This is a genomic window from Planococcus lenghuensis (assembly GCF_001999905.1).
Classification (GTDB): domain Bacteria; phylum Bacillota; class Bacilli; order Bacillales_A; family Planococcaceae; genus Indiicoccus; species Indiicoccus lenghuensis.
In genome coordinates, this window is sequence record NZ_CP019640.1 from 2,306,121 (window position 1) to 2,363,791 (window position 57,671).

At 50.1% G+C, this 57,671-nt stretch carries 54 protein-coding genes (2 of these 54 cut by a window edge); 1 reads left to right on the forward strand and 53 read right to left on the reverse strand.

Annotated elements, in window-relative coordinates:
• From nusA to B0X71_RS12110, 44 genes are all read right to left on the reverse strand, one after another.
• A protein-coding gene (nusA, locus tag B0X71_RS11890) for a transcription termination factor NusA (RefSeq protein ID WP_077589618.1) crosses the window boundary here: on the reverse strand, positions 1–942 show its 5' portion. Its footprint begins 180 nt before the window's first position; the window shows 942 of its 1,122 coding nt (coding positions 1–942); it begins with the start codon at positions 940–942; its stop codon lies beyond the left edge, outside the window.
• Between the two features lie 20 nt (positions 943–962).
• Entirely contained in the window at positions 963–1,451 is a 489-nt protein-coding gene (gene rimP, locus B0X71_RS11895) for a ribosome maturation factor RimP (RefSeq protein WP_077589619.1), read from the reverse strand.
• Between the two features lie 127 nt (positions 1,452–1,578).
• Entirely contained in the window at positions 1,579–5,895 is a 4,317-nt protein-coding gene (locus B0X71_RS11900) for a PolC-type DNA polymerase III (protein ID WP_077589620.1), read from the reverse strand.
• Between the two features lie 78 nt (positions 5,896–5,973).
• Positions 5,974–7,677, reverse strand: a complete 1,704-nt coding sequence (locus B0X71_RS11905; protein WP_077589621.1) for a proline--tRNA ligase — start codon at positions 7,675–7,677, stop codon at positions 5,974–5,976.
• A gap of 97 nt (positions 7,678–7,774) precedes the next feature.
• Positions 7,775–9,043 carry an RIP metalloprotease RseP gene (gene rseP, locus B0X71_RS11910; RefSeq protein ID WP_077589622.1) on the reverse strand — a complete coding sequence of 423 codons (1,269 nt, stop codon included), beginning with the start codon at positions 9,041–9,043 and terminating at the stop codon, positions 7,775–7,777.
• A 41-nt stretch (positions 9,044–9,084) separates the two neighbouring features.
• Positions 9,085–10,230, reverse strand: coding sequence for a 1-deoxy-D-xylulose-5-phosphate reductoisomerase (dxr, locus tag B0X71_RS11915; RefSeq protein WP_077589623.1), 1,146 nt, complete (start codon positions 10,228–10,230; stop codon positions 9,085–9,087).
• Positions 10,231–10,245: 15 nt separating this feature from the next.
• Positions 10,246–11,037, reverse strand: a complete 792-nt coding sequence (locus B0X71_RS11920; protein WP_077589624.1) for a phosphatidate cytidylyltransferase — start codon at positions 11,035–11,037, stop codon at positions 10,246–10,248.
• Positions 11,034–11,819: an undecaprenyl pyrophosphate synthase gene (locus B0X71_RS11925; protein WP_077589625.1), complete on the reverse strand. Its 786-nt coding sequence runs from the start codon at positions 11,817–11,819 to the stop codon at positions 11,034–11,036. Before B0X71_RS11925 ends, B0X71_RS11920 begins: the two co-directional genes overlap by 4 nt.
• 152 nt (positions 11,820–11,971) lie before the next feature.
• The gene (gene frr / locus B0X71_RS11930) at positions 11,972–12,529 is read right to left on the reverse strand and encodes a ribosome recycling factor (RefSeq protein ID WP_077589626.1); all 558 of its coding nucleotides are present in this window, start codon (positions 12,527–12,529) and stop codon (positions 11,972–11,974) included.
• Positions 12,529–13,254: a UMP kinase gene (gene pyrH / locus B0X71_RS11935; RefSeq protein WP_077589627.1), complete on the reverse strand. Its 726-nt coding sequence runs from the start codon at positions 13,252–13,254 to the stop codon at positions 12,529–12,531. The genes frr and pyrH overlap by 1 nt, the downstream gene beginning before the upstream one ends.
• A gap of 68 nt (positions 13,255–13,322) precedes the next feature.
• The gene (tsf, locus tag B0X71_RS11940; protein WP_077589628.1) at positions 13,323–14,207 is read right to left on the reverse strand and encodes a translation elongation factor Ts; all 885 of its coding nucleotides are present in this window, start codon (positions 14,205–14,207) and stop codon (positions 13,323–13,325) included.
• Positions 14,208–14,287: 80 nt separating this feature from the next.
• Complete coding sequence (gene rpsB / locus B0X71_RS11945; protein WP_077589629.1) at positions 14,288–15,004, reverse strand: 30S ribosomal protein S2; 717 nt, start codon at positions 15,002–15,004, stop codon at positions 14,288–14,290.
• Positions 15,005–15,888: 884 nt separating this feature from the next.
• On the reverse strand, positions 15,889–16,668 hold the full coding sequence (codY, locus tag B0X71_RS11955) for a GTP-sensing pleiotropic transcriptional regulator CodY (protein ID WP_077589631.1): 780 nt from the start codon (positions 16,666–16,668) through the stop codon (positions 15,889–15,891).
• An 82-nt stretch (positions 16,669–16,750) separates the two neighbouring features.
• A complete protein-coding gene (gene hslU, locus B0X71_RS11960) occupies positions 16,751–18,148 on the reverse strand; it encodes an ATP-dependent protease ATPase subunit HslU (protein ID WP_077589632.1) in 1,398 nt (465 codons plus the stop codon).
• The gene (hslV, locus tag B0X71_RS11965) at positions 18,148–18,693 is read right to left on the reverse strand and encodes an ATP-dependent protease subunit HslV (protein ID WP_077589633.1); all 546 of its coding nucleotides are present in this window, start codon (positions 18,691–18,693) and stop codon (positions 18,148–18,150) included. The genes hslU and hslV overlap by 1 nt, the downstream gene beginning before the upstream one ends.
• Positions 18,694–18,706: 13 nt before the next feature.
• On the reverse strand, positions 18,707–19,600 hold the full coding sequence (xerC, locus tag B0X71_RS11970; protein ID WP_077589634.1) for a tyrosine recombinase XerC: 894 nt from the start codon (positions 19,598–19,600) through the stop codon (positions 18,707–18,709).
• A gap of 68 nt (positions 19,601–19,668) precedes the next feature.
• Positions 19,669–20,979, reverse strand: a complete 1,311-nt coding sequence (gene trmFO / locus B0X71_RS11975) for an FADH(2)-oxidizing methylenetetrahydrofolate--tRNA-(uracil(54)-C(5))-methyltransferase TrmFO (RefSeq protein ID WP_077589635.1) — start codon at positions 20,977–20,979, stop codon at positions 19,669–19,671.
• Positions 20,980–21,132: 153 nt separating this feature from the next.
• The gene (topA, locus tag B0X71_RS11980) at positions 21,133–23,205 is read right to left on the reverse strand and encodes a type I DNA topoisomerase (RefSeq protein ID WP_077589636.1); all 2,073 of its coding nucleotides are present in this window, start codon (positions 23,203–23,205) and stop codon (positions 21,133–21,135) included.
• Between the two features lie 109 nt (positions 23,206–23,314).
• Complete coding sequence (dprA, locus tag B0X71_RS11985; protein WP_077589637.1) at positions 23,315–24,205, reverse strand: DNA-processing protein DprA; 891 nt, start codon at positions 24,203–24,205, stop codon at positions 23,315–23,317.
• Positions 24,206–24,267: 62 nt separating this feature from the next.
• Positions 24,268–25,170, reverse strand: a complete 903-nt coding sequence (sucD, locus tag B0X71_RS11990) for a succinate--CoA ligase subunit alpha (RefSeq protein ID WP_077589638.1) — start codon at positions 25,168–25,170, stop codon at positions 24,268–24,270.
• 19 nt (positions 25,171–25,189) lie between these two features.
• On the reverse strand, positions 25,190–26,350 hold the full coding sequence (sucC, locus tag B0X71_RS11995) for an ADP-forming succinate--CoA ligase subunit beta (protein WP_077589639.1): 1,161 nt from the start codon (positions 26,348–26,350) through the stop codon (positions 25,190–25,192).
• 156 nt (positions 26,351–26,506) lie between these two features.
• Positions 26,507–27,274: a ribonuclease HII gene (locus B0X71_RS12000; RefSeq protein WP_077589640.1), complete on the reverse strand. Its 768-nt coding sequence runs from the start codon at positions 27,272–27,274 to the stop codon at positions 26,507–26,509.
• Between the two features lie 88 nt (positions 27,275–27,362).
• The gene (gene ylqF, locus B0X71_RS12005; protein WP_077589641.1) at positions 27,363–28,220 is read right to left on the reverse strand and encodes a ribosome biogenesis GTPase YlqF; all 858 of its coding nucleotides are present in this window, start codon (positions 28,218–28,220) and stop codon (positions 27,363–27,365) included.
• Positions 28,221–28,231: 11 nt separating this feature from the next.
• Positions 28,232–28,792, reverse strand: a complete 561-nt coding sequence (gene lepB / locus B0X71_RS12010) for a signal peptidase I (protein ID WP_077589642.1) — start codon at positions 28,790–28,792, stop codon at positions 28,232–28,234.
• 90 nt (positions 28,793–28,882) lie between these two features.
• A complete protein-coding gene (rplS, locus tag B0X71_RS12015) occupies positions 28,883–29,227 on the reverse strand; it encodes a 50S ribosomal protein L19 (RefSeq protein ID WP_077589643.1) in 345 nt (114 codons plus the stop codon).
• Between the two features lie 131 nt (positions 29,228–29,358).
• The gene (trmD, locus tag B0X71_RS12020) at positions 29,359–30,087 is read right to left on the reverse strand and encodes a tRNA (guanosine(37)-N1)-methyltransferase TrmD (RefSeq protein ID WP_077589644.1); all 729 of its coding nucleotides are present in this window, start codon (positions 30,085–30,087) and stop codon (positions 29,359–29,361) included.
• On the reverse strand, positions 30,084–30,602 hold the full coding sequence (gene rimM / locus B0X71_RS12025; protein ID WP_077589645.1) for a ribosome maturation factor RimM: 519 nt from the start codon (positions 30,600–30,602) through the stop codon (positions 30,084–30,086). The genes trmD and rimM overlap by 4 nt, the downstream gene beginning before the upstream one ends.
• Positions 30,603–30,774: 172 nt before the next feature.
• A complete protein-coding gene (locus tag B0X71_RS12030; RefSeq protein WP_077589646.1) occupies positions 30,775–31,011 on the reverse strand; it encodes a KH domain-containing protein in 237 nt (78 codons plus the stop codon).
• Positions 31,012–31,024: 13 nt separating this feature from the next.
• Positions 31,025–31,297 carry a 30S ribosomal protein S16 gene (gene rpsP / locus B0X71_RS12035; protein WP_077589647.1) on the reverse strand — a complete coding sequence of 91 codons (273 nt, stop codon included), beginning with the start codon at positions 31,295–31,297 and terminating at the stop codon, positions 31,025–31,027.
• 90 nt (positions 31,298–31,387) lie between these two features.
• Positions 31,388–32,743, reverse strand: a complete 1,356-nt coding sequence (gene ffh / locus B0X71_RS12040; protein ID WP_077589648.1) for a signal recognition particle protein — start codon at positions 32,741–32,743, stop codon at positions 31,388–31,390.
• A gap of 16 nt (positions 32,744–32,759) precedes the next feature.
• Complete coding sequence (locus B0X71_RS12045) at positions 32,760–33,083, reverse strand: putative DNA-binding protein (RefSeq protein WP_077590984.1); 324 nt, start codon at positions 33,081–33,083, stop codon at positions 32,760–32,762.
• Between the two features lie 68 nt (positions 33,084–33,151).
• Complete coding sequence (gene ftsY / locus B0X71_RS12050; protein ID WP_077589649.1) at positions 33,152–34,162, reverse strand: signal recognition particle-docking protein FtsY; 1,011 nt, start codon at positions 34,160–34,162, stop codon at positions 33,152–33,154.
• 20 nt (positions 34,163–34,182) lie between these two features.
• Entirely contained in the window at positions 34,183–37,728 is a 3,546-nt protein-coding gene (gene smc, locus B0X71_RS12055; protein ID WP_077589650.1) for a chromosome segregation protein SMC, read from the reverse strand.
• 2 nt (positions 37,729–37,730) lie between these two features.
• Positions 37,731–38,483: a ribonuclease III gene (gene rnc / locus B0X71_RS12060; protein WP_077590985.1), complete on the reverse strand. Its 753-nt coding sequence runs from the start codon at positions 38,481–38,483 to the stop codon at positions 37,731–37,733.
• Positions 38,484–38,609: 126 nt separating this feature from the next.
• Entirely contained in the window at positions 38,610–38,843 is a 234-nt protein-coding gene (locus tag B0X71_RS12065) for an acyl carrier protein (RefSeq protein ID WP_077589651.1), read from the reverse strand.
• Positions 38,844–38,883: 40 nt separating this feature from the next.
• Positions 38,884–39,627, reverse strand: coding sequence for a 3-oxoacyl-[acyl-carrier-protein] reductase (gene fabG, locus B0X71_RS12070; protein ID WP_077589652.1), 744 nt, complete (start codon positions 39,625–39,627; stop codon positions 38,884–38,886).
• Complete coding sequence (gene fabD, locus B0X71_RS12075) at positions 39,624–40,559, reverse strand: ACP S-malonyltransferase (protein WP_077589653.1); 936 nt, start codon at positions 40,557–40,559, stop codon at positions 39,624–39,626. The genes fabG and fabD overlap by 4 nt, the downstream gene beginning before the upstream one ends.
• Positions 40,556–41,548, reverse strand: coding sequence for a phosphate acyltransferase PlsX (gene plsX / locus B0X71_RS12080; protein ID WP_077590986.1), 993 nt, complete (start codon positions 41,546–41,548; stop codon positions 40,556–40,558). The genes fabD and plsX overlap by 4 nt, the downstream gene beginning before the upstream one ends.
• Positions 41,532–42,128 carry a transcription factor FapR gene (fapR, locus tag B0X71_RS12085; protein ID WP_077589654.1) on the reverse strand — a complete coding sequence of 199 codons (597 nt, stop codon included), beginning with the start codon at positions 42,126–42,128 and terminating at the stop codon, positions 41,532–41,534. The genes plsX and fapR overlap by 17 nt, the downstream gene beginning before the upstream one ends.
• A gap of 89 nt (positions 42,129–42,217) precedes the next feature.
• Entirely contained in the window at positions 42,218–44,281 is a 2,064-nt protein-coding gene (recG, locus tag B0X71_RS12090) for an ATP-dependent DNA helicase RecG (RefSeq protein ID WP_232336689.1), read from the reverse strand.
• Positions 44,250–45,149, reverse strand: coding sequence for an L-serine ammonia-lyase, iron-sulfur-dependent, subunit alpha (gene sdaAA, locus B0X71_RS12095; protein WP_077589655.1), 900 nt, complete (start codon positions 45,147–45,149; stop codon positions 44,250–44,252). Before sdaAA ends, recG begins: the two co-directional genes overlap by 32 nt.
• A 13-nt stretch (positions 45,150–45,162) precedes the next feature.
• The gene (sdaAB, locus tag B0X71_RS12100) at positions 45,163–45,825 is read right to left on the reverse strand and encodes an L-serine ammonia-lyase, iron-sulfur-dependent subunit beta (protein ID WP_077590988.1); all 663 of its coding nucleotides are present in this window, start codon (positions 45,823–45,825) and stop codon (positions 45,163–45,165) included.
• A 363-nt stretch (positions 45,826–46,188) separates the two neighbouring features.
• Positions 46,189–47,841, reverse strand: a complete 1,653-nt coding sequence (locus B0X71_RS12105; protein ID WP_077589656.1) for a DAK2 domain-containing protein — start codon at positions 47,839–47,841, stop codon at positions 46,189–46,191.
• A 17-nt stretch (positions 47,842–47,858) separates the two neighbouring features.
• Positions 47,859–48,221: an Asp23/Gls24 family envelope stress response protein gene (locus B0X71_RS12110; protein WP_077589657.1), complete on the reverse strand. Its 363-nt coding sequence runs from the start codon at positions 48,219–48,221 to the stop codon at positions 47,859–47,861.
• Between the two features lie 218 nt (positions 48,222–48,439).
• On the opposite strand from B0X71_RS12110, the gene rpmB reads away from it, so the two are divergent.
• Positions 48,440–48,628: a 50S ribosomal protein L28 gene (gene rpmB / locus B0X71_RS12115; RefSeq protein ID WP_077589658.1), complete on the forward strand. Its 189-nt coding sequence runs from the start codon at positions 48,440–48,442 to the stop codon at positions 48,626–48,628.
• Positions 48,629–48,660: 32 nt separating this feature from the next.
• Here the strand turns inward: rpmB and B0X71_RS12120 are convergent, their stop codons facing one another.
• The 9 genes in view from B0X71_RS12120 to priA are tightly spaced (at most 30 nt apart) and all read right to left on the reverse strand, a layout consistent with a single transcriptional unit that may run on beyond the window.
• Positions 48,661–49,320, reverse strand: coding sequence for a thiamine diphosphokinase (locus B0X71_RS12120; protein WP_077589659.1), 660 nt, complete (start codon positions 49,318–49,320; stop codon positions 48,661–48,663).
• Entirely contained in the window at positions 49,317–49,982 is a 666-nt protein-coding gene (gene rpe, locus B0X71_RS12125) for a ribulose-phosphate 3-epimerase (RefSeq protein WP_077589660.1), read from the reverse strand. Before rpe ends, B0X71_RS12120 begins: the two co-directional genes overlap by 4 nt.
• Positions 49,983–49,984: 2 nt before the next feature.
• Positions 49,985–50,866 carry a ribosome small subunit-dependent GTPase A gene (gene rsgA, locus B0X71_RS12130; RefSeq protein ID WP_077589661.1) on the reverse strand — a complete coding sequence of 294 codons (882 nt, stop codon included), beginning with the start codon at positions 50,864–50,866 and terminating at the stop codon, positions 49,985–49,987.
• A gap of 13 nt (positions 50,867–50,879) precedes the next feature.
• Positions 50,880–52,862 carry a Stk1 family PASTA domain-containing Ser/Thr kinase gene (pknB, locus tag B0X71_RS12135; RefSeq protein WP_077589662.1) on the reverse strand — a complete coding sequence of 661 codons (1,983 nt, stop codon included), beginning with the start codon at positions 52,860–52,862 and terminating at the stop codon, positions 50,880–50,882.
• Positions 52,862–53,614, reverse strand: coding sequence for a Stp1/IreP family PP2C-type Ser/Thr phosphatase (locus B0X71_RS12140; RefSeq protein WP_077589663.1), 753 nt, complete (start codon positions 53,612–53,614; stop codon positions 52,862–52,864). Before B0X71_RS12140 ends, pknB begins: the two co-directional genes overlap by 1 nt.
• Positions 53,615–53,644: 30 nt before the next feature.
• Positions 53,645–54,979 (reverse strand): 16S rRNA (cytosine(967)-C(5))-methyltransferase RsmB, encoded by a 1,335-nt coding sequence (gene rsmB, locus B0X71_RS12145; RefSeq protein WP_077589664.1) that lies wholly within the window; start codon positions 54,977–54,979, stop codon positions 53,645–53,647.
• Positions 54,976–55,908, reverse strand: a complete 933-nt coding sequence (gene fmt, locus B0X71_RS12150; protein WP_077589665.1) for a methionyl-tRNA formyltransferase — start codon at positions 55,906–55,908, stop codon at positions 54,976–54,978. The genes rsmB and fmt overlap by 4 nt, the downstream gene beginning before the upstream one ends.
• On the reverse strand, positions 55,905–56,402 hold the full coding sequence (gene def, locus B0X71_RS12155; RefSeq protein WP_077589666.1) for a peptide deformylase: 498 nt from the start codon (positions 56,400–56,402) through the stop codon (positions 55,905–55,907). Before def ends, fmt begins: the two co-directional genes overlap by 4 nt.
• 21 nt (positions 56,403–56,423) lie before the next feature.
• Positions 56,424–57,671 carry the 3' portion of a primosomal protein N' gene (priA, locus tag B0X71_RS12160; RefSeq protein WP_077589667.1) on the reverse strand. The gene runs 1,149 nt beyond the window's last position, so the window shows 1,248 of its 2,397 coding nt (coding positions 1,150–2,397); its start codon lies off the right edge, out of view; the stop codon is at positions 56,424–56,426.

Below are 57,671 nucleotides of genomic sequence, written 5' to 3' on the forward strand. Positions count from 1 at the left end.
CGAGAGCTGATAATCCGGAACAATGACGGTAGTCGATTTCTCTTCTTCATTCACCAGCACCTCAAGCACTTTTGAAGGGCTCAGCGCGTTGGCAACGAAGACAACCGGGTCTTCCGACCATTCCACGATGTCGATTTTTTCGCCACCGAGCTCGTCAACGATTGTCTGGACCCGGGAACCGCGGGCACCGACACAGGATCCGACCGGATCCACTTCTTCGTTATGCGCGAAGACGGAGATCTTTGACCGGTCGCCGGCTTCCCGGGCAATCGACTTAATCTCAACGATACCTTCGAAAATTTCAGGCACTTCATTTTCGAACAGCCGGCGCAGCAGTCCCGGATGGGTCCGTGATACGAACACCTGCGGGCCGCGTGTCGTCCGTTCCACTTTTGTGATGTATACCTTGATGCGGTCATGCGGTTTGTATGTTTCGTTTGACATTTGTTCGCTCTGTGGCAGAACCGCTTCCACTTTTCCAAGGCCGACATACATATTCCGTGGATCCATCCGTTCGACGATGCCGTTGACAATATCGTCCGCCCGATCTACATATTCATCAAAGATCAGACCGCGCTCCGCTTCGCGTACGCGCTGGGTCACGACTTGTTTTGCAGTCTGGGCTGCAATGCGGCCGAAGTTGCGGGGCGTCACTTCCTCTTCCACGATATCCCCTTCTTCATAAGCGGGGTTGATCGCTTTTGCATCATTCAAAGAAATCTGCAGGCGGTCATCCTCCACTTCTTCCACAACATCCTTACGGGAAAACACCAGCATCGTGCCTGTATCCAGGTTCAGATCAACCCGGACATTCTGGGCCTGATTGAAGTTCCGTTTATAAGCAGTAACAAGTGCCGCTTCAATTGCCTCAATCAAGACATCCCGTGAAATTCCTTTTTGTTTTTCAAGCGCTGTCAGCGCATCCAGCAGATCACTGCTCATCTATTCTGTCACTCCTTAAATTATCGGTCAAGCGGGGCGGAAAAATCAATTGCAAGGCGTGCCACTGCGATTTTATCACGGCCGATCACCACTGTTTTTTTGCGGGTCTTGATTTTGATTTCCACTGTGACTTCCTGTTCATCCGCCTGCCGAAGATACCCTTCGAATTCCTTCAGGCCATCAATCGGCTCGTATGTCTTAATATAGACGTACTTCCCGATGGCATTTGCAAAATCCCGTTCTTTTTTCAGCGGCCGCTCAGCACCGGGGGATGATACTTCCAGAAAATAATTCTGTTCGATCGGATCCCTTGCATCAAGTTCCTCGCTGAGTTTTTCACTGACCGCTGCACATTGTTCGATATCAATCGTACTTTCCGGGTTATCCACGTAAACCCGCAGGAACCAGTTCTTTCCTTCTTTCACAAACTCGACATCCACCAGCTCCAGGTTCAGGCCGCTAATGATCGGCTGTGCAATCTGTTCAACTTGCTCGGTTATTCTGCTCATACCTTCCTCCTGCCAAGTTTAATTGCCATTACAAACAGAAAAGAGCGGGAGATCCCACTCTTCTGCTCAGAGCTATGACGCAAATGTTATTGCAATAATAACATACGGAGGCCTTTAAAGCAACTTTTTAGAACAGAGACAGCTGGTTAGCGTCCGGTAATCCTTCAAGGCTGCCATGGTCATCCAAATACTCGATAAGCGTCTTTGAAACCCGTCCGCGCTGCTGCAGGTCTTCCTTCGAAAGGAACTCCCCGTCCTTGCGCGCAGTTACGATCTGTCTTGCTACGTTCGTACCGAGACCCGGAATCGCATTGAACGGCGGAATCAGGCTATTGCCTTCAATAATGAATTCATCGGCGGACGATTTGTAGAGATCCACTTTTTGGAACGACAGTCCGCGCTCGCACATTTCAAGCGCCAGTTCCAGCACGGTCATCAAGTTCTTCTCTTTCGTGGATGCATCAAGTCCTTTTGCGTTGATTTCCTGCACGGATGCACGGATTGAGCTTGATCCTTTCGCCATGACGTTCAGATCGAAATCATCTGCCCGGACGGTAAAATAAGCGGCATAATACAGCGCCGGAAAATGCACTTTAAAATAGGCGATGCGGACTGCCATCAATACATACGCAGCTGCGTGTGCCTTCGGGAACATATACTTGATTTTTTTACAAGATGCGATGTACCAGTTGGGCACGCCCTGCTCTTTCATCGCGGCTTCGAATTCTGGCGTGAGCCCTTTCCCTTTCCGGACGGATTCCATAATCTTAAACGCAAGTGACGGCTCAAGTCCCTGGTAAATCAGGTAGACCATGATATCATCCCGGCAGCCAATCACATCAGACAACTGGCATGTGCCGTTTTGGATCAGTTCCTGCGCGTTTGACAGCCAGACATCCGTACCGTGGGACAGGCCGGAGATCTGTACCAACTCCGAGAAAGTGGACGGCTTCGTCTCTTCAAGCATCTGCCGGACGAAACGTGTGCCGAATTCCGGGATACCGAGTGTGCCGGTCTTACAGCCGATCTGTTCTTCAGTGACTCCGAGAGATTCCGTCCCTGCGAAGATCTTCATTACTTCCGGATCATCCGTTGGAATCGTTTTCGGATCGATTCCGGACAAGTCCTGCAACATGCGGATAACCGTCGGATCATCATGACCGAGAATATCAAGCTTCAGCAGATTATCGTGGATGGAATGGAAATCGAAATGCGTCGTTTTCCATTCGGAATCCTGCGCATCGGCCGGAAACTGAATTGGCGAGAAATCATAAATGTCCATGTAATCCGGGACAACGATGATTCCGCCCGGATGCTGGCCGGTACTCCGTTTCACACCGGTGCAACCTTGTACGAGCCGGTCGATTTCAGCCCCGCGGAATGTTATATCATGATCATTCGAGTAGCCGCGCACATAGCCATATGCCGTCTTTTCTGCCACTGTCCCGATCGTCCCTGCCCGATATACATAATCCTCCCCGAACAGTTCTTTCGTATAGTTATGCGCTACAGGCTGATATTCACCGCTGAAATTCAAGTCGATGTCGGGAACTTTATCTCCCTTAAATCCAAGGAATGTTTCAAACGGAATATCCTGTCCGTCTTTCCTGTACGGAATCTGGCAGTCCGGACATTCCTTGTCATCTAAGTCAAAACCGGAACCGACCGAGCCATCTGTAAAGAATTCCGCTTTTTTACAGGCCGGGCAAATATAATGCGGCGGCAGCGGATTCACTTCAGTGATCTCCGTCATAGTAGCGACAAAGGATGAACCGACAGATCCCCGCGATCCGACGAGATAGCCATCATCCAAAGACTTTTTCACCAATTTATGTGAAATCAAGTAAATGACTGAAAACCCATGGCCGATAATGGACTTCAATTCTTTCTCAAGGCGCGCTTCCACGATCTCCGGAATCGGATCCCCGTAAATCTTTCTGGCCATTCCATAACTGAGTTCACGGATCTCATCATCGGCTCCATCGATCTTCGGGGTATAAAGTTCATCCCGGATCGGCTTAACGTCTCCGATCATGCCCGCAACTTTATGTGGGTTTTCCACTACCAGTTCACGCGCTTTTTCCATTCCGAGAAAGTCGAATGCTTTCAGCATCTCATCCGTTGAACGGAAATGCACTTCCGGCAATTTATGGCGATTCAGCGGATTCGCCCCACCTTGCGAACCGATCAGAATCTGCCGGTACGTCGCATCCGTTGGATCCACATAATGGACATTACCGGTCGCAACGAGCGGTTTCCCTGTCTTATCTGCCACTTTTACAAGTTTTCGGATAATGTCTTCCAGATTCCATTCATCCCGGACAAGTTCCAACTCAATAAGATGGGCATACACGTCTTTCGGATGCACTTCCAGGTAATCGTAGAACTCAGCTGCATTAATCGCGTCATCCACGGATTTTTGCATGACCGCTTCGAACACTTCTCCTTTATCACAGCCGGAACCGACCAATAGCCCTTTCCGGTGCTTTTGAAGGAGGGTACGCGGAATCCGGGGCACCCGGTAAAAATAATCGATGTGCGAAGCGGACACAAGTTTGAATAAATTCTTCAGCCCTTCCGCATCTTTTGCAAGAAGTGTGCAATGAGAAGGCCGGGCCCGCTTGTAGCTGTCACCTGTCCCGACATAGTCATTCAGCTGATCATGATAATGAAGGCCTTTTTCCTGCGCTTCTTTCAGCAAATGATCCAGAAGATACGCCGTTGCTTCCGTATCGTAAATCGCCCGGTGATGCTGGGTCAATTCGATATTGAATTTTTTGGCCAGCGTGTTTAGCCGGTGATTCTTCATCTCCGGATGAAGCATCCGGGCAAGCTCGAGCGTATCGATAGTCGCATGAACAGTGTCAATGCCAAACCGTTTATAGGACTGATACAGAAACCCCATATCGAATGACGCATTGTGGGCAACCATAATGTGATCGCCTGCCCAGTCATGGTACTCACGAATCACTTCTTCCACTTCCGGTGCATCTTTGACCATATCATCCGTAATGCCCGTCAATTCAACGGTTGTCGCAGATAGCGCATGATGCGGATTGGCAAATCGTTCAAACTTATCCACGATATTTCCACCTTGGATCTTCACGGCCGCAAGTTCAATGATTGTGTCATAAGCGGCAGAAAGTCCGGTCGTTTCCACGTCGAACACAACAAACGTTTCTTCTTTCAGAAGAGCATGCCGTTCTTCTTTTGCAATCGGCACCCCGTCATTGACGAGATTCGCTTCAAGTCCATAGATGATGTCGACGCCGTATTTCTGGCCCGCTGCATACGCATCCGGAAATGACTGCACACCCGCATGGTCTGTGATCGCAATGGCCGGATGTCCCCATGCTGCAGCACGGGCCACGAGCGCATCGACTGATGACACAGCATCCATTTGACTCATCGGTGTATGCGCATGAAGCTCGATCCGTTTTTCGGGAGCAGTATCCCGCTGGATCTCCCGCTTGATTTCCGTCATATCCTGCGCCATCATGACGAGATCCCGGACAAATGTATCCATTTGAATAGAACCGCGCGCCCGGATCCACATCCCTTTTTTCGCTTTCGCCATCAGCTCAGCATCTTCTTTGTCCCGCGAGAACATTTTAACCAAGATGGAATCGGTGTAATCGGTGATTTTCACTGTAAGAAGCGACCGGCCGCTGCGAAGTTCCCGCACCTCCGCATCAAACACATAACCCTCCACGGTTACGCGCCGTTCCTCATCCTGAATGAGTTTGATTTCTGTGATCTGTTCTTCCGGCTTGATCGGAATGCCGAGCTGGAACGGTCCGGCAGGCCCATCATCATTTTTGCGCTCTTTTTCCCGTTTTTGAATATCTGCCAATGCTTTTCTTGCCATTTCCGCTTCTTCAGCTTGCCGTTCCGCAAGAAACGCTTCATGTGCCGCCTGTGCTGCTCCGTCCGTCTCTTCTTCAATCTGGAACTCAATCTGAATCATCGGGAGGCCTAATTGCTGATAAACCATTGCCAGTTTTTCTCCGTATTTGGAACGAAGCGCCATCATTTCATGTTCATGCCGACAGGTCAGCAGCATTTTCCGGCCGCTGAAGACCGGCTGCTGGGCAGCCAACCGCTCCCGCAGCGGCGGTGCCATATCCTGGAGTTCTTCGATTACTTCCCGGTAATAATCGGTCAGAAGAACCGGATCAAACTCATCGCTTGCCGACTCAATATGTAGCTGGACATCAGCAATCGGTGCAAACACTTCATGAAGCCGGGTTTTCAGTAACCGGTACAATTCAACCGGAAGCGGCTTTTCCAGCCGGATCAGAAATTTCCATTTCCGTTCCCGTTTGTGGACTGTCATTCGTTTGAGTTCCGCTTTTTCAAAAAATGGCATATGTGTATCATCTGTGAGATCCAGATGCTGAAGCAGCAGCCTAAAACGTCCGGTTGTATCTTCTTGTGTTGTCATTATTATCCCCTTCGTTTCAAAAAAGTAGAAAAAGAAAGGAAAGTACCGGATGTACTTTCCCTTCTGCCCCAGTCATCGTTATCTTGAAAGCATCTGTTGAATCCGGTCAAGCAGCTCTTCCCGCTGCCACTCGAAAGTTTCACCGGTTCTGCGGTTCTTCACTTCCAGAATGCCTTCCGATGCCCGTTTGCCGATCGTCACCCGTACCGGAATGCCGATCAGATCGGCATCCGCAAATTTCACACCGGCACGTTCCGGCCGGTCGTCCAAAAGAACTTCATAGCGATAGTCCTTCATGAGTTTATACAAATCCTCAGCCAACTCCCGCTGTGTATCATCTTTCATGTTTATCGGGACGAGATGAATTGCATACGGAGCAACAGCAATCGGCCACTGGAACCCGGCGTCATCCTGGAATTGCTCTGCCACTGCTGCCAGAACACGGGATACCCCGATTCCATAGCAGCCCATGAGGTAAGGTTTCGCTTTCCCCTGATCATTCAGGAACGTCGCTTCCATCGGTTCACTGTACGTTGTACCGAGTTTGAACACATGTCCCACTTCGATCCCTTTGGCAAACTGGATGATCCCCTGTCCGTCAGGTGATGCATCTCCCTCCTGGATAAAACGCAAATCAGCGTATTGATCAATGGAGAAATCCTGTTCCGGGGTTACATTGATAAAATGATACCCGGTCTCGTTTGCGCCGGCAATGCCATTGACGATGGATTTGACGGCATGATCCGCATATACTTTTACATCCGACGGCAGCTGAACAGGGCCGACTGAACCAATCTCGGCAGACAGGAGATTCTGCACTTCTTCAGCAGAAGCAAGTTCTGCAGTCTTAACTCCCAGTGCATGCTTCACTTTAATATCATTGATATCATGATCACCGCGGGCCAGAATAATTGCATACGCATCATCCGCTTTAAAGACCAGTGTTTTAATGCATTGTTCAGGAGAAGCGCCAAGAAACGCTGCGACTTCACTGATCGTTTTCTGATCCGGTGTCGCCACTTTTTCCATGGCTTTCGGGCTCTCCACACTCTTCGGATACGTTACGTTCACTTCTGCCATTTCGATATTGGCCGCATACGGAGAACTATCCGAATATGCGATGATATCTTCTCCAATGTCGGACAGCACCATGAATTCATGGTTGTCTTTTCCTCCGATTGCACCGGAGTCTGCAATGACTGCCCGGAAATTCAAGCCGAGCCGGGTAAAGATATTCGTATATGCCTGCCGCATGTCTTCATAAGTCGCATCCAGACTTTCCGGTGTAGCATGGAAGGAATATGCATCTTTCATCAGAAATTCCCGGCCGCGCAGCAAACCGAAACGCGGGCGTTTTTCATCCCGGAATTTGCTTTGGATCTGGAACAGGTTGAGCGGAAGTTTCTTATAGGATTTAATCTCATCGCGCAGCAGGGATGTAATTACTTCTTCATGTGTTGCCCCCAGCGCAAATTCCCGGTCATGCCGGTCTCTCAGGCGCATCAGTTCCGGTCCATATGAGTACCAGCGGCCCGTCTCCTGCCACAGTTCTGCCTGTTGCAATGCCGGGAGGAACACTTCAACACTGTTCACGTTCTGCATCTCTTCCCGGATGATTTCTTCCACTTTCTGCAGCACCCGTTTGCCGAGTGGCAGGAACGAATAGACGCCGCTTGTATTCTGACGGATGAATCCTGCCCGCAGCAGCATCTGATGGGATTTTGCGTCCGCATCTGCCGGAGTTTCCCGGAGAGTCGGAATAAATGTTAATGTCTGCCTCATGTCATGCACCTCAATCGACTAGTGTTTAAATTCAAGGCAAAGCCGGGGGTGTGCATCTTACACTGATCGGCAAGATGCAGACACCGGATTGCCGATGTTAGAAAAAGAATCGCTGGATATCATTCCAGGTCACGATGATCATCAGCATCAAGAGCAGCATGATGCCAACGAAATGAACCATGCCTTCCTTCTGGCGGTCCACCGGTTTCCCCCGGACCGCTTCGATAAGAAAGAACACCAGTCTGCCGCCATCAAGTGCCGGAAGAGGCAGCAGGTTCATGATGCCAAGGTTGATGCTCAGCATACCTGCAAATCCCATAAGGGTATAGATGCCATATTCCTGCACGACGGTTTCGGTGGTTTTATAGATGCCGACCGGACCGGCAAGTGCATCAATGGTAAATTGTCCGGTTACGAGCATGCCGAGCAGCCGGATAATTTCCTTGAACCAGAACACGGTCTGTTCTGCACCATACGCGATAGCTCCTATGGGGTCTTTCTCAAAAGGACTCATATACATGACGCCGATCACACCCACTTCTTCCGGAGCGCCTTCAGGCTGCATACGTTCCGGCGTAATCGCCAGGTCCAACACTTCCCCATCCCGCTCGACTGTGAAGTTAAGTGTATTTTCAGGATTCTCCTGCACCACACCCACCAGGTCGTTCCAGGAATCAACCGGCTCGCTGTCAATAGCGGTCACCAAATCGCCGCCTTCAAGTCCGGCTGCTGCAGCCGGGCTGTCTTCCGTCACTTCTGTAACGATCGGTTCATTTGTCGGAACGCCTTGGAACAGACCGAGGGCCGTGAAAATCAGGAATGCTAAAATGAAATTGAAGAACGGTCCTGCAAAAATGGTCAAAAACCGCTGAAGCACATTTTTGGAACCGAATTGCCGATCAAACGGAGCAAGCTGTGTTTCGTTGCCATTCTCCTCGATGACCGCATCCCGTGCTACCGGAATACGCAGAAATTGATCTTCTTCATCATAGCCTTTGATGTACAATTCCCGTTCCAGGTCCGCCTCTTCCACTTCAAGGAACAGGACGTCCGGATACTCTTTCTTCTGGTTCAAGACAACCCGTTCGGCTTCTCCGTCTTTATTGAGCAGCAGACCCACCCGGTGACCGGGCTGAATACGGACTGTATCGAAGTCCTCGCCTGCCATGCGGACATAACCGCCAAATGGCAATAGGCGTATGGTATATAAAGTCTCACCTTTTGTGATGCCGAGAATCTTAGGACCAAACCCAATGGCGAACTCACGCACCAGAATGCCGGCCCGTTTTGCAAATATGAAATGCCCCAGTTCATGAAAGAACACGAGGGATCCGAAAACCAGCGCAAACGAAATAACTGTTTCCATACCAAACCCATCCTTTAACCGTTATCGGTTTAAATCTTAAGCTATTTTAGCATGTTCCGGACAGATTTTCTTGTATTTGCGTCGACTTCGAGAATCTCTTCGAGTCCTGGCGCAGCAGCAGGCGTATGAGCAGCCATTGCCCGGCTAATGATTTCTTCAATCTGAAGGAAATCAATGCGTTCATTTAAAAATTGAGCGACCGCTTCTTCATTTGCCGCATTGTAGACGGTGGTCATCGTGCCGCCTGCACGGCCGGCATCAAATGCAAGCTGCAGCGCCCGGTACCGATCGTAGTCCATTTCCTGGAAATTCAATTTGCCGATAGCAGCTAAATCCAGTCTGGCTGCATTGCGGCGAGGCAGTCTGTCGGGAAACGTGAGCGCATACTGGATCGGCACACGCATATCGGGTGTGCCGAGCTGCGCCATGACTCCTGTATCACGGAACTCGACCATGGAATGAATGATACTTTCTCTGTGAAGCAGCACTTCGATGTCATCATAAGGAAAATCGAACAGCACATGTGCTTCAATGACTTCGAGACCTTTATTCGCCATCGTGGCTGAATCGATTGTAATTTTGGCTCCCATGGACCAATTGGGATGATTCAACGCTTCCTTTACTGTAACTCCCTGCAGCTCATTGCGGGTCCGGTCCCGGAAACTCCCGCCGGAAGCAGTCAGAATCAACTTCGTCGCCTGTTCCCGCTTTTCACCGTTCAGCGCTTGAAACAGGGCTGAATGTTCGCTGTCCACCGGCAGAATGACCGCTCCATATTTACGGGCTTCCCGCATAACAAGATGGCCTGCTGTTACGAGCGTCTCTTTATTGGCAAGTGCTATTTTTCTGCCGAGCCGGATTGCCGCCAGCGTCGGTTCAAGACCGATCGAGCCGGTCACTGCACTGACCAGCACATCTGCATCATATACAGCAATCTCGTTCAGTCCAGTCTGTCCGGCAAGCACATCCAGATCAGGATAATGGCTGCGGAGATCGGCTGCATCCTGTTCACCCAGTACACATACCGCCTGCGGCTTGAATTCTTCGATCAGCTTTCGGGTCTCTTCCATGTTCCTGCCGGCAGAGAAGGCAGTCAGTTCAAACAGCTCCCGATGCTCTCGGATCACATCTGCTGTCTGCAGACCGATCGAGCCGGTTGCTCCGAGCAGTATAACTTTTTGTGTCATCAATTCTCAGCCTCTCTATATAAAATGTAAAAAATGCAGAAGCGGCAAGACGAATAGCAGGCTGTCAAACCGGTCGAGCATGCCGCCATGGCCAGGCAGGATTGTTCCGGAATCCTTGACGCCGAAATGCCGCTTCAGTGCTGATTCCACTAAATCCCCCAGCTGACCGAAACTAGCGGCAGCAATGGTGACCCCGACCAGAATCAGCACAGAGCCTTCCAGATCCACGAACCAGTCAAGCAGCAAAGCCGCCGCAACTGCCCAAACAATGCCTCCGATGAATCCCTCAATGGTCTTATTCGGTGAAATTTGCGGCCACAGCTTTCGCTTGCCGATTTTTCTTCCAGTGAAGTAAGCCCCTGAATCGGTGGACCATACGACAAGCAGGGCATAGACAATGTATTCCAATCCAGCGTTGCGTGTTTCAATAAAATAGAAGAACCCGATGCCGATATAAAGTGTTCCTAATATTGAAAGAGCCGCATCTTCGAATGTAAATGTATTTTTCACCACAACCGTATGTATAAGCAGCAGCAGCACTGCAAAAAAGGCGAAATCGATTTTCTTATAGTCGGTATAGATATATAGGATATCCGTCCAATGAGACGGAATCAGCAGCGAAAACATAAGCGCTAATGAAATAAGCCCGCTGATGCTGAGCAAATACTGGCCTTTCATACGCAGCAGCTCCTGCAGCGCAATCGCAGCCAGGGCATAGACCAGCACGGTGAACGGCAGGCCGCCGATCAGTACGAAAGGGATAAATAAGCCGGCAGCAATCAAACCGGTAACAATGCGCTGTTTCATGTCGCTTCGTCTCCTTTCAATCCCCCGTACCGTCGGTTGCGCCGCTGGTAGTTTTCTATGGCATCGAGCATGCTGTCACTGTCAAAATCAGGCCATAATGTTTCCGTAAACCAAAATTCTGTATACGCCAGCTGCCAAAGCATGAAGTTGCTCAGCCGGACTTCACCGCTTGTCCGAATCAGCAGGTCAGGTTCCGGCAGAGCGCCGGTCATCAGCCGGTCCGTTATGTGTTGCTCCGTGACGTCTTCCGGATTCAGCAATCCGGCAGCAGCTTCAGCTGCCAGTTCCCGGACCGCATCCGCGATTTCCGACCGGCTTCCATAATTCAAAGCGAAATTCAGCACCAATCCCGTGTTATGTTGCGTGTCATGAATCGCCCGATGCACCGCTTTTTTTGTATGAGGCGGGAGTTTATCTTGTTCGCCCATCATGACAACCCGCACATTTTCCTCCACCAGCTCAGGAAGATAAGAAGACAGGAACTCTTCCGGCAGCCGCATAAGAAAATCCACTTCCGTTTTCGGCCGTTTCCAGTTTTCCGTTGAAAACGCATAAAGCGTCAGCACTTCCACTCCCATCCGGCTGGCAAGCTTCGTAATTCTGCGGACCGTTTTCATTCCCTCATGATGGCCGGCAATCCGCGGAAGGCCGCGCATTTTCGCCCAGCGTCCGTTACCGTCCATAATAATAGCAATGTGCGCCGGCACTTTTTCCTCCAAGGCAGCTGTCAGCCGGTCTGTATCGGCTGACGATTCTTTTCGCTTCAGCAACTTTTCAAACATAACTGTTTTCCTCCGATACATGCACGTACGCAAGTCTATTGTTTATCATAACAAAAATCAGATGCGTATGCCCCCTGATTTACCTGTCAAATTTCAACAGGCAGCAAAAAACGCCCTGATATTCAGGACGTTTTAAGACGGAAGAAGTTCTCTTACACTTCCAGGACTTCTTTTTCTTTATTTTGCGCAATGGAATCGATTTCGGCAATACTCGAATCTGTCATTTTCTGAACATCATCAGAATAGCCGCGAAGATCATCTTCCGTAATTTCGCCTTTTTTCTCAAGCTTCTTCAAGTCGTCATTGGCATCACGGCGGATGTTGCGGATCGCAACTTTCGCTTCCTCCGCCTCTTTCTTCACTTGTTTGACCAGCTCTTTACGCCGCTCTTCAGTAAGGGCAGGCACAGCCAGCCGGATGATATTTCCATCGCTTGCCGGCGAAAGGCCAATGTCGGACTTCAGGATCGCTTTTTCGATTTCGCCGGTTACACTTTTATCATACGGCTGGATAACCAGCAGCCGGGCTTCCGGAGTGGAGATGCCCGCAACTTGATTGATCGGTGTTGGAGCACCGTAGTAATCGACTGTAATTTTATCGAGCAATGATGCACTGGCACGTCCCGCACGGATAGATGCCAATTCCCGCGAGTATGCCTGGATTGCTTTTGACATTCTGTCTTTGGACTGCTGCATGATTGTTTTCGGCATTATACTGACCTCCTGACGGTAGTTCCGATTTTTTCACCAAGTGCCGCTTTTTTAATATTACCATTTTCCATGAGTGAGAACACGACGAGCGGAATATCATTATCCATACAGAGCGTAGAAGCTGTGGAATCCATGACCTGCAGCCCTCTCTGAATCACTTCCAGGTATGATAGTTCTGCGTATTTGACAGCATTTTCATCTTGCTGTGGATCGGCAGAGTAAACGCCATCAACATTGTTCTTCGCCATCAAAATCACATCTGCTTCAATTTCTGCTGCTCGCAATGCGGCCGTGGTATCTGTCGAAAAGTATGGGTTTCCGGTACCGGCTGCAAATATGACAACCCGCTTTTTCTCAAGATGCCGGATAGCCCGCCGGCGGATGTACGGCTCTGCAACCTGGCGCATTTCAATAGAAGACAGTACGCGCGATTCAACTCCCTGGTTTTCGAGCGAATCCTGCAGTGCGAGAGAATTCATGACGGTTGCAAGCATTCCCATGTAATCAGCTGTTGCACGGTCCATGCCCATTTCTGATCCGATCTTGCCACGCCAGATATTTCCGCCGCCGACAACCACTGCGACTTCCACACCCATTTCCACCACTTCTTTAACCTGCGCCGCGACATTCTTGATGATTTCAGGAGATAACCCGAAACCTTTATCGCCGGCCATTGCTTCCCCGCTCAGTTTCAGAACGATTCGTTTGTACTGTTGAACACTCATCGGTACCCTCCATCACACATTTACTTGAAAAATAGGGAACACGGATGTGTCCCCTATTAACATCTGCTTTATCCTTTGTTGACTTGGCTCATAACTTCTTCTGCGAAGTTATCTTGGCGTTTTTCAATGCCTTCGCCCACTTCATAGCGTACGAAGCCTTTGATTTTTCCGCCAGTTGACTGCACGAAATCGCGCACTTTCTGATCGGAATTACGCACAAATGCCTGGTCCAGGAGACAGATTTCTTCAAAGTATTTGCCAAGGCGGCCTTCGACCATCTTCGCAACGATGTTTTCAGGTTTCCCTTCATTCAGCGCCTGTTCTGTCAGTACTTTGCGCTCACGCTCCACTTCTTCTTCAGAAACCTGGTCACGTGATACATATTTCGGGTTCAGTGCTGCTACATGCATCGCTACGCCGCGTGCAGCTTCTTCGTCCGTAGAACCTTCCAGTTCAACGAGCACACCGATGCGGCCGCCCATGTGAAGGTAAGCACCGAATGCGTCATTGTCAGTCTTCGTAAGGATCACGAAGCGGCGAAGATTGATTTTTTCGCCGATTTTAGCGATTGCATTGGAGATGTGATTGTCAACAGTTGAGCCGTTATCCATTTCAGATGCAAGAGCTTCCTCGATGGTTGCCGGTTTTGTTGCCAGCAAGTGTTCGCCGAGTTCCGAAACGAGTGTCTGGAACCCTTCATTTTTCGCAACGAAATCCGTTTCTGCATTCACTTCATAAATGACTGCTTCATTGTCTCTCTCTAAAATGGAGACGACGCCTTCTGCTGCTACGCGGTCTGCTTTCTTCGAAGCGCTTGAAAGACCTTTTTCACGCAGGAAATCAACCGCTGCATCCATATTGCCGTCAGTTTCAACAAGCGCTTTTTTACAGTCCATCATGCCTGCACCTGTTTTTCCACGCAATTCTTTTACCATTTGTGCTGTAACTGCCATTGTCTATTCCTCCTTGGGATATTTTCTCAAAAAAAGGCGATAAGGGGTTTAGCCGCTTATCACCTGATGGTGCTTGTGAATTACTCAGCAGCTTCAGCTGGAGCTTCTTCTTCTTCACCTTGTTTAGATTCGATCAAAGCATCCGCCATTTTGCCTGTCAGCAATTTGACTGCACGGATCGCGTCATCATTTGCAGGGATGACATAATCGATTTCGTCCGGATCACAGTTTGTGTCAACGATTCCGACGATCGGAATGTTCAGCTTCATTGCTTCTGCAACAGCAATGCGTTCTTTGCGTGGGTCAACGACGAACATTACGTCCGGAAGACCGTTCATGTCGCGGATACCGCCAAGGAATTTCACGAGGCGCTCGTGCTCTTTATTCAGCTGAACGACTTCTTTCTTCGGAAGAACGTCAAATGTGCCGTCTTCTTCCATGCGCTCAATGTCCTTCATGCGCTTTACGCGCTTCTGGATTGTACCGAAGTTTGTGAGCGTACCACCCAACCACCGCTGGTTGATGTAGTAATTTCCAGAACGTTCCGCTTCTTCACGGATTGCATCCTGTGCCTGTTTTTTCGTGCCGACGAATAATACTTTTCCGCCTTCTTCGCCGACTTGCTTCATGTAGTTGTAAGCTTCTTCCAGCTTACGCACTGTTTTCTGAAGGTCGATGATGTAAATCCCGTTACGTTCTACGAAAATGTATTTCTTCATTTTCGGGTTCCAACGGCGTGTCTGGTGACCGAAGTGTACACCAGCTTCAAGCAGTTGTTTCATTGATACTACTGACATGTTTGTTTCCTCCTACAGGTTTTTAGTTTCCTCCGCATTCCTCACGCCCGGACCGTGACCCATACAGGCACCTGCAATCCGGATTAGAATACGTGTGTATTTAACACCGTTTGAAAGTATAACATAGCATTACCTATTTTTGCAAACAATCTGCCGAAGACTTTTAAACGGGCATTCTTTTATTCAACAGTTCTTTTCGCAAGAATTGTAGGTACCAGATATGGATCCGCTCCGGTGGACGCTTACCGCGGGCACTGCTTCAACTTCCTGAAACTCCTGCCGTCGCTTCAGGTGACTTTCAGCTCGTGCGGATACCGCTGGCGTCGCCACCTGGCGCTCATCTATTCCGATTTTTCCAATCCTCTATAAATCGAGTGAAAGAAAAGGCATACCACCATAGAAATTGGGGACTTGCCGTTTAAAAAAGAAGCAGGAATTCCCTAATTTTTTTACAGAAGATAGAAGCGGTAAATTAACAATTGCACCAAGCACTGACGGGTCCACGGGGCGGACGAAGCAGGAAGACCGGCATTCTTTGCCTGGCTTCCTGCGAAAGTCAAGGAGAGGGCAGTTAATTCTCTCCCCTTTGCGACGAGTTTGTGCAGGAGCAGCGCCTTGATTGCGCTGAAAGCAAAGCGACGAGCGCACCAAGGGCGGAGAAAGCTTGGCGGACCACCCGCGGACGATGAACGGGAATCCATAGCGCCAAAGCCACCGGGATTCCCTGCCTCGCTTTCAGCGCGCCCCGAATGGAGTAATTTCTTCGAGTCAAGAGCAGACTTTGGGGAAGAACTTCTTAGAAAATAGTCAATTCAATTTAAAATAACAGCGATAATGCAAAACAAAAAGCAGACCTAGAGTGCGGCCTGCTTTAAAATATCACATTAATTCATTTTCAATTGTTCAAGTTCAGCCAAGAATTTGGCGTTCAGCACTTTGATGTATGTGCCTTTCATGCCGAGTGAACGGGATTCGATGACGCCGGCACTTTCAAGCTTACGAAGCGCATTGACAATCACGGAACGTGTAATGCCGACCCGGTCTGCGATTTTTGAAGCGACCAGCAGGCCTTCGTTGCCGTCGAGCTCATCGAAAATGTGTTCAATCGCTTCAAGCTCACTGTAAGACAACGAACTAATGGCCATCTGCACAACCGCTTTGCTGCGTGTTTCTTCTTCGATCTGCTCGGATTTTTCACGCAGGATTTCCATACCGACAACTGTTGCGCCATATTCGCCGAGGATGAGATCATCATCCTGGAACTTCGTTTTCACCCGGGCAAGAATCAGTGTGCCAAGACGCTCTCCGCCACCGTTGATCGGCACGATTGTCGTCAGGCCATCTTGGAAAAACTCGCGGTTCTCCACGGGAAACGCCGTGTACTCGCTGTCAATCGTCAAGTTGGAAGATGTTTCGCTTACATTGAACAGATTCTTCGTATACGCTTCCGGGAATTGCCGCTGTTCCAGCATATCCTTCATCCGGTCATTCTCAATCTGCTGATTGATAGCGATTCCGAGAAGCTTCCCTCTGCGGCTCACGACAAACACGTTACACTCGATGACATTGCTGAGCGTATCAGCCATATCGTTAAAGCTGACCGACTTCCCGGCTGATGCCTGAAGCATCGAATTGATCGTTCTTGTTTTTTCTAATAAACTCATTTGAATGGTCCTCCTACAAAATCTCCGTATTTATTAATTATTCTAAAGGTTTTTAATCTTCTTGAAAACTGAAACGATTTGGTTACAGGATAAATTGTGACAAATCTTTATTCTTTGCCACGTCTGCAAGTTTGGAATCCACGTAATGCGGAGTGATATCGATTTCCGCCGGGGCTATTTCTGCCGCTTCGAACGACAATTCCTCGAGCAGGCGCTCCAGAATGGTATGCAGCCGCCGGGCCCCGATATTATCAGTATCCTGATTCACATCATGCGCTATTTCTGCAATGCGGACAATCGCTTCGTCCGTGAAATTCACTTTGACATCTTCGGTTTCCAGAAGCGCTTTATACTGCTGAATGAGCGAATGCTTTGGCTCGGTCAGAATCTTGACGAAGTCATCAACGCTGAGTTTCTGCAATTCAACGCGAATCGGAAAACGCCCCTGCAGTTCCGGAATGAGATCCGATGGCTTGGACATATGGAAAGCGCCAGCGGCCACAAACAGTACGTAATCTGTTTTGACCGGACCGTATTTCGTATTCACCGTCGATCCCTCAACAATCGGCAGAATATCCCGCTGTACACCTTCCCGGGATACATCCGCAGAAGATGAAGCGTTTTTCCCGGCAATCTTGTCCATTTCATCGATGAAGATAATGCCGTGCTGTTCCGTACGGCGCACTGCTTCCTGCGAAATATCTTCATCGTCCACAAGTTTATCCGCTTCCTCGGCTGTCAGTACACGACGGGCTTCTTTTACTTGCATACGGCGTTTTTTCTTTTTCTTTGGCATAAGAGATGACAGGGCGTCCTGCATATTCGCTCCCATGTGCTCCATACCCGACCCTTGAAGAGCATCAAACATGGATGGCATTTGTTCAGCCACTTCCGCTGTCAGCCATTCTTCTTCAAGTTTTCCCGCCTTCAGGTCTGCTGCAAGCTGGCGGCGTTTCACGCGCACTTCCACTTCAGCTTCCGCATCGAAGCCTTCTTGTTCCGTCTTTTGTCCAAACAGCATTTCAAACGGATTGCCGGCATTCTGCTTTTTGCTCATGGAAGGAGCGAGCAATTTCACAATCCGTTCTTCCGCATTTTTTTCCGCCTGATCTTTTACCGCTTCCATCCGCTCTTCACGAACGACCCGTACAGCAGCTTCAGCGAGATCACGCACCATCGATTCCACGTCGCGGCCGACATAGCCGACTTCCGTAAACTTCGTCGCTTCCACTTTGATAAATGGTGCACCGGTCAGACGTGCGATCCGCCGGGCAATCTCTGTCTTCCCGACACCCGTCGGACCGATCATCAGAATGTTCTTCGGAATGACTTCCTCCTGCATGTCCTCGCTCAATTGACTGCGGCGATAGCGGTTTCGCAGCGCTACTGCCACTGCCCGCTTCGCATCTTTCTGACCAACAATATAACGATCAAGATGATCTGATATTTCTCTTGGAGTCATGGATTGTCCTTTATTCATTATGACAGTTCCTCCAATACGATTTGATGGTTTGTGTATACACAGATATCTGCGGCAGTTTCAAGAGCTGACTGTGCAATTTCCGCTGCCGTCAGACGGTCACCGGCGTATTTCTTCAGGGCACGGCCGGCTGCAAGCGCATAATTCCCGCCGGATCCGATCGCCAGGATGCCATCATCCGGTTCAATCACTTCACCGGTTCCGGATACGAGCAGCAACTGATCTTCGTTCATGACGATCAGCATCGCTTCAAGCTGACGGAGCATCTTATCACCGCGCCATTGTTTCGCCAGTTCCACGGCAGCACGCCGGAGGTTTCCGTTGTATTCCGTCAGCTTAGCTTCAAACATTTCAAAAAGTGTAAACGCATCAGCCACCGACCCGGCAAAACCAGCCAGGACTTTATCATCGAACAGGCGTCTCACTTTCTTTGCTGTGTGTTTCATGACGACCGCATTTCCGAACGTCACCTGCCCGTCTCCGGACATAGCGGACTGGCCATTATGCTTTACAGCAAAAATCGTGGTTGCATGAAATTCCTGCATTAGATTACCTCCTTCAGGCTCTTGGATGCGCATTCAAATAGGTCTTGCGCAAATGTTCTTTTGTCACGTGCGTATATACTTGTGTAGAAGATAAATGAGCGTGCCCAAGCAATTCCTGGACGGTCCGCATATCCGCGCCATTATTCAGCAGGTGTGTAGCAAAGGTATGCCTGATCATATGCGGGTAGACGGCACCATTCAGTGATGCCTTCTTGATGCACTCTGAGAGGATATAGCGGATTCCGCGGTCGGTCAGCGGTTCTCCCCGGTTATTGACAAACAGCATGGTATGGTTCTGATTCTTCATCAGTCTTGGACGTGCTTCTTCCATGTAAAGTTCCAGCGCATCATGCGCGAACTGGCCATAAGGAATATAACGCTCTTTCTTTCCTTTCCCCAGCACTTTCACAATATGCATGGTCCGGTCCAAGTCCATGAGACGGATCGAGGTGCACTCGCTGACCCGCATACCGGTAGCATACAGCAACTCGAACAGCGCAAGATTGCGGATGGATAACTTATCTTCTCCGGCAATGGATTCAAACAGCGCTTCCAGTTCTTCCTCATAAAAAAACCGAGGCAGCCGCTCGTGTTTTTTCGGGTGATGCAGCGAGCGGAAAGCTTCTTCGCTCAAGCCGAACTCCCGGCTGCAATATTTGAAAAAAGAACGGACAGCCGAGATTTTCCGGGACACCGTCGCGCGGGAAAACGACTGTTCATACAATGCGGCCACGTAATTTCGGGCATGCAAATACTCCACTTCCCGGATATCTGCCGTTCCTTCCGCATCAAGGAAAGCAAAAAAGTCTTCGAGGTCCTTCCGGTAGTGAGTGACCGTATGTATGGAATAGTTTTTTTCAAGCTGGATGTATGTCATATACGAATCAAGCATCACTTCTCTATTCATCTCTTACACCCGCCTTTCTCCACAACAAAAGCCTCTAAATTATATCAAAATTCAGAGGCTTTGCGCAATTAAACCGGTACGCTGTTCATAAAATTTTGAATTGTTGTCAGTGCCCGGTCTGAATGCTTTTCGGCCCGCTCCTGCTTGGACTTGATCCGTTCTCCCAAATCCGGAAACAGACCGAAATTAATGTTCATGGGCTGGAAGTTCTTTGCATCAGCTTCCGTAATATAACGTGCCATACTGCCGAGTGCCGTCTCGGCCGGAAAGACAAGCAAATCCTCGCCAAGTGCCAGTTTGGCGGCATTTATGCCTGCCAACAGGCCGCTCCCTGCAGATTCAACATAGCCTTCCACGCCGGTCATCTGGCCGGCGAAGAAGAGATCCGGCTTCGCTTTCAGCTGATATGTCGGTTTAAGCACACGCGGTGAATTGATGAAGGTATTGCGGTGCATAACTCCATAGCGGACGATCTCCACGTTCTCAAGACCCGGGATAAGCCGCAGGACTTCTTTCTGAGCACCCCATTTGAGATGTGTCTGAAAACCGACAATGTTATATAATGTGCCCGCTGCGTCGTCCTGTCGCAATTGAACAACCGCATATGGCCGCTTGCCGGTTTTGGGATCTTCAAGACCGACCGGTTTCATCGGACCGAATGTCATCGTCTTCTCTCCGCGCGCTGCCATCACTTCAATCGGCATACAGCCTTCAAAGTAAATTTCTTTTTCAAACTCTTTCAGCGGTACCACTTCAGCGGAAATGAGCGCTTCATAAAACCGCATGAATTCCTCCTTGTTCATCGGACAATTCAGGTAAGCAGCTTCCCCTTTATCATAGCGGGACTTCAAGTATACCTTATCCATATCAATGCTGTCTTTTTCCACAATCGGTGCAGCTGCATCATAAAAATACAGGTAATCCTCACCCGTCAGTTTTCGGATTTTTTGTGCCAGGTCAGGAGAAGTCAGCGGGCCTGTCGCAATGATGGTAATGCCTTCCGGAATCTCGGTCACTTCTTCGTTTATGACTTCCACAAGCGGATGATTGCGGACTTTTTCCGTGACCGCACCTGCAAATTCATGCCGATCAACTGCCAATGCCCCTCCCGCAGGGACAGACGCCCGGTCTGCAGAGTCGATGATAACCGAGTCGAGCCGCCGCATTTCTTCTTTAATGACGCCGACGGCATTGGTCAGCGCATTTGCCCGAAGCGAATTACTGCACACAAGCTCTGCGAATTTATCCGTATGGTGAGCGGGCGTTTGCCGGACCGGGCGCATTTCATACAGCCGGACATTTACCCCTCGCTTCGCGATTTGCCAGGCTGCTTCACTGCCGGCAAGGCCGGCACCGATTACATTTACTGTTTTCGTCATGATGTCCACCTCAGTTCATTGATTGCCAGCGCGGAATTCACGCTGTTTCTCCAGCCTCTTAATACCTTCACGGCACAGTGCTGCAGAGTTAGGTTGTTTCCCCGGGCCCGCAGGATGCGGGTCATACAACCGCCCGGGCAGGAAGCCGCAGGGTTAGGTTGTTTCCTCTTTATAATCACACTCCGTGCACTGGATCTGCACGCCTTTTTTAGACCGCTTTTCAACAAGCAGACTCTGACATTTCGGACACGGCCGTTCAACCGGCTTGTCCCAGGAAATGAACTCGCACTCAGGATAGCGGTCACAGCCATAAAAAATACGCTTTTTCTTGCTTTTCCGCTCCACGACTTCGCCTTCTTTGCAAAGCGGGCAGGTAACCCCTGTGCCTTTGACGATTGCTTTCGTGTTGCGGCATTCCGGAAAATTGCTGCAAGCCATGAATTTGCCATAGCGGCCAAGCTTATACACCATCGGCGATCCGCAATGTTCGCAGTCTTCGCCGGCTGGCTCATCCTTGATCTGCACCTTTTCCATTTCTTCTTCCGCCACTTCCACGTGCTTTCCGAAATCCTTGTAAAATTCATCGATGATTTCGACCCATCTTACATTGCCATCCTCAACTGCATCCAAATCATGTTCCATTTTTGCAGTGAACTTAATATTGACAACATCCGGAAAGAACTCAACCATCAATTCATGAACGATTTCTCCAAGTTCCGTCGGGATGAACTTTTTAGCATCCAGGGTGACATATCCACGGCGCTGAATCGTATCCAGCGTCGGTGCATACGTTGATGGCCGACCGATGCCCAGTTCTTCCATCGTCTTTACAAGACGCGCCTCAGTGAACCGCGGCGGCGGCTGAGTGAAATGCTGCCTCGGGTCGATATGCTGGGCTTTGACGAAATCACCTTCCGCCAGTTCAGGTAACACATTATCTTTTTCTTCTTTCTGGTCATCTGACCCTTCCACGTACAGCTTCATGAAACCGGGAAACTTCACCTGAGAACCATTTGCCCGGAAAATCGCTTCGCCGTTTTTCAGTTCTGCCGTCACTGTATCGAGGATGGCAGGAGCCATCTGACTCGCCAGGAATCGCTCCCAGATCAGCTTATACAGCCGGTATTGATCGCGGGACAGAAAGTCTTTCACAGATGCAGGCGTTCTCGCCACACTTGTCGGCCGGACAGCCTCGTGGGCATCCTGCGCTTTCCCCGACTGCTTCGCCTGCCCCTTCGCCGAAAGATATTCTTTTCCATATTCTTCTGTAATGAATGCACTTGCTTCATTTTTGGCTGTATCTGAAATTCGGGTTGAGTCCGTCCGCATGTACGTAATCAGACCGACGCTTCCTTCTTTTTTGCCCAATTGAATCCCTTCATATAGCTGCTGGGCGAGCATCATGGTCTTTCTGGCCCGGAAGTTCAGCTTCCGGGCTGCTTCCTGCTGAAGAGAAGAAGTCGTGAACGAAGCGGATGAATTACGTTTCCGTTCTTTTTTCACTACGCTGATGACTTCGAATTCGTCGCCTTGCATAGTCGCCAGTACCTGGTTGACTTCTTCTTCGTTTTTCAGTTCCGCTTTCTTCCCGCCGGAACCGTAATACTGAGCTTCAAACGCTTTTTTATCTTTTTCGAATTCGGCGCCGATGGTCCAGTACTCTTCCGGTGTGAAATTTTTCACTTCGTTCTCCCGGTCAATGATCAGTTTCAATGCGACCGATTGTACCCGGCCTGCGGAGAGTCCTTTTTTCACTTTCTTCCACAATAGCGGGCTGATGCTGTAGCCGACCAGCCGGTCAAGTACGCGGCGGGCTTGTTGTGCATCAACAAGATCCATATCGATGGCACGCGGATTTTTGAAGGACTCTTTGATTGCATCTTTCGTGATTTCATTGAATACGACGCGGCAATCCGAATCGACATCAATATTCAGCGCGTGTGCCAAATGCCAGGCGATCGCTTCCCCTTCTCTGTCGGGGTCAGCTGCGAGATAGACTTTCTTCGCTTTTTTCGCCTGGGTTTTCAGCTCTTGAAGGATAGGGCCTTTACCGCGAACCGTAATGTACTTTGGTTCGTAATCATGTTCAACGTCGACACCCATCTGACTTTTCGGCAAATCGATCAAATGGCCGAGTGAAGCCTTCACTTTATACTTTTTTCCTAAATAACGTTCAATTGTTTTCGCCTTTGCCGGCGATTCAACAATGACTAAAAAGTCAGCCATACCGGTTCCTCCTTATAGAGGTACTTAAAATTTCGTTCTAAATTGATACCTGATGCAAAATGTAATACAGTTTCTGGCTGAATGCAAGGTTTTTATGTTTCAATCGCATTCAGACCGGCCCTAATTCTTCGTATTCTTCAAGAATCTGAAGGCCATTCCATACCGGTTTCGCGCCTTCGGCAATCAGCTGGTTCGGCCCTTCTGAGAGCTTTGAATGGATAGGACCGGGCACTGCGAAAATATCCTTTCCATGTTCGAGACCATGCTCAATTGTGGAAAGTGTCCCGCTTTTCAATTCCGCTTCCGTTACTGCAATTCCTTTGGACAATCCGCTGATAATCCGGTTTCGCAACGGGAAATTCCAGCGTTTCGGTGTCATGTATGGCGGGTACTCGGTGATCACGAGCTGCGTTTCTTCCATTATATGCTGAAGGGTCTGATTTTCTTTCGGATAAGGGTGACTGAATCCGCTTCCTGTCACTGCAATGGTGCGTCCTCCAGCCCGGATAGCCGCTGCATGAGCCATGGCATCAGCTCCCTTTGCCAAACCGCTGATGACTGTATAACCATGTTCGGCGAGTGCTGGCACAAGACGCTCAATAGCCGTTAGGGAGTACTCGGTCGCTTTCCTGGATCCGACAATGGCAATGCGCTTTGGATCCCTTAGAAACGCCGGATTCCCTTTGCAGTAGAGAACAGCCGGCGGGTCAATCAGTTCCGTCAGGCTTTCGGGATAATCAGGATGATAGATGGGGATGGGAATAATGCTGTGTTTTTCGTAAAGCTGCAGATAAGGTCTTTGGAGGGATTCACTGTACAGGGTTTTCAGCAAAGCGGCCTGTTCTTGGGGGATTCTCAGGCAATGGGCAAGCTCCCGCGCCGGGCGCCGTTGCAAATACATCAGATCCGGATCTTCTGTCAAAAGTGAGGCAATCCGGTTGAATGGTTTTGGATAGATGTAATGCAAAGCCAGCAATCGTTCAGTCACTGTTGCGCTCATCGTGTTCCTCCCTTATTCCATAAGAATAAGGCGCACCGCCACGGGTGCGCCTTACTTTCATCTTAATGGGTTTTGACTTTGTCGTACAGTCCTTTTTCTTTCACTACTTTAATCAGTGTTTCGCCGATCACTGAAGGCGTGTCCGCTACTTCAATACCTGCAGCATTCATCGCTTCAATTTTATCAGCCGCTGTTCCTTTACCGCCGGAAATGATGGCACCTGCATGGCCCATGCGCTTCCCTGGAGGTGCTGTCTGCCCGCCGATGAAACCGACGACCGGTTTGGTCATGTTCGCTTTAATCCACTCAGCTGCTTCTTCTTCAGCTGTACCGCCGATTTCACCGATCATGACAACCGCATATGTGTCTTCATCTTCATTGAATGCCTTCAGCACATCGATGAAGTTTGTGCCATTCACCGGGTCTCCGCCGATACCGACAGCCGTTGACTGGCCGATACCTTCCTGAGAAAGCTGGTGAACCGCTTCGTACGTCAGTGTGCCGGAGCGGGAAACAACACCGACATGACCTTTTTTATGGATGTATCCCGGCATGATGCCGATTTTGCATTCTTCCGGAGTGATAACGCCCGGGCAGTTCGGTCCGACGAGACGCGTTTTCTTGCCTTCCATGTAGCGCTTCACTTTTACCATATCAAGAACCGGAATATGTTCAGTAATACAAATGGCCATATCGAGTTCCGCATCAACCGCTTCAAGAATCGCATCTGCAGCGAATGCAGCAGGTACGTAAATAACCGATACGTTTGCGCCAGTTTCTTTTACGGCATCTTCAACTGTATTGAAAACAGGTACGCCTTCAACTTCAGTGCCGCCTTTACCAGGTGTTACCCCAGCGACGATTTTTGTGCCATATTCAAGCATCTGCTTTGTATGGAACAGGGCAGTCGACCCTGTAATCCCTTGTACAAGCACTTTTGTGTCTTTGTTAATATATACGCTCATTGATTGTCCCCTGCCCTTCTTAGCCTACAAGTTCAACGATCTTTTGCGCGCCGTCTGCCATAGAGCCAGCTGCAATAATATTAAGTCCTGATTCGTTCAGCATTTTCTTCCCTTGTTCAACATTCGTTCCTTCAAGACGCACGACTAATGGCACTTCGAGGCTTACTTCTTTCGCAGCCGCAATAACACCTTCTGCAATAACATCACACTTCATGATGCCGCCAAAAATGTTAACAAAGATACCCTTTACGTTTTTGTCAGAAAGGATGATTTTGAATGCTTCCGTTACTTTTTCAGCAGTCGCACCGCCCCCAACGTCAAGGAAGTTTGCGGGTGATCCGCCGTAGTAATTAATCGTATCCATTGTCGCCATTGCAAGACCGGCGCCATTTACCATACAGCCGATATTGCCATCAAGCGAGATATAGCTCAAGTCATACTTCGAAGCTTCAATTTCTTTCGGATCTTCCTCATCATAATCACGCATGTCAACAATGTCTGAATGGCGATACAGTGAGTTTTCGTCAAAATTGAATTTCGCATCGAGTGCTACAACCTGTCCGTCGCCTGTTACAACGAGCGGATTGATCTCAACGATCGACGCATCTTTTTCCGAGTATGCCTGATAAAGGCCGAGCATCAATTTTGCCGCTTTGTTGACGAGTTTTGCCGGAATGTTGATATTGAATGCCATGCGACGCGCCTGAAAACCAGTCAGTCCGACAACCGGATCGATTTCTTCATAGAAAATCCGCTCCGGTGTATTCGCTGCCACTTCCTCAATATCCATTCCGCCTTCTTCAGACCCCATCAGAGTCACACGGGATGTTTCACGGTCGAGCACAAGCCCGAGATAGTACTCTTTCTGGATGTCGCTTCCTTCTTCGATGTACAGGCGTTTGACTTCTTTGCCTTCAGGACCTGTCTGATGTGTAACGAGCACTTTACCGAGCAATTCCTTTGCGTAGGCACGGACATCGTCCAGGTTCTTTGCAAGTTTAACACCGCCCGCTTTGCCGCGGCCGCCCGCGTGAATCTGTGCTTTTACGACAGTGACGTCTGAGCTCAGCTCTTTTGCCACTTTCACAGCTTCCTCAGGCGAGAATGCTACATGGCCTTCTGGAACTGCTACTCCATACTGTCTGAGGATTTGTTTCCCCTGATATTCATGGATATTCATCATTCATCCTCCAATCAACCATATGTCAAGTTATTTTACTGCCTTTTCCATTGTAGTTGAGTCGACACAAAATGTCCACAGTACCAACCGATGTTAGGAAATTCCCTTCTGCGCAGTAACTATTTCTTTTCCGGAATTTTAGTTCGGATTTCCATTTTATCTGTTTTCCAGCATACTTTTTACGGGTTCAAAAGTCCGGCGATGAATCGGCGTGACCCCCTGATGCTCGAGTGCGGCCAAGTGGACCGCCGTGCCATAACCTGCGTTTTGTTCAAATCCATATCCCGGGTAAACAGCGGCATACGACCGCATCAGCCGATCCCGCTCTGTTTTTGCGAGAACCGACGCAGCAGCAATTGCAAGACTTTGCGTATCTCCTTTCACGATCGGTTCACATGGCATCGGCACATCCAACCGCATCGCATCTGCAAGCACGACTGCGGGCCGGATCCCCAATGATCGGACTGCTTCTGTCATGGACTGGCGGGTGGCTTGGTAAATATTCAGTTCATCGATGATTTCGGGCGGTGTGATATGCACTGAAAAACCAAGGGCGCTTTTTTTCACCAGCACTTCAAATGATTCCCGCTGCTCCCGTGACAATTGTTTTGAATCGTTGAGACCTATAAGTTCTGGACACTCTTCCGGCAAAACCACTGCTGCAGTCACGAGTGGACCAGCCAGCGGCCCTCTTCCCGCTTCGTCCGTACCGGCTACAGTCCCTTGGTATGTCTGTCTGTAGAATTGATCAAACCGCTGTTTCTCCTGATGGTTTCTATGAAACTCATCCAGCTTTGCCCGCCTTTTCTGCCAGCTCTTCAGAAGCTGCCGGACGCTTTTTCGGCTATCCTGCTCAAGCGCAGTCATCCACGGCTGCCATTCCGTTGTTTCGAGCAGCTGCTGTTTTATTTCTGCTGTCGTCATATTAATCTCCCCTTCTCTTTCATACTGAAACCACAATTTGAAAAAGACCTTTTCGCCAGCTGGCGAAAAGGTCTCTTTTCTTTACAGATCATCCGGCGGCTTCCTCAGTCCGGTCGAAAGTCAGCCTGCCAAGCGCCCCATTCCGCACATCGCGGACAATTGCTTCCGCAGTCATCTCGTAGTCCACTTCGCCGCCACCTTCTAATATATTCCGTTTCCTGCCGATATGATCAAATGTATGGACTATTTCTTCGTCCACTTCTTCGAGTCCATACCGGTCCAGAAGTTTTGCCGGGTAGCGGCTGGATAAGAACTTCAGCCCATAAATGGCCAAGTCCTGCATTTCCACGACCGAGTCCTTGATCGCACCTGTCAGTGCCAGTTTATAGCCGGTTTCCGGGTCCTCGAACTTCGGCCATAAAATACCGGGGGTATCCAGCAGTTCAATCTCTTTTCCCACTTTAATCCACTGCTGTGCTTTCGTAACGCCGGGCATATTGCCGGTTTTCGCCAGGTTCTTCTTGGCAAGCCGGTTGATGAGCGTCGATTTTCCGACATTTGGAATACCGACAATCATGGCGCGGATCGCACGCGGTTTCATGCCTTTTGCACGCATCCGGTCCCATTTTTCGATCAGGATCTCTTTGGCTGCTTTTGTCACTTGCTGCAGTCCCTTTCCTTCAAGTGAATTGATCGCCACCGCCTGCAGACCCTGTTCCTTGAAATAGCGAATCCACTTTTTCGTCTCCGCCTCATCCGCCATGTCCGCTTTATTTAAAATGATCAGCCGCGGCTTCTGCCCTGTGACTTCATCGATCATCGGATTGCGGGATGAGAGCGGAAGGCGCGCATCCACAAGTTCAAAAATAATATCCACTAACTTCAGTTTTTCCGTTACTTCCCGGCGGGCTTTCGCCATATGTCCGGGAAACCATTGAATTGTCATGCCTGTCCTCCTTACTCCACAAACCCTACGTCTTCAAAAGGCCAAAAGACGATCTGGGTACTGCCGACAATCTCATCAATCGGCACAAGGCCGATATATCGACTGTCTTTGCTTGCTCTTCGGTTATCACCCAGCACAAACACATATCCTTCCGGAATTGTACTCTTACCCATCGCAACATCTTCCAGCGTAAAATCTTCTGTCAGACTCCCCTCGGTAATTGCCTGTAATTCCTCGAGATATGGTTCTTCAACCGGCTCTCCATTTATATATAACTGGTCATCTTCATAAGCTACATGGTCGCCGGGAACTCCTATTACCCGCTTAATGAAATCTTTTTCTTCATCCGCATGAAAAACAACGATATCAAAACGATCCGGCTCGCCAATTTCATACCCGATTTTATTGACAATCATCCGGTCGCCATTTTCCAGTGTCGGCATCATGGATTCTCCATCAACCACAATTGGTGCAAAAAAGAAAAAACGAATGATTGCTGCAAGGCCGAATGCGATAAGCAGCGCTTTTGACCATTCCCATAATTCATTTTTTTGCTTCGCTTCTGTCCCCATGATCTCCCCCATTTTCTGTTCTAATTGTACAATCTGAAGGTCCAATACGCAAAAAAAGAGGGCGCAATGCCCTCTTTTCTTACTGCATTTTTATCGGATTTCTTTGATGCGGGCTGCTTTACCGCGCAGATTGCGCAAGTAGTACAGTTTCGCACGGCGTACTTTACCGCGACGAACCACTTCAAGCGTTGCGATTTTCGGCGTATGCACAGGGAATGTACGTTCAACACCGACACCATAAGAGATTTTGCGGACTGTGAATGTTTCACTGATTCCGCCTCCACGGCGCTTGATGACAACACCTTCGAAGAGCTGGATACGTTCGCGTGTACCCTCGACTACTTTCACGTGGACGCGGACAGTATCCCCCGGACGGAATGCCGGCAGATCTGAACGAAGCTGTTCTTTTGTGATCTCTGAAATAATTTGCTGCATGATTTTCTCTCCTTCTACAGATGTTCTTGCGTCTGTTGCCATCGCAGCGGAACACCGTAATACTGTACTTGACATAGAAGCACAAAATATATCCTATCATTAAATCGTCCTGACTGCAAGCAGTCCAGGTTTTATTTCAGATTGGACTTCAATTTTTCGAGCAGTTTTTTCTGTGTATCTGTCAGAGTAGCCTGCTCCAACAAATCCGGCCGGCGCTCCAGCGTGCGTTTCAATGCCTGTTCTTCGCGCCAGGCATCGATTTTCGCGTGATTGCCGCCGGTCAGTACTTCAGGCACAGTAAGACCGCGGAATTCAGCAGGTCGCGTGTAATGCGGATGTTCCAGGAATCCGGTTGAAAATGAATCGCTGACCGGGGATTCCGCATTTCCAAGCACGCCCGGCAGAAGACGCACAACACTGTCGATGACCGTCATTGCCGCGAGTTCACCGCCGGTCAGCACAAAATCTCCGATGGAAATTTCATCGGTGACAAGATGCTCACGAATCCGCTCATCATAGCCTTCGTAATGGCCGCAGATAAAAACCAATTCTTCTTCCTGTGCAAGTTCTTCCGCTTTCTGCTGGGTAAACCGCTCACCTTGCGGACACATCAGAATGATGCGGGGTTTCCGGTTCTCGGTGACAGCTTCCGCCGCCCGGAAGACCGGTTCCGGCTTCAGAACCATGCCCGCTCCTCCGCCATACGGATAATCATCAACCTGGCGCTTGTTATCAGCGAATTCCCGGAAATCCGTGACTCCTAATGTGACCGCTCCCTTGTCTTGGGCTTTCTTCATGATGGACTGCTGGAAGACCCCTTCAAACATGCCTGGAAACAGGGACAGCACTTGGATGTTCATTCGGACAGCAGCCCTTCCATCAGCTCGATGACAACCCGTTTTTCGTCGACATCAATTTCCTTCACGACGTCTTCGATATACGGGATGTACTGCTCTTTCCCTGTCTGTGGTTTTACTGCCCACACATCATTCGCACCGGTTTCAAGAATTTCTGTGATCACACCGATTTCCCGTCCTTCATCAGTTACAACCGTGCATCCGATAATTTCATGATAGTAATACTCGTTTTCTTCCAGTTCCACAAGTTCATGTTCCGCTACACGCAGCTCTGCATTTTTGAACTCAAGCACGTCATTGATATTTGAATACCCTTCAAACGTCAGAAGATCAAAATTCTTGTGCCGGCGGTGACTGGCCACCTTAACGGTCACCGGTTTTTTAGCATCCGGTTTGAATACACCCAGCTTCGCACCTTCTGCAAAGCGCTCTTCCGGGAAATCGGTACGTGCCAGCACCCGCACTTCCCCGCGGATTCCGTGCGTATTCACAATTTTTCCTACATTGAACCATTCCACTTGCCGATCACTCCTTGTTCCCATTACCACCTGAATGGCATTGGGAAAAGTTACTTTATAATCCTATAAAACTAAAATCCAGCGATTAAACTGTTTAACGAGAATTGGTGAGAACAGTTGAATTATGCCCGATTTTCAGCAAAAAAGGAAGGAACCGGGGCTCCTTCCTCTTTCAATCCACTATATTGACGACTACGGTCTTGCCGCCTTCGTGATTACCTGCCGCTGAATAAACGATGGAACGGATCGCTTTCGCAGTCCGCCCCTGTTTGCCGATCACCTTTCCAATATCCTCGGGATGGACGGAAAGGCTGCAGACAATACGGTTTGCACTTTCTTCTGTTTCAATTCGGACTTCTTCCGGATGATCCACCAGCGGCTTCACCATTGTCTCGATCAGCTGTTTCATCGGCAGTCGCTCCTTACTTGTTCAGTTTAGCGTTATGGAACTTCTCCATGATGCCGTTTTGAGAAAACAAGTTGCGGACAGTATCAGATGGCTTTGCGCCATTCTGCAGCCATTTCAGTGCAAGCTCTTCATCGATCTTGACTTCAGCTGGTTTTGTAAGCGGGTTGTAAGTTCCCACTGTCTCAATTTGACGGCCATCACGCGGTGAACGTGAATCAGCGACTACGATACGGTAAAAAGGGGATTTTTTTGCTCCCATACGTTTCAAACGAATTTTAACTGCCATTTCTTTAAAGCACCTCCGAATAGTTTCACACAAGACATTATATTATCAACGATTATACGGTTTGTAAAGTGTTTTTTCTTAACATGCAAATTACTTGAAAAATGCATCCAGATTCGGCATTTTTCCTTTCTTTTTGCCCTTTTGGTTCATGTTGGACATTTGCTTCATCATTTTCTTCATATCCTCGAATTGTTTCAGCAGACGATTGACATCCTGAATGGTTGTACCGGAACCTTTGGCGATCCGCCGGCGCCGATTCGCATTGATAACTTCAGGATTGGTCTTTTCCTGCGGGGTCATGGAATAGATGATCGCTTCTACGCGGCCCATCTGGCTTTCATCCACTTTCGCGTTTTCCAGCCCTTTGATCTTTCCGGCCCCTGGCATCATTTTCAGAATTTCATCAAGCGGCCCCATCTGCTTCACTTGGCCAAGCTGATCGAGGAAATCATCGAACGTGAAAGACTGGGTCCGGAACTTTTCTTCCAGTTCCTTCGCTTTTTCCTCATCGATGTTTGTTTGTGCTTTCTCGATCAGGGACAGCATATCGCCCATGCCTAAAATACGTGAAGCCATACGTTCAGGATAGAATGCTTCAAGCGCGTCCAGCTTTTCGCCCATCCCGACAAATTTGATCGGTTTCTCCGTCACTGAGCGAACCGACAGCGCAGCACCACCCCGCGTATCACCGTCGAGTTTTGTGAGGATAACACCGGAAATGCCGAGCAGCTCATTGAAACTCTGCGCTACATTTACGGCGTCCTGTCCGGTCATTGCATCGACGACGAGAAACACTTCATCCGGCTCTTTCAATGCCCGGATATCCTTCAGTTCCTGCATGAGCTCTTCGTCTACATGAAGCCGGCCGGCGGTATCGATGATGACCGTATCCAGATGCTCTTCTTTGGCATGTTCGATCGCCTGACGGGCAATTTCCACCGGCGAGACATCGGTCCCTTTCGAAAATACCGGCAATGATAATTGCTTGCCGATTGTTTCCAGCTGCTTAATCGCAGCCGGCCGGTAAATATCAGCGGCAACCAGCAACGGTTTCCGGTTATTCTTCTTGCGCAGGACATTTGCCAGCTTGCCCGTCGTTGTTGTTTTACCGGCACCCTGCAGTCCGACCATCATGATGACAGTCGGGCTTTTAGCAGCGAATTCCACTTTGCTCTGTTCGCCGCCCATCAGTTCAGTCAGCTCATCTTTAACGATTTTAACAACCTGCTGACCCGGTGTCAGACTGTTCATGACATCCTGGCCAATTGCCCGCTCACTGACTTTTTTCACAAACCCCTTGACTACTTTCAAGTTAACGTCCGCTTCGATCAAGGCGAAGCGCACTTCGCGCATCATTTCCTTGACGTCGGCTTCAGATAGCTTCCCTTTGCCTTTGACTCGCTGAAGCGTCCCTTGCAGACGTTCGGCTAATCCTTCAAATGCCATCGGTTCTTCAGCCTCCTTATTCCCATTCCATCAGCTGGAGCAGAAGTGTCTGTGTCCGTTCTTTGCTGAACGGACCTTCTTCAAAAGCTTCAATCAGCCGGCGGCGGTTCTCAAACTTTTCAAATAAGCCCAATTTTGCTTCATATTCTTCAAGCATCGCTTCAGTGCGCCGGATGTTATCATACACAGCCTGCCGGGAAACTTCATACTCCGCGGCAATTTCACCGAGCGAGAGATCATCCAGGTAATACAGCACCATGTAATTCCGCTGTTTCGGAGTGAGAAGCGCCTGATAGAAATCAAACAGAAAATTCATGCGCGTCGTTTTTTCAAGCCCCATCATCAGCGTTCCCTCCATGTGTTTTTCAATTTACCTTACCGTTTCCGGCCACCAACTGTCAAGTAGTATTACTTGTCTTGCTCTGTCTCCTGCTCTTCCAGCTGCAAGCCTTCCGCAAACAGTCCATAAACGTACTTTTGTGGATCGAACGGCTGAAGATCATCCATTTTCTCCCCAAGTCCCACAAATTTCACCGGAATGTTCAATTTGCTGCGGATTGCCAGCACGATGCCGCCTTTCGCCGTTCCGTCCAGTTTCGTCAGCACGATACCGGTAACGTCAGTCGCTTCCTTGAAAATCTGGGCCTGCGTAAGCGCATTCTGACCCGTGGTTGCATCAAGCGCCAGCAGCACTTCATGCGGTGCTCCGGGAAGTTCACGTCCGATTACGCGATGCACTTTCTGCAGCTCGTTCATCAAATTGACTTTGTTCTGCAGCCGGCCCGCCGTGTCGCAGATCAGCACATCCGCCTTGCGGGATTTGGCTGATCGGATCGCATCATACATAACGGCAGCCGGGTCAGATCCTGCTGCCTGTTTAATCACATCCACGCCGACCCGCTTGCCCCATTCATCGAGCTGCTCAATTGCACCAGCCCGGAATGTATCACCGGCAGCCAGAACAACGGATTTTCCTTCTTCTTTAAAGCGGTGAGCCAGTTTGCCGATCGTTGTCGTTTTGCCGACGCCATTTACGCCGACAAACAGGATGACAGTAAGGTCTTCCTGCATGTTCAACTCATTTGGCTGATCTTCTCCCGCTTCATAAATTTCAACCAGTTTTTCAGATATGACCGATTGTACTTGCGAAGTATCTTTTACATTTTTGCGCTGCACTTCAAACCGCAGCTCTTCCATCAATTCCATGACTGTCTCAAAGCCGACATCCGCCTGCAGCAGCAGTTCTTCCAGCTCTTCAAAGAAGTCTTCATCGACTTTCCGGTACTTGGCGACAAGCTCATTGATCTTGGATGTGAAACTGGTCCTCGTTTTCTCAAGACCCTTCTCATACTTTTCTGTCGTCTGTTCCGTTTCTGCATTTCCGGTAAACTTATCTTTCAGCTTTTTCAAAAAGCTCATAGTAGCATGTCCCTCCTGTGCTAGACTTGTTCTTCCACTTTCACCGACACCAGTTTTGAGACACCGGACTCCTGCATGGTAATGCCATACAGCACATCGGCCCCTTCCATTGTGCCTTTTCGGTGAGTAATGACGATGAATTGCGTTTGCTCACTGAATTTTTTCAAGTACTGACTGTACCGGATCACGTTCGATTCATCAAGCGCCGCTTCTACTTCATCGAGGATGCAGAACGGCACCGGGCGGATGTTCAATGATGCAAAAAGCAGTGCAATCGCTGTCAGTGCGCGCTCTCCGCCTGAAAGCAGGCTCAAGTTCTGCAATTTCTTGCCCGGCGGCTGCGCAATGATCTCCACTCCTGTCTCCAGAAGATTTTCAGGATCCGTCAATATGAGATCTGCAGACCCCCCTCCAAACAATTCCCGGAAGACGTGCTGGAACTGGATCCGGATTGCATGGAACGTATCATCAAAACGAACCGTCATTTCCTCATCCATTTCTCCGATGACCGTATGCAACGTCGCTTTTGCTTCATTCAGGTCGCTGCGCTGATCATTTAAGAACTTATGGCGCTCTGCCACTTGATCATATTCAGCGATGGAATCTACATTGACGGTCCCCAATTCCTCGATTGACCGCTTCAGCAGCCGCACATTTTTCCGGACAACCGGTTCGCTATCCGGCATTTCGTACCGCTCTGCTTCCCTTAGTGAAAGCTGATAACCGTCCCGGAGCTGACCGGCAAGTGTGCTCAGCTGTGTTTCAACCCGGGCAGCCTTTACGTCAAGTGCATGCAGCGCTTCCGAACATTCCTGAGTCTTATGCTGTTTCGCTTTCAGTTCAGCAGTAAGCTTCTCCAGATTGCTGTTGCGGTTTATGCGCTGTTCCTTTGCCGTCTGCACTTCCGTCTGTGCTTTATCCCGGACGCCCAACCAGCAGGCGATTTTCGCCTGAACCTCTTCGTCTGAGTAGTCAGCGGTCTCTGAAGCGCTGACTTCATCCAGTTCCCGTCGATAAGCAGCCAGAAGCCTATCACTTCTTTCCAGCTGCTGTATCAGTTCTTGCTTTCCAGCTGCCAATTGGCCGAGCCGTTCTTTTAAGACAGCCAGATCCGATTTTTTAACGGATAAGCTGTCCAGCACTTCCTGGCGAGCCGTATCGCTTTCCTGTTTAAACCCATTCATCCGGTCAATATCCTGTGATACGGCTGCCAGTTCACTCTCCAGTTCTGACAGCCGGTCTCTTGCAGCGGCTTTGCGATGGTCCAGACTTCCGGCATCCTGCATCCGGCCGTCCTGCTCGCGCTGAAATAAGTCAAATCGTTCTTTGGCCGTCCGGTACAGCGCTTCCGTTTCCCGAAGTTCTGCTGCCTGGTCAGCTTCCTTCGCTCTGGCAGTTTCACCGGCAGCGGCCAGGGAAGCAAGTTCCCGTTCAGCCCGTTCTGCCTGTTCCCGGACGACCCGGACAGCTGCTTCCCTATTTTGTACCTCTGTCTGGAGTTGCTCCAGCTGTTCGGTAAGACGATCAAGTTCCGCTTTTCTTGAAAAAACAGAAACCTGAGACCGGCCCGCGCCTCCGGTCATAGACCCGCCGGCATTAATGATATCGCCGTCAAGCGTCACAATTCTGTACCGGTTGCCAAGCTGCTTGGCGATATCACCTGCCCCTTTCAGTTCGCTCGCTATAATCACACTGCCAAGCAGATTTTCCATCACTTGCCGATACGGCGACTCGAAACTGATGAGTTCTGCTGCTATTCCGACGAAGGATGGATGAGCTTTCACCAAGCGTGCGGATGTTTCGGGAAGCCTGCGTGCTTTCATGACGGACAGCGGCAGAAACGTGGCTCTTCCAGCCCGCCTTCTCCGAAGGAATTCGATTGCTTTCCGTGCATCTCCTTCTGTCTCCGTGATGATGTGCTGGCTTGAGGCACCGAGCGCTGTTTCAATCGCCCGTGCATAGCGGTCGTCCACATGTGCCATTTCAGCGACCGCTCCTGCGATACCGGTCAATTCATTTCTCTCCCGCGCAATCAGCACTTCCCGGACGCCTTGAAAAAAACCTGAGAAATCTGCTTCCAGCTCTTTCAAGGTCTCAAGCCGGGCAGCGACCTGCTGTTCCTGCTGCGCCGCAGCTGAAAACCGGGCTTGTTCTTCTGTCGCTGCCGCTTGCTTTTCCAGCGCTTGTTCCCGTGCCTGCCGGTACTGCTCACGCTGGCCGGCGAGCTGCTGCCGAACTTCATTGAGCCCAGCGGCAGCCTGCTCTCTGCCTGAACGGAGAACCGCCAACTCGGACTCAAGCTGCTGTCGCTGTCGCTGTACACGCTCGGAAGAAGCTGTCAGCTGCAGTTCCTGCAGCTCGATATTCTTTAATTCATTTTTGATGGTCGCCTGTTCATTCATCAGATCGATGTAGATTGACTTCTGCGCTTCGATCTCCCGTTCCAGATCAGCCGGTGTCAATTTCAGTTTTTCCTCAAGCTGCCGTATGGCCACCGCTTCAGCTGCCTGTTCTTTTCGAAGAGCTTCGTATCGTTCTTCCTGCTCCGCCTGCATCGCATTCAGCCGTTCATTCTCCCGCTGTTCGGTCTGCCGCCGCTGTTCGAGCTGTTCGGTCTGCCGCTCAGCATTCTGGCGTTTTTCCGACAGCAGGAGTTTCCGCCCTTCCCATCTTTCGGTTTCTGCAGCCGCTTCCACCAGTGCCTGCTGGGTATGATCAATCTCCGTATCCAGCCTGGTGATTTCTTGCCGGATTTTAGCACCTCGGGCTTCCAGCGATTCTGTTTCCCGGAACCGCTCTTCCTGTTCCTGCACAAAATCCGCAGCTTCCCGGCGGTACGCTTCCAACTCCTGCTGCCCCTGCTTAATGTCGTATGCCATGAGGGCGATGTCTGCATCTTTCAGTTCAGCGGTCATGGATAGATAATCCCGCGCCTTAGCGGCTTGGGCCTTAAGCGGCTCCATCCGCCCATCCAGCTCATGCAGAATATCCGCTACCCGATTCAGGTTCTCTTCCGTTTCCGCCAGTCTTCCCTCAGCCTGTTTCTTTCGCTGTTTATACTTCAGAACACCGGCCACTTCTTCGAATATTGAGCGCCGGTCCTCCGGTTTACTGTTCAAAATTTCATCCACACGCCCCTGGGAAATAACAGAGAACGCTTCCTTCCCAAGGCCAGACCCCATGAACAGGTCTGTAATATCCTTCAGCCTGCATACTTGTTTATTCAGCAGGTACGCACTGTCGCCGCTCCGGAATACACGGCGGGTTACATTCACTTCACTGTAATCAAGCGGAAGACGCCCGTCCGAGTTATCCAGAACGAGCGTCACTTCAGCAAAATTCACCGGTTTCCGGGAGTCGCTTCCTGCAAAAATCACATCTTCCATTTTCGAACCGCGCAGGGACTTGGCTGATTGTTCGCCAAGTACCCAGCGGATGGCATCGGTCACATTGCTTTTTCCGCTGCCATTCGGTCCCACGACCGCAGTAACGCCGGGCACAAAATCGATGCCGATTCTATCGGCAAATGACTTGAATCCGATCACTTCAAGTCTTTTCAAATACATGGTCAGCCCTCCGTATTTCCCTGCAGTTTACGGATAGCGACCATCGCTGCCTGCTGTTCTGCTTCTTTTTTTGAACGCCCTTCACCCGTGCCGAGCACCTGGCTGTCCAGTGCTACCTCTGTTACAAACGTCCGGTTATGGGCCGGCCCTTTTTCTTCCACAATTTCATAGACAAGCGGCCCGCGGTTTTTCTGCTGGATCAATTCCTGCAGTTGGCTCTTATAGTCCATCACATGCGAAAAAGCACCGATTTCAACTTTCGGAAACAGAACACGCTCCAAAAACTGCACGACCGGTTCCAGCCCCTGATCCAGGTATAAGGCACCCACGAACGATTCAAACGCATCGGCAAGAAGTGCCGGACGTTCGCGCCCCCCTGTCAGTTCTTCTCCTTTGCCAAGAAGAACATACCGTCCGAAATCCAACTCATTGGCAAACAGCACAAGAGAAGGTTCGCATACGACTGCAGCGCGCAGCTTGGTCAGCTCCCCTTCGCTCATTTTCGGATAATGTTTGAACAGGTAATGGGATACGGATAACTCCAGAACAGCATCCCCGAGAAATTCAAGACGTTCATTGTCAGTGTAATACCGTTTCCGATGCTCATTCACATAAGATGAATGGGTAAAAGCTTGATAAAGCAGCGTCGGCTGCTTAAATGTGATGCCGAGCTCCTGCTGCAGTCGCTCAAATGACGTGCGGGCTTCTTCCGGGAGCACTCCCGGCTGATGTTCTTTTTTTCGTTTCATCGACATTTGCAATCTGCCTTCCTTAGCTGTATCTTTCTTTAATTTTACCTGTTTTTCGCCGGTTGTGCAAAACAGCAACTGACGCACCCCTTCGCCTGTAAGCTCCGGGTATGCGCCAGCTGATTTTTTCATTTATTGTTTGCTTTCAATGTAATTGACTGCGTCCCCGACGGTTTTGATGTTTTCCGCGTCTTCATCGGAAATCTCCATATCGAATTCGTCTTCAAACTCCATTACAAGTTCAACCACATCAAGAGAATCCGCACCAAGATCATCACGGAAAGAAGCTTCCGGCTTCACTTCACTTTCATCTACGCCCAGACGGTCTACGATGACTTTCGTCACCCGTTCCATTACTTCTGCCATTATCGTCACCTCCCCTCAAAACAGTATATCAGCAGAAAGGTCACATCACCATGCCGCCATCCACATGAAGTGTCTGACCCGTCATATAAGATGCATCATCCGATGCTAAAAACAGTACCGATTTCGCTACATCCTTCGGATCACCAAAACGGCTTAACGGAATTTGATTCAGCATTGTCTTCTGCACCGTTTCATCCAGCTTCTTAGTCATATCCGTTGTAATGAAGCCCGGCGCTACAGCGTTGACCGTAATGCCGCGGGAAGCCAGCTCTTTGGCAGCAGTCTTCGTGAGTCCGATGACACCGGCTTTGGCAGCGACATAATTTGCCTGCCCCGGATTGCCGGAAATACCGACAATGGAAGCGATGTTCACAATTCGTCCGCTCCGCTGCTTCATCATCTGACGTGTCACCGCTTTCGTCGTGACGAATACGCCTTTTAAATTGGTGTTGATTACGTCATCCCACTCATTTTCCTTCATGCGCATCAGCAGATTATCCCGGGTGATACCTGCATTATTGACGAGGATATCGATCGACCCGAATCGTTGAAGCGTTTCGTCGGTCATAGCTTTCACTGCTTCTGAATCGGCGACATCCGCCTGGAAAACGAATGCTTCTCCGCCGCCGATCCGGATATCTTCTGCAACCGCTTCTGCTTTTTCCCGGCTGCCGCTGTAATTCACAACCACTTTTGCACCTTCGGAAGCAAGCAGCCTGGCAATGGCCGCGCCGATTCCTCTTGAGCCCCCGGTCACAATTGCGGTTTTCCCTTCAAGTTTCATTGTGTCAGCTCCTCTACTGCCTTTTCAAGCGTTTCTTCATCGAATACCGGAATCACTTTAACAGACCGGTCGATTTTTTTCACGAGGCCGCTCAGCACTTTTCCGGGCCCTGCTTCAATAAATACTGTAACGCCCTGGGATATCATTTCCCGGACCGACTGTTCCCACTGTACCGGTGAATAAAGCTGCCGGACAAGCAAATCCCGGATTTCAGCCGGCTCAGTGACCGGCTGGGCTGTCACATTGGAAATCACCGGCGGTTCAGCTTTGGCCAGATCGATTGCATCCAGTGTCTTTCTCAAGCCTTCAGAGGCCGGTTCCATCAGCTCGGAATGGAAAGGCCCGCTGACATCCAGCGGAATCGCCCGCTTCGCTCCCTGCTCTTTTGCCAGTGCAGAAGCACGTTCCACACCTTCTTTTGTACCGGAGATCACAATCTGACCCGGACAATTAATATTCGCCAGCTGTACTGACTGGCCATCCGCTGTCACTTCATCCGTAACGCGGGCCAGCTCCTTGGCACCGAGACCGAGCACAGCTGCCATCGCACCTTTTCCTGCAGGCACCGCTTCATTCATCAGCAGTCCCCGCTGGTACACAGCATCCACCGCTTCTTTGAACGTCAGCACACCGGAAGCCACGAGCGCACTATATTCACCTAAACTGTGACCGGCAGTATAATCCGGTTTAATGCCTGCCCGCTCCAGCCGCTCTGCAATCAGTGCACTGACCGTCAGTAATGCCGGCTGGGCATTATATGTAAGCGTCAGCTCTTCCTGCGGCCCTTCCTGAATCAGCTGCGACAAAGAAAAACCGAGCGCCTCGTCCGCCTGATCGAAAAAGGACCGGCTTCGTTCATCTTCTGAAAAAGACGCACCCATTCCGATTGACTGGGACCCTTGTCCCGGAAAAATAAAAGCGATTTTCGTCATTTTTCTGCGTCTCCTTTCAATGTCCGGTGAATCGTCCCTGCCACATCACTTTCGATCATTGTCCGTGTCTGTCGGATTGCATTAAACAGCGCATTGGCATTTGAAGAACCGTGCGCTTTGATGACCGGCGCTTTCAAGCCGAACAGCGCGGCGCCGCCATATTCACTGTAATCAAGCATGGATTTCAGCCCGCTCAATTCATTTTTGACAAGGAGGGCCGAAATTTTCGTTTTCGCTGACGAAGTGAATACATCTTTAATCATGGAAAACAGGCTCATCGCCGTGCCTTCGATTGTCTTCAGCACGATATTACCTGTAAATCCGTCGGTCACGACCACATCCGCAACACCGTTCAGCAATTCACGCGACTCGACATTGCCGATAAAGTTTACCGGCGCTTCACGCAGCAACGGATAAGTCGCCTTCGTAAGTTCGTTTCCCTTTTTTTCTTCGGTCCCGATATTCAGAAGACCGACAGTCGGGTTGGAAATGCCGCGTACTTTTTCTGCATAAATGCTTGCCATTACGGCGTACTGCACGAGATGCTCCGGCCGCGCCTCGGCATTGGCGCCAAGATCGAGCATAACGAATCCTTTGCCGTCGACTGTCGGCAATGTCGGCGCAAGCGCCGGCCGGTCCACGCCCGCTATCCGGCCGACTACAAACAGTCCGGCCGCCATCAGCGCCCCTGTATTACCGGCGGACACACAACCGTCCGCCTCTCCATCTTTTACAGCTTGGGCCATGCGCACCATGGAGGCATCTTTTTTCCGTTTCACTGATCTTACCGGGTCATCTTCCGGCTCAATGACTTCTGTACAATCGATGATTGTCAGCCGGTCATGTTCCTTCAAATAAGGCTTCATCGCTTCCTGCCGGCCGTACAGCCGGATTTCAAGGTCAGGGTATTCATCAAGCGCGAGTAGAGCGCCTGCTATAATCTCCTGGGGCGCATTGTCGCCGCCCATTCCATCAACTGCGATTTTCATTGCTGTCACCTTCATCCTCTTGTGTCATGCGATACATTTCAAATTCTCCTGTAAATACAGGAACCTGATCCACTGTTGAAATCACCCGGACAAATGCCCGGTTCCGTTTCGGCTCCCGCCCGGTCACCTCCGCTTTGGCCACAACCCGCTGGCCGGCTTTTACCGGCCGCAGAAAACGCAGGTCCGACCGGACGGTCAGTGCCAGCTCATCATTCATCACAGCAACTGCAAGTGAGTTGGCCTGCGCAAATAAATGATGGCCCCGCGCAATCTGATTGCGCTGGAATACATGTTCATTCTGCACGTCAAAAATTGAAATTGCCCGGTCATCCAGATCAATGTCGATGATTTCTCCGATCACTTCATGGATCGGAAGAGATTTCACTTCATCTTCAAATGTCTGGACCGCTACATGCTTAATCCGCTCCCGAAGCTCCGGAATCGCGAGTTCCATCCGGTCCAGCCGGATGGTTTGAACACTCACACCAAAATCAGCTGCCAACGCTTCATCGGTGACAAAGGGATTATCTTGAATCGTATGTATCAGCGCCTGCTGACGCTCTTTCTTCGGTTTTTTCATGTTTGGCCACCACCGCTATTAGCACTTGGTACTAATATGAGTATATAAAGACAAAAAAAAGAATGCAAGGAGTTTCCATCCCTGCACTCTTAATCGAGACGTTCCGCGGTCAGCACACCCGAACTTTCAAGGTGCGTCCGCAGGCAGGCCGTCTCATCGCCCGTCCAGAATTCATCGCTGTTCACTAAATTTTCCGCATCTTTCCTGGCGATTTCCAGCGCCCGGTAGTCATGGACAAGATCGGCCATGCGGAATTCCGGAATGCCGCTCTGCTTTCTTCCAAAGAAGTCACCCGGCCCCCGGAGTTTCAAGTCCTTTTCAGCAAGCACAAATCCATCATTCGTTTCCGTCATGGAACTCATCCGCTCTTTTCCGTCTTCCGTTTTCGGGTCCGCCAGCAGCACACAGTACGATTGTTCGCTTCCGCGTCCGACCCGGCCCCGAAGCTGATGCAGCTGAGCAAGACCAAACCGCTCCGCATCGTAGATCAGCATGAAAGTGGCGTTCGGCACGTTAACCCCGACTTCCACTACAGTGGTCGAAACCAGCACTGAAATTTCGCCTATGCTGAATAACCTCATCACTTCTTCTTTTTCATCGGGATGGAGACGGCCATGCATCAGACCGACTTTATACTTGTTCCGGAACACTTCAGACAGCTGACCGTATAATTCTACGGCATTTTGGTAATCCAGTTTATCGGATTCTTCAATCAGCGGGCAGATGACATAGGCCTGCCTGCCGGCCTGAAGCTCCTGTTCCATCCGTCCAATCACTTTTCCGAATAATTCTTTTTTTGTCCAGAATGTCTGGATCTCTTTTCTTCCTGCCGGCATTTCATCAATGACCGAGATATCCATTTCACCGAACGCCGAAATGGCCAGCGTCCGCGGAATCGGCGTGGCCGTCATGAAAAGAGTGTCCGGATTATATCCCTTATCCCGCAGCACCCGCCGCTGATCAACGCCGAACCGGTGCTGTTCGTCTGTAATCACAAGACCGAGATTCTTGAACTTCACTTCCGGCTGTATGAGCGCATGGGTGCCGATCAGCAGATCGATTTCGCCGGCTGCCAGCTGCTGCTGCAGCACTTTCCGCTTGCTGCCCTTGATCGAGCCGGTAAGGAGCGCGATATTAAGTCCGAATGGCCGGAACCACTCCTCAATAGTGGAAGCATGCTGTTCTGCCAGGATTTCAGTCGGTGCCATCAGCGCGCTTTGCATACCCGCCGTGAAACCGGCAAATACCGCAATCGCTGCCACGACCGTTTTCCCGGAACCGACATCTCCCTGCAACAGCCGGTTCATCCGATACGGATCTTTCAAGTCGCGGCAAATTTCATTGACCGCCCGTTTTTGCGCACCCGTCAGCTCGAATGGCAGACTTGCAATAAATCGCCGCAGTTCATCATTATTATAGTCGATGCGGGAACCGCCTTCCGCTTCCCGGTTCCGTTTCTTGAGCACCTGCATTTTCAATTGAAACAGCAGCAGTTCTTCATAGACGAAACGGCGGCGCGCTTTTTTGAGCGCTTCTCCATCCGGCGGAAAATGCACCCATTCAAGAGCATCAGCCACTGACACCAGCTGATACTCATCCAAATAGCGCTGCGGGAGGCAGTCTTCCATCCCTTCTTTTGCCATATCGAGTGCTTGACGCATCAGCTTGCGGAACGTCCGCTGCTGAATCGCACCTTTCAGGCTGTATACCGGTTCAAAGTCCTGGCCGTCCGTCCGTGGTCCAAGCGTATGGCTTGTGACAGTTATCACTTGGCGGCCGCGATCCCACTTGCCGGTGATTGTCGCAACAGAACCGATCGCCAATTTATTGCGGACATAAGGCTGATTAAAAAAGACAGCCTTAATCAGGTGCCTGCCGACGAGCAGCCGCACCTGTGTCCGGGATTTCTTCTTGCCTAAAAAAAGAACAGAAGGCTCGGCTTCGACCCTTCCTTCAACCGTAACCCGCTCGTTATGCGGCGTATCCGCCAGGTCTTTCAGCTGAAAATCCTCGTGGCGGTACGGAAATGTCATGATCAGATCTTCTATCGTTTCAATCTGCATTTCCGCGAGGCTTTCAGCGGCTGCTTTCCCGACACCTTTCAGTACAGTGACCGGTATGTTAATTGCTGTATCCGGCAGCTGCTGTGCCAAAAATCTTCGCCTCCAGCCATTTTCCGGTTGGTGTGGCAGCCAAACCGCCTTTGGCTGTCTCTTTTAATGCTGTCGGCATTGTCTGGCCGATTTTAAACATAGCATCAATCACTTCATCCGTCGGTATCCGGCTGGTTACACCGGCAAGTGCCATGTCGGCTGCCACCACTGCATTTGATGCCCCCATTGCATTTCTTTTCACACATGGCACTTCTACAAGGCCTGCCACTGGATCACATACAAGTCCCAGCATGTTTTTCAATGTAATCGAGAAGGCTTCCGCACTCTGCTGAGCTGTTCCGCCCGCCATTTCAACGATGGCTGCAGCAGCCATTGCAGAAGCTGAGCCAACTTCGGCCTGGCAGCCGCCTGCTGCACCGGAAATTGATGCGTTATTTGCTACGACATAGCCGAATGCACCTGATGTGAATAAATAACGGATCATCTGTTCACGCGTCGGGTTCAACTTGTTTTTTACTGCGAATAATGTGCCGGGCACGACCCCTGCTGATCCTGCTGTCGGCGTTGCGCAGATCGTTCCCATGGCAGCATTCACTTCATTCGTCGCGACCGCTTTGCTGACAGCGTCCAAAAGCAGATCACCTGCCAGCGTATTTCCTTTATCAATATACTGCTGCAGCAGAACTGCGTCACCGCCGGTCAGACCGGAGAACGAACGGACTCCCTTCAGCCCTTTTTCAACCGCCTCTTCCATAACTGTCAAGTTGCGGTCCATCTGACCCATGATTTCTTCCCGGGTACGTCCGCTGATCAGTTCTTCCTGCTCGAGCATGATTTCTGAAATCAATTTATCTTCCTGTTCTGCAATTTCCACTAATTCCCGCACATTGCGGAATAATACGTCCATTCCGACCTCTCCTTCAGCCCGCGATTTTCGTCACTTGCGTAATATTGGGCAGTAGTGCAATTTCACCCAGCACATCCTGGTCAATCCGCTGATCGACTTCAATGACCATTAACGCCATCTGCCCTCTTTCCCGTCGCGACACTTCCATATGGCCGATATTAATATCATACCTCGCCAGGCAATTCGCTACATTTGCAATACATCCAGCCCGGTCGTCATGGACGACAAGCAATGCGGAATGCCCCCCGGACAGGCGGAGCGGAAATCCGTTCAGCTCGGTCACTTCAATCGTTCCCCCTCCGATTGAAATGCCGGTGAGCGACATTTCCGATTCCTCATCTCCCATTTCAATGCGGGCTGTGTTCGGATGATCCACATTTCCTGTTTCAGGAATGAATTTATACGTCAATCCGGCTCTTTCAGCTTCTTCAAAAGACGTTTTTATCCGTTCATCAAAGGTGTCATAATCAAGCAGACCGCCAATGATGGCCACATCGGTGCCATGTCCTTTATACGTCTCAGCGAACGAGCCGTATAAATGAATCCGGGCCCACTTCGGCTGACGGCCAAACAAATCCCGCGCCACCCGTCCAATCCGGGCAGCACCTGCTGTATGTGATGAAGACGGACCGATCATCACCGGACCGATTATATCGAAAACTGACTTGTACTTCATGCCCATACCCCTCGCTTTTGCGTGTTCTTATCTCCCCCTATTTTACATGAACCCGGAAGATTATTCAAAAATGACGAAAGCGCATACAGTGCTCGGCGTAAAGTCTCTTCCTCTTGTTGTTTCACACATGGTTTCGAAAAGAGAACAAGCGTTCTGACCTTTTAAGTATACTCGTTTCCCCAGTGAAAGAAAAGATGATACCGCGCTCAATCATAAAAGTCCGTCTCCAGCCTGCTCCTGCTCCTTCTCATCTTTTGGGATAGCGGAAAGGCCCGGAACATAGCAAAGGACCCAGGCATTTGGCAAACACCAAACTCCCAGGTCCTTTAGCTGCTTTCAACAGCATCATATGTGTCTTTCCGTTCATTCGATTGAGAAAATGTATGGATAAAGCGGCTGCCGCCCATGATGAATTTCAACTTCCGCTTCATCATTCAGCGTTCCAATGAATTCGGCCAGTTCCTTAGCTGCCTTTTCCGTGGAATCTTCGCCATAAAGAATCGTAACGATCTCTGATTCCTCGTCAATTAACTGACGGAGCAGCTCTTGGGCTACATTCTTCAGTTCCGGAGCAGCGATAACAATTTTGCTTTCTGCAATGCCCATAAAATCATCTTTTTTAATCTCGATGCCATCGATTGATGTATCACGGACAGCATGGGTCACCTGGCCGGTTTTTACAAGAGAAGCAGCATCTGTCATTGCATCCCGATTATTTTCGACAGAAGCCTCAGGATTGAAAGCGAGCAGGGCCGCCATGCCTTGTGGCACATTCTTCGTCGGCACAACAGCGGCTTCGATGCCTGCAACTTCTGCAGCCTGCTCAGCAGCCATGATGATGTTCTTATTGTTCGGCAGGATCAGCACCCGCTCAGCGCCGACCGCCTGGATGGCTTTCACAATATCTTCTGTTGAGGGGTTCATCGTCTGACCGCCTTCGATGACTGTTGATGCCCCGATGCTTTTCAAGAGTTCCGCGATCCCCTCTCCCATTGCGACAGTCACAACTGCATACGGGTGCGTCTCTGCCGGTTTCACAGCCTCTTTCTGATGGCCTTCCCCGACAATATCCGTATGCTGCTGGCGCATATTTTCGATTTTCATCGAGATGAGACTGCCATACTGCTGGCCGTATGTCAGCACTTTTCCGGGTTCTTCGGCATGAACATGGACTTTTGCAATCTCTTCATCAGAGATAACAAGCAAGGAATCGCCATACACACTCAGATCATTGCGGAATGCTTCTTCGTCAAACGCCTTTTTTCCATCTTCAAACTTCACCATGAATTCCGTGCAGTAGCCGAACTCGATTTCGTCTGTATTCATGAAGCCCGCGACACTTTTGTGATGTTCTGTTTTCACCATATCGTCCATTGACTTCATGTCTTGCCGTTCCGGCAGCTTTTCACCCTTCAATGCCGCCAGAAAGCCTTCATATACATAAACGAGCCCCTGTCCGCCGCTGTCGACCACACCGACTTCCTTCAGTACAGGAAGCAGATCCGGTGTCCGCTGCAGTGAAGCTTTCGCTTCTTCAACAGTCGCTTCAAACAGCCGGATGATATCCTGCTCCTTGTCAGCCAGTTCAACTGCCTTTTTCGCAGCATCTTTTGCCACTGTCAGAATCGTGCCTTCCACTGGCTTCATAACTGCTTTATATGCAGTATCGACGCCATGCTGCAGTCCTTCTGCCAGCCGGCGGGGCGACAGTTCAGCGTCATTTGTGATTTCTTTTCCAAATCCCCGGAACAGCTGGGACAAAATCACACCGGAATTACCGCGTGCACCCATTAGAAGTCCTTTTGACAGTGCCTGTGCCGTTTTTCCGATATGCGCATCTGTCTGCGCTTCCGTCTCCTTTGCTCCTGAAGACATGGAAAGGTTCATATTCGTCCCTGTATCGCCATCCGGCACCGGGAACACATTCAGTGTATCAACGTAATCCGCATTCTGATGAAGGTGGTGTGCACCCATCCTCACCATTTCAGCGAATTGAATTCCGTCTATTGACTTCATAAAACAATTGCCTCCTCTTATGGGTTCGTCACACGGACACCCTGGACATGAATATTTACTGCCTTGATTGGCAGGCCGAGCAGTTTCTGAATGGTATATTTTACTGTTGACTGAACTTGATATGCCACTTCGGAGATTTTTGTGCCGTAGCTGACAATAACGTACATATCAATGATGAGGTTATCCGCTTCCTGCCGGACAATGACACCTTTAGCAAAATTCTCTTTGCGCAGGATATCTGTCAGACCATCCCGGATCTGATTTTTCGTCGCCATGCCGACAATGCCATAGCATTCCACAGCAGCCCCGCCTGCTATTTGGGTGATGACGTCATTGGAAATATCAATTTTTCCGTAATCGTTGCTGATTTCAACCGACATCGGAATTCCTCCCCGCTAGTCCTTTTTCACTTCTTTTATTCTACATGAACCGTCTTTATATTAAAAGCGTCTGAATTAAGGTGTCAAGGGATTTTTCTTTAAAGGTATGCTGTACCTGTTGCAATAATTTAGCCCATGTGCTAAATTATTATAGTATGTGATGAAAAAAGAAGTGAATTCAGCATAGCTCAGCTTCACTTATAAGAGGAGGTACCAGCATGGCTAAAGAATGTGTAGTTACTGGCCGTAAAGCCCGCTCCGGAAACAACCGCTCTCACGCGATGAATGCGAACAAACGTACATTCGGCGCTAACCTGCAGAAAGTCCGCATCCTTGTGGACGGCAAGCCGAAGCGTGTGTGGGTTTCTGCGAGAGCATTGAAATCAGGCAAAGTCCAGCGCGTATAAGAACGACCCGAAAAATGCCAGGCTGACGAAAGTCAGCCTGGCATTTTTTTATCTGCGTCCCGGGATTCAATGATCAGACAGTTCCCCGTCCCGATTGAAACTTCGCCTTCTCCGGCAAGTTCATTGCTCGTGAATCGTGTAGAGCCAAACGGAATCCGCTCATCCGTAACCTCGTACTTGAATCCTTTTAATGTCAGCCCGGTGATTTCCGACTGAAACGGGTACAGGGAGACATACCGGTAGTTTGGATCACCTGTCATCGTATGTATGCCAGGAGCAAGAAAACGAATCCGGTTATTTCTGTCCGCAATCATCGCCTCGATTCCAGGATTTGCAAGCTGGCATGCGAACACCGCATGAAGCGCACTGATAAAATGATCCAGCCGGCCGCCGGTTACACCTGTAACGACAATTCGTTCAGGGTTCCAGGCAACTGCCAGGTTCAGTGCCAACTCCATATCCGTCTCATCTTTTTCGGCTGGAAGTCTTTCCAGATGTTGAACAGCCTTTTCCAGCGCTGCATAATCTTCAACTGAAATCGAATCGAAATCACCAACAGCTGCTTCAAGAGAAATCCCCTGCTTCAGCAGGATGGCCGCGCCGACATCTGCACCGATGAACCGGCCAGTCGGCCATTGGGTAAGATCCGGAAGCTCTTCAGCAGGACCTCCGCCCACAATGACAGCAATCACTGACGGGCTTCCTCCCCCGCCTGTTTGATCGCCTGGAGCGCTGCCCGGCGATCTTTTTTTCCGAAGATTGCAGAGCCAGCGACAAAAACTCCTGCTCCCGCTTCAACACATGGCCCAATGGTCTGCTCATTGATGCCGCCGTCGATTTGAATTTCAACTTTCAGGTTCCGTTCATCGATCATGGTTTTCAGTTCCCGGACTTTTGACAGTACCGAGGGAATGAAAGTCTGGCCGCCGAATCCCGGGTTGACGGTCATGAGCAGCACTAGATCCACATCTTCCAAAATATGCTGGATTGCGCTGACAGGCGTATGGGGATTCAGCACGACTCCCGGCTTTGCACCTTCCGAACGGATCAATTGGATGGTCCGGTGAAGATGAGGACATGCTTCTGCATGGACGGTGATATAATCTGCTCCCGCCTCTGTGAAGTCCCGGATATAGCGATCAGGGTTTTCAATCATCAGGTGAACATCCAGGGGCAGGTCAGTCAGTGGACGTACGGCTTTGACGGCAATTGGGCCAAGTGAAATGTTCGGAACAAAATGGCCGTCCATCACATCAATATGGATCCAATCCGCCCCTGCCTGTTCGGCCTCTTTCACTTCTTCCCCCAGCTTTGCAAAATCCGCCGCTAAAATCGACGGTGCTAATTTAATCATGCTTAATACCTCGGCTTTCTATCTGTAATTTCCTGAAGAAACTGCACGTAATCCGCATAGCGGTAATCCGGAATCTCTCCAGTCTTCACCGCCGCTTTCACTGCACATTTCGGTTCATTTGTGTGCAGGCACTCCCTGAACTTACAGTTCGGCGACCGTTCAGCCATTTCCGGAAAGCAGGCAGACAGCTCTTCTTTTTCAATATGGTCAAAATCGAATGAACTGAAGCCCGGCGTATCTGCCAGCAGCCCGCCATTCACTTCGATCAGTTCCACGTGACGGGTTGTATGCTTTCCGCGATTCAGCGCACCGGAAATTTCGGCTGTCTTCAGTTCGAGCTCCGGCAGAATCGTGTTGAGAAGCGTGGATTTCCCAACGCCTGACTGCCCGGCAAGGACGCTCGTTTTCCCGTTCAAAAGCGGAAGCAGCTCTTCTGCAAGCGCCGTATCTCCTTTTCGTACCGTAAACACCTCATACCCGATGTTCCGGTAGTCTTCCGCAAAACGGGAAAGCGTTGTTTTTTCATCGGAAGACGGCAGATCCATCTTCGTTAAAATAATGACCGGTGTAATATCGAACGATTCAATGACCACCAGGAACTTATCCAGCAGAAGCGGATGGAAATCCGGTTCTTTTGCAGAGAAAACAAGAATTGCCTGATCGATATTGGCGATGGGCGGACGGACAAGTTCGTTTTTGCGCTCATGAATATGTGTAATGGTGCCTTCTTTATCATTATCCGCTTCGTAATCCACGAAGTCACCGACCAGCGGTGAAATCTGCCGATTGCGGAAAATGCCGCGTCCCCGGCATTGTATAACTTTTTCGCCATCTTTTACGTAATAAAAACCGCTCAGCGCTTTCCTGATCTGCCCTTGTGGCATAATCTTCCTCCTTTTATTCGGCTTCTGCATAAGGAATCGATTCCTCCACCAGCACTTCTCCATCCCGGAGAATCCGGTACATCCCGATTTGCCCTTCTTCAATTTCCAATTCAATCCGGCGTGAAGCATCATCCGTAATTGTAAATTCCTCAGCCGGTGCATCCATCGTCTGGTTCCGATCCTGGATGAAAATCTGCACAGTCTGCGGCACGGTTTCCGGCGTTTCCCCCTCAGCCGGCTCTTCAGGCGCCAGTGCTTCTCCGTAAGGAATCATCACTGTCTGGATAAATGTTTTTAAAGGCGCCGCTTCCGGTCCCCGGGACAGCACAACTTCTATCATGCTACCTGCTTCCAGTGCTGTTCCAGCTGCCGGGTACTGTTCCAGCACAAGGCCCGGTTCTACACTATCCGAATATTCCTGCCCGATAATCCGGATGTTGAAGCCGGATGAACGGGCATAATCATTGATCTCTTCTTCGGTAAAGCCAACCAGATCGGTTACTTCCCGCAGGTCCTGGCCTTTGCTAACAGTAAACATCACAGAGGTTTCACCAGGCACGACATCACTGCCGGCTGCGATATTCTGGTTTAAAATGATTCCTTCGGATTCTGCGGAAAACTCTTCCCGAAGAGCCACATTCTCGAATCCAAGATTCCGGAGAAGTTCAGCTGCCTGCTCGAAACGTTCTCCAGTATAATCTTCAAATTCCACGCGTTCCCGGCCTGCACTGACAACCAGCTCCACCTCTGTTTCTTGAACGCGCTCTTTCCCCGCTTCAGGTACTGTCCGGATTACCATGCCTTCCTCGACTTCTTCGGAAGTCTGTTGCCGTTCCGGTCCTGCTGTAAATCCGGCAGCTTCCAGTTCTTCCGCTGCAGCTGCAGCCTCCAGTCCCGTAACATCCGGCACCTGAATTCTCGGTTCTTCAAACAGCCGGGGAAATCCAAGAGCCAGGAACAGACCCAACAACAACACAGCCACCGGAATACCTGCCAGAATCCATGGCCATTTTTTTCTTTTTTTAACAGGCGGTGCTTCCTCCGGCGCAGGCGGAGTCGGTTTCAATACAATCGTTTCATCTGCATTAACAAAGGTGGAAGTATTCCGGATTGCAGGCATGGCTCTCGTCGCATCCGAATCATCCGGAATGATGAACTTAGGCTCATTTCGCCGGCTCTCTTCAAGTGCTTCTGTCAAATCTTCTTCCATGGCTTCCACCGATCCGTACCGGTACTGCAAATCTTTCGCTGTCGCCTTCAGCACAATGTTTTCCAGACTCTGAGGCATATCCGGCACAATCGAACGGAGCGAGGGAATATCTGACTGTAAATGCTTCAATGCGATCGATACAGCTGATTCCCCTGAAAACGGAAGCTGCCCGGTCAGCAGTTCAAACATGACAATACCAAGTGAATAAATATCCGACTTCTTTGTCGCCGTGCCGCCCCGCGCCTGTTCAGGAGAAAGATAATGGACCGTGCCGAGCACTGAATTCGTCTGTGTATAGGACGTCGCAGTCAATGCCATCGCGATTCCGAAATCCGTTACTTTCACACGGCCGTTCCGGTCGATCAAGATGTTCTGCGGTTTGATATCCCGGTGGACAATCTGGTTCTGATGGGCATGGGCTAAAGCAGATGTCAGCTGCAGCATGATATCAACCGCTTTTTCAGGAGCAATCGGTGCCTGCTGAACAATATAATCTTTCAAAGTCTGACCTGTTACGTATTCCATGACCAGAAAGTGAATATCCCCTTCTTCTCCCACATCGAATATATTAACAATATTCGTATGCGTAAGACTTGAAGCAGACAATGCTTCCCGCTGAAACCGCCACCGCAATTCTTCTTCATTTGAAAAATCATACCGGAGGATCTTGATCGCTACGTCTCTGTCGAGAATAATGTCGTGGCCTAGATAAACATTTGACATTCCTCCGCCGCCAATTGCCTTTTCAATGCGGTAACGGCCGTTCAGCCGCTTTCCAATCAGCATTACCTTTTCACCTCCTCATCAGCGCAGAACAGGACGAAAGAAATATTATCTTCTCCTCCCAGTTCATTGGCCCGCCGGATGAGTTCATTTCCTTTTTCTGCGAGCGGCAGTTCTCCGTGGAGCACAGCTGCTATTTCCGCTTCGCTCAGTTTATTGCTGAGCCCGTCCGAGCACAGAAGCAGGCACAAGGAAGCGGTCAGCTCGACCTCCAGAAGATCTCCTTCAATATCCGGTTCCGTTCCGAGTGCCCGGATGATTAAATGCTTTTTCGGATGATCTTCGGCCTCCGCCTGACTGAGCTCACCGGTATCTACGAGCAGATTCACATACGTATGATCCCGCGTGATCTGGCGGGCGGTACCATCGAATACATAAGCACGGCTATCACCGATATGACAAAGCACGCAATCATCACGGCTTACAATCGCCGCAAGAAGCGTGGTGCCCATGCCGCTGCATGCCGGATTCAACAGAGCATGATTATACACCTGCCGGTTTATCTGCTTGACAGACTGGAGCAGCCAGTCCTTTTTTGCTTCAGCTGATAAAAAGGCCGTCTCTTCTTCTTCCATAAACAGCCGGCCAAGCTCTTCAGCTGCCATGCGGCTCGCAAGATCGCCGGCATTGTGTCCGCCCATGCCGTCGGCTACAATTCCCAGAAACAGACCATCTGGACGGCGCAAGACAGCTGCCTGGTCTTCATTCACTTCTCTTTTTCTTCCTATATCACTCTCAAGCGTATACCGAAACAACTTCCTGCCCCCTTGCAGCTATGTGTACTTTTATCTCTCTCTTTTCTGGAATGCTGCAACGAAGAAGCCATCACCGCCAAAGTCCTGCGGAAATATCTGTACAGGCGAATCCGCCCGCAGCGATCCCGGCAATGCAGCTGGGATCAGCTCCATATTGGGATGGGTCTCTAAAAAACGTGCGACAGTTCCATTGTTCTCTTCCTGATCCACTGTACATGTACTGTATACAAGAATGCCCTGCGGTTTCAGCAGATACACCGCTTCATTCAGCAAATCCAGCTGCACTCCCTGCAGCCGCTGGAAATCAGTTTCTGACTTTGTATATTTGATATCCGGCTTCCGCTTGATCACCCCAAGACCTGAACATGGAGCGTCAAGGAGAATCCGGTCGAACTGTATTCCATCAAAACGTTCGCCGCTGGAGCGGGCATCTCCTGCTTCTGTCTTAATGATTGTGTGGCCGAGCCGGGCCGCCGCTTCATCGATCAATTTTACTTTATGCGGATGCAGATCCATTGCATACAGTTTACCTGTATTCTGCATTTTCTCAGCAATGTGCGTGGCTTTACCGCCAGGAGCGGCACACATGTCCAAAACCGTCATTCCCGGTTCAGGCTGCAACGCATACACCGGCAGCATCGAGCTTTCATCCTGAATTGTGATGAGCCCGGACTTAAAAGCAGCAGTCTTTGCCGGCTGTCCGCCTGATACAAACAGACATTCAGGAATCCGGGGACTCCTTTCTGCCGAGAGCCCTTCTGCTTCAAGCGCCCGAATGGCATCCTCTGTCGTGGTGGCAGCCAGGTTCACCCGCACGGTCTGCCGTGGAACGAGATTGTTTTCAATTGCCATTTCCTTCGTTTTATCAAATCCGTACTGACCGATCCATCGGCGGATCAACCATTCCGGGTGACTTGTTTCTATCGACAGCCGGAGCGTCGGATCGTTGATCTCATCCAAACTCCGAAGCCCGTTTCGCTGAATTGACCGGAGAATGCCATTCACCACGGATCCGATACCGCCATGCCCCCGTTTTTTTGCAATTTCCACCGCTTCATGAATCGCAGCCCGTTCAGGCACACGATCCAAATACACCATCTGATACAATGACAGCCGGAGAAGCGTCCGAACCCACGGCTCCAGCTTTTTCTTAATATACGGATCCAAATAAAAATCAAGTGTCATCCGATGCTGAAGGGTGCCGTATGTGATTTCAGTCAAAAGCCCCTTATCTTTATCGGCAAGTCCATAATTGCTGATTGTGTCATTCAGCAGCAGGTTGCTGTAGGCCTGCTGGTTTTCGACTGCCCATAGTATCGACAGAGCGGCGTCCCGGACATTGCCTTTCAGTTTGAGTTTTTTCATTCGAAATGGCCACCTGCTTTGAATTTCGGGTGATTGGCATAGTCTTTGGCAGGCAGCCGTTTTTTGCCGGCCAGCTGTAATTCCTTCACGGCGATTACGCCTGCGCCGGTCTGCACGAAGATCGCTTCATCCGTTGCTTCGATGATGTCACCCGGTTTTCCCGTCTCTTGCCTGTCAGTTTCTGCCACCTGCCAGACTTTCACATTCTGTCCGTCCAGCACGGTGTAAGCAACCGGCCATGGATGCAGTCCGCGCACATGATTAAAGACCGAGCGAGCGGGCTTGGTCCAGTCAATCCGTTCCTGTTCCCGTGTAATATTCCGGGCAAAAGTGGCCAAGGACGCATCCTGGGGAATCCGCTCGTTTGTTCCATTGATGATTGCCGGCAGCGTCTCTTTTAACAGTTCTCTGCCCGCGTCACTCAGTTTCTCAAATAGCGAACCTGTATCGTCTTCGTCACTGATCGGCACGGTCACCTGCGAAATGATATCGCCGGCATCCAATGCTTCCGCCATATACATGATCGTCACGCCGGTCTCTTCCTTGCCATCAATGACAGCCTGATGGATCGGCGCGCCTCCCCGGTACTCCGGCAACAGTGAAGCGTGGACATTGATCGCTCCGAGCTCAGGTGCTTCCAGCAATTCTTTCGGCAGAATCTGTCCGAACGCTGCTGTGATGATCAAATCAGGTGCCAGCGCCAGCACTTGCTGAAGTTCATCCGGGTTCCTGACCCGTTCAGGCTGCAGAACCGGAATGCCCAGCCTCTCCGCTTCTTTCTTGACGGGCGGCGGGGTGAGCACTTTTTTACGGCCCACCGGACGGTCCGGCTGAGTTACAGCCGCGACGATGTCGTATCCTTCTTCTTTGAGCATCCGCAGGATTGGCACTGAAAACGCCGGTGTTCCCATGAACAAAATCCGCGTCATTCCTCCGCCTCCTCTTCGAGCATGGCATCCAGTTCTTCCTGTGTTACATACCGGGAGATTTTTCCGGTAAATAAAATGCCATCCAAATGATCCATTTCATGTTGAATGGCGCGGGCTTCATATCCTTCCGCTTCAAGCTCATACCAGGAACCGTCCCGTTCCTGCGCCCGAATTTTGACATAATCCGGCCGCTCCACATAGCCGTACACTCCCGGAAAACTGAGGCAGCCCTCAAGGTCCGTCTCAGCACCTTGGGCATGAATCAGTTCCGGGTTGATCATTTCAATCGGTTCCTGACCTTCGCCAAAATCGACGATTGCTGCCCGAATCCCTTCTCCGACCTGTGGTGCAGCGATACCGACGCCATCCGCTTCAATCATTGTGCTGTACATATCATCCAGCAAAGTGCCCAATGTACCGTCAAATTCAGTGACAGGCCGGCATTTCCGCTCCAGCCCCTCAGCTGGATAAGTTACAATCGTTCGTGTTGCCATTCATTATTCCTCATTTCCTGCTTACATGACAGTCGATGGATTTTTATCAATCGACAGCGTCGCTCCGCGTTTGATCCATTCTGCTCTATGAATGCGGATCAGCTGGTGGAGCGTTTCAGTAAGTCTCGGTTCTTTTTTGTATTTTATCAGACATTGATAGCGATATCTATCGTTCACACGGGCAACCAGCGAGGCGGATGGGCCGATAATAACGGTTCCCGGCGATAGATTATTCTGCAGGAAACGGACAGTCTGATCCGCATAATCGCCAGCTGTCATTAAGTCTTCGTGTGTGAATTGGATATTAACGACATAGAAATACGGCGGATAGCCGTTTTGTCTCCTTGTGGTCATTTCCTGGGTATAGAACGGTTCATAATTCTGGTTCTTTGCCAAGGTGATTGCATAATGTTCCGGTGTATAAGACTGAACATAAACAGTTCCGGGAAGAACGTCCCGGCCCGCCCGGCCGCTGACCTGTGTCAGCAGCTGGAACGTTTTCTCGGACGCACGGAAATCCGGCAAATGCAATGTGGTATCAGCAGATAAGACGCCGACAAGGGTGATGTTCGGAAAGTCGAGTCCCTTTGCAATCATTTGAGTACCAAGCAGGATATCCGCTTTTCCTTCCCCGAAAGCCGTCAGAATCCGTTCATGTGCGCCTTTCTGGCGGGTTGTATCCACATCCATCCGCAGCGTCCGTGCCCCTGGAAACAATTTGGCGATTTCTTCTTCCACTTTTTGTGTACCCGTTCCGAAGAAACGGATATGCTCACTTCCACATTCCGGACAGATATCCGGTACTTGCGCTTCAAATCCGCAATAATGGCATTTCATATGCTCTTTCGACCGGTGATAAGTCAGGGAAATATCGCAATGCGGGCATTCCCCGACTGTACCGCAATCCCGGCACAGCACAAATGAAGAATAGCCCCGCTTATTCAGGAACAGCACGATCTGTTCCTTTTTCTCGAGCTTTTCCCGGATCGCCTCCGCCAGTTCCACAGAAAACATCGACCGGTTTCCGTTCCGGAGTTCTTCCCGCATGTCAACGATCCGGACTTCCGGAAGCGGCTGGTTTTTAGCCCGGGATTCAAGCGTCAGCAGCTCATATACACCCTTTTGTGCCCGCGCATAGGACTCCAGTGACGGTGTTGCGCTTCCAAGGATTACGGGACAATTATAATACCGGCTCCGCCACAGAGCTACGTCCCTTGCATGATACCTCGGGGCATCATCCTGCTTATAACTGGATTCATGCTCTTCATC

Bases quoted from the DNA above. Each gene is read 5' to 3' on its own strand.
- hslU (WP_077589632.1), bottom strand. From the start codon at position 18,148: ATGAATAAAGGACAATCCATGACTCCAAGAGAAATATCAGATCATCTT.
- smc (WP_077589650.1), bottom strand. From the start codon at position 37,728: ATGTATTTGAAAAGACTTGAAGTGATCGGATTCAAGTCATTTGCCGAT.
- frr (WP_077589626.1), bottom strand. From the start codon at position 12,529: ATGCCGAAAACAATCATGCAGCAGTCCAAAGACAGAATGTCAAAAGCA.
- pknB (WP_077589662.1), bottom strand. From the start codon at position 52,862: ATGCTGATTGGAAAGCGGCTGAACGGCCGTTACCGCATTGAAAAGGCA.
- hslV (WP_077589633.1), bottom strand. From the start codon at position 18,693: ATGCAGGAATTTCATGCAACCACGATTTTTGCTGTAAAGCATAATGGC.
- sucC (WP_077589639.1), bottom strand. From the start codon at position 26,350: ATGAATATCCATGAATATCAGGGGAAACAAATCCTCAGACAGTATGGA.
- B0X71_RS12030 (WP_077589646.1), bottom strand. From the start codon at position 31,011: ATGAAACAGCTGATCGAGACAATGGTGAAGCCGCTGGTGGATCATCCG.
- rseP (WP_077589622.1), bottom strand. From the start codon at position 9,043: ATGGAAACAGTTATTTCGTTTGCGCTGGTTTTCGGATCCCTCGTGTTC.
- dprA (WP_077589637.1), bottom strand. From the start codon at position 24,205: ATGAGCGCAACAGTGACTGAACGATTGCTGGCTTTGCATTACATCTAT.
- B0X71_RS12065 (WP_077589651.1), bottom strand. From the start codon at position 38,843: ATGGCAGAAGTAATGGAACGGGTGACGAAAGTCATCGTAGACCGTCTG.
- sucD (WP_077589638.1), bottom strand. From the start codon at position 25,170: ATGAGCGTATATATTAACAAAGACACAAAAGTGCTTGTACAAGGGATT.
- B0X71_RS11900 (WP_077589620.1), bottom strand. From the start codon at position 5,895: ATGACAACACAAGAAGATACAACCGGACGTTTTAGGCTGCTGCTTCAG.
- ylqF (WP_077589641.1), bottom strand. From the start codon at position 28,220: ATGACAATTCAATGGTTTCCCGGACATATGGCGAAAGCCCGCCGGGAA.
- pyrH (WP_077589627.1), bottom strand. From the start codon at position 13,254: ATGAGTGTTCAACAGTACAAACGAATCGTTCTGAAACTGAGCGGGGAA.
- lepB (WP_077589642.1), bottom strand. From the start codon at position 28,792: ATGGGGACAGAAGCGAAGCAAAAAAATGAATTATGGGAATGGTCAAAA.
- plsX (WP_077590986.1), bottom strand. From the start codon at position 41,548: ATGAAAATCGCAGTTGATGGAATGGGCGGCGACAATGCGCCCCAGGAG.
- trmFO (WP_077589635.1), bottom strand. From the start codon at position 20,979: ATGACGAAAACAGTAAATGTAATCGGTGCCGGCCTTGCCGGCAGTGAA.
- fabD (WP_077589653.1), bottom strand. From the start codon at position 40,559: ATGACGAAAATCGCTTTTATTTTTCCGGGACAAGGGTCCCAGTCAATC.
- ffh (WP_077589648.1), bottom strand. From the start codon at position 32,743: ATGGCATTTGAAGGATTAGCCGAACGTCTGCAAGGGACGCTTCAGCGA.
- rpe (WP_077589660.1), bottom strand. From the start codon at position 49,982: ATGATTAAATTAGCACCGTCGATTTTAGCGGCGGATTTTGCAAAGCTG.
- fapR (WP_077589654.1), bottom strand. From the start codon at position 42,128: ATGAAAAAACCGAAGAAAGAGCGTCAGCAGGCGCTGATACATACGATT.
- rplS (WP_077589643.1), bottom strand. From the start codon at position 29,227: ATGCAGCAAATTATTTCAGAGATCACAAAAGAACAGCTTCGTTCAGAT.
- rsgA (WP_077589661.1), bottom strand. From the start codon at position 50,866: ATGCCACAAGGGCAGATCAGGAAAGCGCTGAGCGGTTTTTATTACGTA.
- tsf (WP_077589628.1), bottom strand. From the start codon at position 14,207: ATGGCAGTTACAGCACAAATGGTAAAAGAATTGCGTGGAAAAACAGGT.
- rpmB (WP_077589658.1), top strand. From the start codon at position 48,440: ATGGCTAAAGAATGTGTAGTTACTGGCCGTAAAGCCCGCTCCGGAAAC.
- rnc (WP_077590985.1), bottom strand. From the start codon at position 38,483: ATGTCGATGAAACGAAAAAAAGAACATCAGCCGGGAGTGCTCCCGGAA.
- B0X71_RS12105 (WP_077589656.1), bottom strand. From the start codon at position 47,841: ATGAAGTCAATAGACGGAATTCAATTCGCTGAAATGGTGAGGATGGGT.
- rpsP (WP_077589647.1), bottom strand. From the start codon at position 31,297: ATGGCAGTTAAAATTCGTTTGAAACGTATGGGAGCAAAAAAATCCCCT.
- ftsY (WP_077589649.1), bottom strand. From the start codon at position 34,162: ATGAGCTTTTTGAAAAAGCTGAAAGATAAGTTTACCGGAAATGCAGAA.
- def (WP_077589666.1), bottom strand. From the start codon at position 56,402: ATGGCAACACGAACGATTGTAACTTATCCAGCTGAGGGGCTGGAGCGG.
- dxr (WP_077589623.1), bottom strand. From the start codon at position 10,230: ATGACACAAAAAGTTATACTGCTCGGAGCAACCGGCTCGATCGGTCTG.
- sdaAA (WP_077589655.1), bottom strand. From the start codon at position 45,149: ATGGACGTATTATTCCGCAATGTGCGGGAATTAGTGGAAATTGCAGAA.
- rpsB (WP_077589629.1), bottom strand. From the start codon at position 15,004: ATGTCAGTAGTATCAATGAAACAACTGCTTGAAGCTGGTGTACACTTC.
- topA (WP_077589636.1), bottom strand. From the start codon at position 23,205: ATGGCTGACTTTTTAGTCATTGTTGAATCGCCGGCAAAGGCGAAAACA.
- rsmB (WP_077589664.1), bottom strand. From the start codon at position 54,979: ATGAAAAAACTCAAACTGAAAGGCAATGTCCGGGACGCCGCTCTGTCG.
- B0X71_RS12110 (WP_077589657.1), bottom strand. From the start codon at position 48,221: ATGTCGGTTGAAATCAGCAACGATTACGGAAAAATTGATATTTCCAAT.
- rimP (WP_077589619.1), bottom strand. From the start codon at position 1,451: ATGAGCAGAATAACCGAGCAAGTTGAACAGATTGCACAGCCGATCATT.
- codY (WP_077589631.1), bottom strand. From the start codon at position 16,668: ATGAGTTTATTAGAAAAAACAAGAACGATCAATTCGATGCTTCAGGCA.
- B0X71_RS12045 (WP_077590984.1), bottom strand. From the start codon at position 33,083: ATGGGGCTTGAAAAAACGACGCGCATGAATTTTCTGTTTGATTTCTAT.
- fmt (WP_077589665.1), bottom strand. From the start codon at position 55,908: ATGACGCGGATTTTGTTCATGGGAACACCGGCGTTTTCAGTGCCAATC.
- sdaAB (WP_077590988.1), bottom strand. From the start codon at position 45,825: ATGAAGTACAAGTCAGTTTTCGATATAATCGGTCCGGTGATGATCGGT.
- B0X71_RS11905 (WP_077589621.1), bottom strand. From the start codon at position 7,677: ATGAGGCAGACATTAACATTTATTCCGACTCTCCGGGAAACTCCGGCA.
- fabG (WP_077589652.1), bottom strand. From the start codon at position 39,627: ATGAAACTTGAAGGGAAAACCGCAATTGTGACCGGGGGCTCAAGAGGA.
- B0X71_RS11925 (WP_077589625.1), bottom strand. From the start codon at position 11,819: ATGTTTGAAAAGTTGCTGAAGCGAAAAGAATCGTCAGCCGATACAGAC.
- trmD (WP_077589644.1), bottom strand. From the start codon at position 30,087: ATGAACATCCAAGTGCTGTCCCTGTTTCCAGGCATGTTTGAAGGGGTC.
- xerC (WP_077589634.1), bottom strand. From the start codon at position 19,600: ATGAATAGAGAAGTGATGCTTGATTCGTATATGACATACATCCAGCTT.
- B0X71_RS11920 (WP_077589624.1), bottom strand. From the start codon at position 11,037: ATGAAACAGCGCATTGTTACCGGTTTGATTGCTGCCGGCTTATTTATC.
- B0X71_RS12000 (WP_077589640.1), bottom strand. From the start codon at position 27,274: ATGACGACAGCAGAAATAAAACAGCAGCTGCTCGAAACAACGGAATGG.